Genomic DNA, 56,811 nt, shown 5'->3' on the forward strand with positions numbered 1-56,811 from the left:
ATGTGGGGCCTCGACGCCACCGATCCGCGGGTGGCGATCGAGGCGATGCAGGCGATGAACGCCTCGGTGCGCAACGCGGTGTTCACGCCGGCGTTCTTCGGCACACCGGTGGTGGTCGCGGTCGCCGCGGTACTGATGTGGCGGACCGGTCGGCGCACTGCCGCACGCCTGTTGGCCGCGGCGGCGCTGATCTACCTGTTCGGAGGCCTGGTACCGACCATGACGGTCAACGTCCCGATGAACGAGACGCTGGCGTCGGTCGAGGTCCCGGGCTCGCGGGAGGCGGCCGAACGGATCTGGGCCGACTACTCGGGGCGGTGGCAGATGTTCAACATCGCGCGCACCGTGGCGAGCGGAGTGGCGCTGCTGTTGGCCGCTCTGGCGTTGAGCGCTCAACGACCCCGGCTCGCCGGGTAGCGTGGGCAGCGGCATTCGGTACCCCGTGCAGCCCCGCGGGGCCGGTCGCTCGCGTGCCGGAAACCGCGCCGAAGCCGGTGGGAGGCCGCACGATGAGCAATCTGGAGACCGACCCCGCGGAAGTGGTCTGCGCGACCGGGACCGATACCGCGTCGCGGGTCGAAATCCTCACCGCGCGAGAGGTTCCGCTCGGCGGCCCGCGCGCGATGACCGTCCGGCGCACGCTGCCGCAGCGGCAGCGGTCGCTGATCGGGGCGTGGTGTTTCGCCGATCATTACGGTCCGGACGACGTCGACGCGACCGGCGGCATGGACGTCGCACCCCATCCGCATACCGGTTTGCAGACGGCCAGTTGGCTTTTCACCGGGGAGATCGAGCACCGGGACAGTCACGGCGTGCACGCGATGGTGCGCCCCGGCGAGTTGAACCTGATGACCGGCGGGCTCGGCATCTGCCATTCCGAGGTGTCGACACCGGCGACGACGATCCTGCACGGGGTGCAGCTGTGGATCGCGCTGCCGGAATCCGCACGCAATGCTCCGCGCGACTTCCGGCACTACGCCCCACCGCTGATCGACTTTCCCGGCGGCTCCGGGCGGATCTTCCTGGGCTCCCTGCTCGGCGAGACGTCCCCGGTCCCGACCCATACCCCGCTGCTCGGGGCCGAACTGACCCTGGAACCGCGCGCCCGCGTCGAGCTGGCGGTCGACCCGACCTTCGAACACGGCTTCCTGGTCGATACCGGCACCCTCACCCTCGACGGCACCGACATCGAGCGCGGTCACCTCGGATATCTGGGCACCGGGCTCGAGCGGATCGAACTGATCGGCGGACCGCGGCCGACCCGGGTGATTGTCCTCGGCGGCACCCCGTTCGGGGAGGAGATCGTGATGTGGTGGAACTTCGTCGCCCGCACCCACGAGCAGATCGTCGAGGCCCGCGATCAGTGGCAGGGCCGGTCGGAGCGTTTCGGCCGGGTGGCGGGCTACCTCGGCGAGCCGCAACGGTTGCCCGCGCCGCCCTTGCCGAACGCTCGGATCAAGCCCCGCACCAATCCGCCGACCTCGGCGCCGCAATGAGCGGGACCGAGGACACGGCCACCGCGGTGCCGGTGGCCTGCGCGATCCGGTGGATGTGGCTCTTCCTCGACCAGCCGGCCGAAACCGCGGCGGCCGCCGAGACCTTCTGGGCGGCGGCCACCCGATCGACCCTGTCGCAGCGGCGCGGGGATGCCGGTGAATTCCGCACCCTCGAACCTGCTGCCGGCGACCCGGCGGTGCGTCTGCAGCGGATCGGGCACGACACCGGAGCGGGAACGGCGGGGCTGCATCTCGACCTCGACGTCGACGACCCCCGCGCGGCGGCGACACGCGCGGTGGTCCGCTTCGGCGCCGAGGTGATCGCCGAGCACTGGGACGAGGGATTCGCGGTGCTGCGCTCGCCGGGTGGCTTCGTCTTCTGCTTCACCGATGCCGCCGACGGGCCCGCCGGCCGGGCGGAACCGACGGCTCACCGGGCGCGGGAGGGCGAGCCCGATCTGCTCGATCAAGTCTGCCTCGACATCCCGTCCGATCGGTGGAACGCCGAGGTCGCGTTCTGGTCCGACCTGACCGGCTGGCCCGCGCGGGCCGCCGTCCGCGACGAATTTGCCTATCTGAAATCACCGAAGGACGGCCCGCTGCGGATTCTGCTGCAGCGGACCGACTCTCCGGCGGCGCGCGTCACCGCCCACCCGGACATCGCCTGCACCGATCGCGAGATGACGGTCGCTCGTCTCGTCGATCTCGGCGCGCACATCGTCGTGCGGATGCCCTGGTGGACGGTGCTGCGCGATCCGACCGGGCGGGCCTTCTGCGTCATCGCCCGCGACCCGGTGACCGGTCGGATCGGCTGATCGGTTAACGCGCCGAACGGTAGGCCGTCATATAGGCGAGCTTGCCCGGCTTGGAGCTGCTGTAGGGAGCGGACAGGCTCGCCCACTCACCGCCGTCGGCCGGTTCGCCGTCGTTCCAGGCATCGAACTTGCTCAGCTGAGCGGCGGTGTAGCCGGACACCGGATCGACGACGGCACTCGGGTCGAGCGCGACCTGCGCCTCGCTGATCTTCTGCACCAGGGCCAGCGAAGCGGCCCAATCGTTCTGGTCCCACGCGTTCACGTCCGCGGCGTAGTTCTCCCGCACCCAGGTGCCCCAGTAGAACTCCTGGAAGGGGACGGCGCCGTCGGCGGAGTAGCCGATATCGCGGGCGAAGTACAGCAGGCTGCGGTAGGGATCGTCCTGGAAGTTGGACAGCCCCACGCCCTTCGGCAGATCCTGCGGGGCGACGGCGTTGCCGCTCGGATCGCGCAGCCAGACCCACTTGTTGTCCTGCATGACCTGCCAGAAGATCGGCTCGGGCAGGCCGGAGAGGTTGCCGATCACGCGCAGTCGCACGTGGGTGTCCAGGCCGCCCTGCAGATCCTCGGCGAAGGAGGTCAGCGTGTGGTGGCCGTCGGTGAGGTAGAGCGTTCCGCCGGGGCCGATCACGACCGTCTTCATCGGCTCGATCGTGTCGGGGGTCTCCTCGCCGATCGGGACGGTGCAGGTGAACGACGACGAATCGAGCAGGGTCGCATCGGGTTCGACCGACGCGGCCTCCTGCTGCCCGTTCGCCTCGCACCAGTCGTCGAACTTCTTGTTGATCTCGTCCTTGCTGAACTCGGGCGAGTAGCGGCCGAGCTTGTAGTAGACCTCGTCGTAGCCGAGCGACGGCTGGGTGGCGCGCACATCGCCGATCCGCACGTCGAGCAGGGTGTCCGGGTCCGCGCAGAGCGGGCCGGAGCCGGGCGCGATCAGGCAGGACGGATCCTTGACCACGGTGGCGCCGGCGGCGTCGGAGGGCTGGGCGGCCGCGGTGGGAGCGGCAAAGGCACCCGCGGCGACGAGGAGGGCGGGCGCGAGCAGCGCGCCGAGCGGCGCGGCCAACATCCGGCGGTAACGAGGCACGAAGTTCTCCTGGCGATTCGTATGCAGGGGCTACGACACCGACGGGTGGTGGACCGAACGGGGTGCCGCTCCGGGTCAGGGTGCCGGCACGATCGGAACGGACCGTGCCGGTGCGGTGAACAGTGGCCGTCGTATCCGGGATCGGGCGTCAGCGAGCGTGAGCGCACGCCTGAATCAGGCCGCCGTCCGGATCGGTGATCGTCAACACCCACTGCGTCGGCAGTCGTTGGATGTCGCCGACGGTTGCCCCGAGGGCCGTCAGGTGGTCGCGCAGGTCGCGCAGCGCCACCTCGGAGTCGACGGCCAGGCCGAATCTCTCGACGCCCGGGGACGGCTCGGCGGTCCGAGCCCGGTCGTCGACGATTTTCACGTAGCGTCCGGAGCCGATCTCGACGATCACCATGCGCGGATGGCCGGTCCGGCCGGAGCTGTCGAATACCGCCGTGCCGCCGAACATTCCGACATAGAAGTCGACCATCGCGTCGACACTGCGGGTGGCGACGGTGACGTGGTTGATCCCGATGGTGGCGGCCATCCGCCCATCCTCCGCGGCCCCGACCCTGCTGGTCAACGGCAGCGGCCGCCGCCCACACCATGTGAGCGACGGCCGCCGGTGACGTCCGAGCGAACGCGGTGGTCGACTACTCCACCGACTGCTTGTGGTTGCCGTTCTGCGGTTGCGGGGCGGACTGGCCGGTGCCCAGCGTGCCGAGCACTCCCTCGAGCTGCGGGAACAGTGTCGTCAACTGGGTGATGTTGTTCAGCGCGGCCTTCGGCAGGGCCGCGGCCCCGTCGGTGGACAGCACCGTGAGCCGGTCGATGTCCCCCATCGGCGCGGCGGCCGCGGCCACCAGCTTGGGCAGCATCTCGAGCTGCATCTGCAGCTTGCCGGACTCGTCCATCTTGGCCAGCGCGTCCGCCCGCTGGGCGATCGCCTGGGCCTCGGCGGCACCCTTGGCCGCCATCGCCGCGGCCTCGGCCTCACCCTCGCGCTGGGTGGCCTCGGCGCGAGCGACACGGGCGGCCTTGTCGGCGTCACCGAGCCGGATATCGCGCTCGGCCTGCGCCTCGGCCGCACGGATAGCGGCCTGCTTCTGGGCCTCCGCATCGAGGATCGCCGCGGTCTTGCGGGCCTCCGCCTCCTGCTCGGCCTGGTAGCGGGCCGCGTCGGCGGGCTTGCGGATCTCGGTGTCGAGTTCGCGTTCCTTCAGCTCGGCACGACTGACCGCGACCGCCTGCTGGCGTTCGATGATCCGCTGCTCCTGCTCGGCGCGCGCCAACGGCCCGGCGGCATCGGACTGGGCGCGGGCGATCTCCTGCTCCTGCTGGTAGGTCGCGTTCTGGATCGCGTAGTCGCGCTCGGACTCCGAGACCTTCAGGCGAGCCTCGTTCGCCGCCTGCTGCGCCTCCTGATGCGCACGGGCCTCGGCGATCTCGGCTTCCTTCTTCTTCGACGCCAGCTCCGCGCGACCGATGTCCTGGTAGTAGGTCGACGTCGAATCGATCTCCTGGATCTGCAGGGTGTCGAGCACCAGACCCTGCACCTCGAGGTCGGACTTGGTCACGGACATCACCGACTGGGTCAGCGACTGCCGGTCCTGATAGATGTTCACCGCGCTCTGCTCGGCGACGATGCCGCGCAGCGAACCGGTGAGCACCTCGATCGCCGAGTTGGTGATCTTGTCCTGATCCCCCTGGAAGCGCTGGGCCGCGGCACGGATCTGATCCAGCTCGGCACCGATCTTGATCATGGCGACCGCGCGCACGTTGATCTCGATGCCGTCCTTGGTCAGCGCCGAACGCACCTGGATCGGAATCTGGCGCGACGACATGTTCAGGTAGGCGTGCTTGTTGACGAACGGCAGCGCCACACCGCCGCCGCCGGGGATGATGCGCATCGCCCCGCCGCCGGTGATGATCAGCGCCTCGTTCGGGGACGCCGTCTTGTACCAGCTCAGGACCGAGATGACGCCCAGGACGATCACCACGATCACCACCGCGGCAATGATCAGAATGGTCATGCGTTCAGCTCTCCTCTCCGTACGCCGTGGGCGCTCAACGCATCACCACGACGCGCAATATCTCCGACGACGCCTGCTGCGTCGCCGGACCTGTCACCCGACCGGTGGGATCGCTAGGGGCGACCGGCCAACCAGTCCGGGCTCGCGTCGACCAACAACGTTCCGTCCTCGTCGGTGTCCACGACGATCACCCGCGAACCGACCGCCAACGGATCCGGCGTCTCGTGCGCCGGGCGTACCCGCTTGCGATAGCGCTCACCGTCGATGATCACGTCGGCCATACCGTCGTTGGACATCGTGGCGGGGTGCACGATCTCCCCGAAGGCGCCGACAAATCCCGCGGAGGTGATGGCCGCCGCGGAATCCTCGGTACGCCGCAGGCGGCGAGATACGTAGGACACCGGTACCGACGCGACCGCACCCACTCCGGCGGCCGCCGCCAGCGCGATCGGCAGCGCGCTGCCGCCTGTCGTCAGCACCAGACCGGTGACGCCGCCCGCCGCGAGGAAGGCCCCCACCACCGGCATCGAGATCGCATCCGAGCCGAGGTCCGCGGCAAAGTCGGTTCCGGTCAGGAGTCCGAGCAGGAGGAAGACCACGCCGAGGCCGGCCGCTACGACGAACAGCAGCTCCATCGGTCGACGACCCTCCACCCGGTAGCGACCGTCCGGCCCGACGAGACCGCTGATGCCGGCCCGAGGATGACGTTGGGTCGAAGCGCGCCCCTACGCGCTTGCCCTTGTTCTACACCATGACCGCTCCGGTTCCGGCCGCCACGTGACCGCTCCGCGCGGCCTCGATCGGGGCGCCCGGCACGTGATCGACTGCCGTTCAGCACCATCCACTCCCGGCCCCGCAACAGCGGGAATCGAACCGCCCGGTCGATCGAGACCGCACTGTAATCAAAGCGGACCTCCGCGCCGAGCCGGACGGTCGTCCTATGGTGGGGGCGCTTCGCGAGGAAGGGGACCCTGTGCAGACGATGGAACCGATCTACGGATCCGGCACCCTACTGCTGATCGCCGCCGGGGCGGTGGCATTGCTGCTGGTGCTGATCATGGCGCTGAAGATGCACGCCTTCCTGGCGTTGCTGGTGGTCAGTTACCTGACCGCGATCGCCTCCGGTGTCCCGGTGGCCGACGTCCCCGCGGTCACCACATCGGCATTCGGCAGCACCCTCGGCGCCGTGGGCCTGCTGGTCGGCCTCGGCGCGATGATCGGCCGGGTGCTCGAAATGACCGGCGGCGCGCAGGTTCTCGCCGACACATTGGTCAGTCGTTTCGGCGAGAAGCGGGCCCCGTTCGCGCTCGGTATCGCGGCATTGCTGTTCGGTTTCCCGATCTTCTTCGACGCCGGCCTGGTGGTCTTCCTGCCGATCATCTTCTCGGTGGCCAAGCGTTTCGGCGGCTCGGTGCTGCTCTACGCGCTGCCCACGGCCGGCGCCTTCGCCGCGATGCACGCGATCGTCCCCCCACATCCCGGCCCGGTCACCGCGGCCACCGAGATCGGCGCGAACGTCGGCCTGACCCTGCTGGTGGGCGTGCCGGTGGCGATCATCGCCTGGTACGTCGGCGTCTACCTGTTCACGCTCGGCTACGGCGGGAAAGTGATGGTGCCGATCGATGATTCGGTGCTCACCGGCGGTGACGACCACGACGAGTCGACCGCCCGGCCGCCGAGCTTCGCGCACGTGCTGTTCATTCTGATCCTGCCGCTGATCCTGATCGGTGGAAATACGATCATCACCACGCTGCGGGCGACCGGCTCGATCGGCCAGGACAACCTGTTCGCGGACGCGGTGGTGTTCATCGGGCAAACCCCGGTCGCGCTGTTGATCACGCTGATGTTCGCCAGCTATACCCTGGGCACCCGCGGCCGATCGCTCGCGAAGCTCGAATCGATCCTCAACAGTGCGCTCGCCCCGATCTGCGCGATCATCCTGATCACCGGCGCGGGCGGCATGTTCGGTGGCGTGCTGCGGCACAGCGGGATCGGCGCCGCCCTGTCGGACTCGCTGGCCGATATGGGCCTGCCGCTGATCGTCTCGGCGTTCGTGATCGCCACGGTGCTGCGTGTGGCCCAGGGTTCGGCGACGGTGGCGCTGACCACCACCGCCGGTCTGATCTCGGCCGCCGTGATCGCCGAGGACCCGTCGTCGCTGCAGAAGGTCGCCCTGGTGATCGCGATCGCCGCCGGCGCCACGGTCCTGTCGCACGTCAACGATTCCGGATTCTGGCTGGTCAGCCGGTTCTTCGGGATGGACGTCAAGACCACGCTGCGCACCTGGACGGTCATGGAGACCACCCTGGGTCTGGCGACCTTCGTACTCGCCCTGGGATTGTGGGCCATCGGATGACCGCGGAAGAGGACACGATGACGGACGCCGCCGAGACCCCGGTCCTGCACCTGATCTTCATGGGCGTCTCCGGCTCGGGGAAATCGACCGCGGCGCTTGCCGTACAGAAGCAACTGGGGTGGGAGTTCGCCGAGGGCGACGACTTCCATCCACCGGAGAATGTCGCGAAGATGTCCGCCGGCCGGCCGCTGACCGACGAGGACCGGTGGGGCTGGCTCGAGAGCCTCGCCGCGTGGACCAAGGAGCGCGACGACGCCGGAATCCCCACGCTGATGAGTTGTTCGGCGTTGCGGCGCAGCTATCGCGACGTCCTGCGCCGGGGCGGGGCGGGCACGTTCTTCGTGCACATGGTCGGCGACAAGGGGCTGCTGCTGCAGCGGATGAGCACGCGCGAACACTTCATGCCGCCCACGCTGCTCGAATCGCAGATCGACACCCTCGAACCGCTGCAGCCGGACGAGCCGGGGATGGAGATCGACGTATCGAACCCGCCCGACCGGATCGCGCGGATGGTGCTCGCCCGACTCGACCTCGGCTGACCGCGCCCACCGGCCGGGGGCCAATTTCCACCGGTCGGGCCGATAGAGCCGGCACGGAACCTCCGGCGGGGATAGGTTCGTCTGTATTGGGACTGTTCGATTGGAAGGAGCGGGCGTGAGCCTGTACGCAGTGGTCGATCCGGCCACCGGAGATGTGGTCGCCGAATATCCCACCGCCACCGATGAGGAGGTGACCGCCGCGATCGACTCGGCCTACAGCACGTACCAGAGCTGGGGTCGGACCTCGACCGTCGCACAGCGTGCCGCCCTGTTGTCGAAGGTCGCGCAGTTGCACGAGGAGCGCAAGGACGAACTCGCCAAGATCATCAACCGGGAGATGGGCAAGCCCATCGACCAGAGCGTGGGTGAGGTCGAGTTCTGCGCGGCGATCTACCAGTACTACGCGGACAACGCGGAGAAGTTCCTGGCCGACGAGTCGATCGAGTTGGTCGACGGCGAGGGCAGCGCCTTCATCCGCCGCGAGCCGGTCGGCGTGCTGCTGGGCATCATGCCGTGGAACTACCCGTACTACCAGATCGCCCGGTTCGCCGGCCCGAACCTGGGCATCGGCAACACCATCGTGCTCAAGCACGCTCCGCAGTGCCCCGAATCGGCGGCGGCCCTGCAGAAGATCTTCCTCGACGCCGGCTTCCCCGAGGGTGCGTACGTCAACATCTACGCGACCAACGAGCAGATCGCCGATGCGATCGCCAACCCGAAGATCCAGGGTGTCTCGTTGACCGGCTCCGAGCGGGCCGGCGCCGCCGTCGCCGAGATCGCCGGACGCAACCTCAAGAAGGTCGTCCTCGAGCTCGGTGGCTCCGATCCGTTCATCCTGCTGTCCACCGACGATCTCGACGCGACCGTCGAGGCGGCGGTCGCCGGCCGCATGGAGAACACCGGCCAGGCCTGTAACGCCGCCAAGCGGTTCATCGTCGTCGAGGACCTCTACGACGACTTCGTCGCCAAGCTGACCGAGAAGATCGAGGCCTCCGCCGAGGGGCTGGCCCCGCTGTCCTCGAAGGCGGCCGCGACGCGGCTGGCCGAGCAGGTCGATTCGGCGGTGTCCTCCGGGGCGAACCTCGACGCGGCACCCGCCGCCGACGGCCCGGGCGCGTTCTTCGCTCCCGGCGTGCTGACCGGCGTCACCTCGGATTCGCCGTCGTACTACGACGAGTTGTTCGGCCCGGTCGCCACGGTGTACAAGGTCGCCGACGAGGCGGAGGCGGTCAAGCAGGCCAACGACACCCCCTTCGGGCTTGGCTCCTACGTCTTCACCACCGACCCGGATCAGGCGCTGCGGGTGGCCAAGCAGATCGAGGCGGGCATGGTGTTCGTCAACGCTGTCGGCGCCGAGGGTGTGGAACTGCCGTTCGGCGGGATCAAGCGCTCCGGTTTCGGCCGTGAACTCGGCCGCTTCGGCATGGACGAGTTCGTCAACAAGAAGATGATCCGCATCAGCTGATTCATCGAGCACTCCGCAGCGGGCGTCGCGACCATCGAGGGTCGCGGCGCCCGCTGTGTGCGTCGGGGCCCGGGTAGAACTACCCGGGCCGATTGGGTGAGCGCTACGCATCCGATCGCCGCGTCGAGTTCCTAGCGTTGCGGTCGGACCGCCATCGGTGGGCCGAACCCGCTACGGTTTCAACGGGGCGGGCCGATCGATCGTCGAGGTGCGCACATGGATCTGTGGGTGGTGGTACCCGCACACAACGAGGAACGCCTGCTGCAGGGCACCCTGGCCGCGCTGGCCGCCCAGGACGATCGCGCGTTCACGCTGGTGGTCGTCGACAACGCGTCCACCGATCGCACCGCACGTCTCGCCGACAACTTCGCCGGTGCCGCAACGATTCCCACTGTTGTGCTCACCGAACCCGAGAAGGGTGTGGGGTCGGCCGTCGACACCGGCTTCCGGTACGCGATCGAGCGCGGGGCGACCCATCTGGCCCGCACCGATGCCGACTGCCTGCCGCGATCGGATTGGATCGCCGCGGTGCGCCGGGGATTCGCCGCCGGCGGGGAGCTGGTCTGCGGTCGGATCGTCGCGCGCCGCGACGAGAACGGTCCGCTGCGCCGCGCCGCATTCCGGGTGATGGTGGTGGTCGCCGCCCGGTTCGGTCGCTACCGAGCGGCGAACCGCGGCCCCGACTTTCGGGTGCCGTACACCATGCACGCCGGCAACAACATGGCGATCACCACCGACCTGTACCAGCGCTGCGGGGGGATGCCGCGCCGGCCGTCACCGACCGACCGCACCTTCCTGAACCGGGTGCGGCGCACCACCGACCGGATCGTGCACCGCCGCGACATGATCTCGGCGAATTCGATGCGCCGCATCACCGCCTACGGGATCTTCGGCACCGCCCGGTGGTACCTCGACCGCGGGCCGGGTCGCCGGACCCCCGACCCTCGATAGCGGGACGGACGATGATCACCCTCGACGGAACCGACCCGCTGATCTCCCTGCTCGGCACCACCCCCGACGATCCGGCCTTCCTCGGCGGCAACGGAACCATCCGCGCGCTGCTCAGCCGCCGCGAACTCGCCGATATGGCCGGCCACATCGCCGGCAGCCTGCACCACCGCGGTCTGCGCCCGGGCGACACCCTCGCACTGGCGGTGCGCCCGGGCCCACTGGCGCTGGCGGTGGTCGCCGCGGCGCTGCGACTTCGGCTGCGGATCGCCCTGGTCGACCCGTCCGTCGGCCCCGACGTGTTGACCGCCCACCTCGCGGCGGCCGCCCCGAAGCTGCTCGTCTGCGACGCCGTGGTGCGCGCGGCGGCCGGCTGGGCGGCGCCGTTCGCCCGGCGTGCGGGCATCGACCTGCCCCCGCTGCGCACGATCGCCCCGGTGGTCGGCGTCGGCCGACACGGTTGCGGGCTGTTGTCCGGGACGCGGCGGCCGGTACCCGACTGGGACGGACCGGATCTCGACGCCGACGCATTGGTCATCTTCACCTCCGGGACCACCGGTCGACCGCGGGCGGTGGTGCATCGGGTCGCATCGTTGCTCGCCGGGCTGTCGGCGGTCACCGATCTGGTGGCGCCGCAACCACATCTGCCGGTGGTGGGGTCGACCTTCTTCGTGATGGCGCCGGCGCTGCTGGCCGGGGCGCCGGTGGCGCTGCCCGCCCGACGGTCGAGCCGGCTGGTTCACCAGCTCGCGGCCCTGCGCCCCCAGGCGACCTACCTGACACCGCCGCAGGCGCGAGATCTGCTCGCCCACCGCCCCCGACTGTCCGGCCGCTTCTACTCCGGATCGGCCCCGGTCAGCAAGGATCTGCTCGGCCGACTGCGCGACGCGGGCGCCGAACAGGCGTGGGGGGTCTACGCGATGACCGAGGCCTTCCCGGTCGCCGCGGTCGAGGCGAAGGACAAGCGCGACTACACCGGCACCGGAGACCTGCTCGGCCCGCTGCTGCCGGGGGTGACGGCCGCGGTCGACGAGAGCGGGGAGGTTCTGCTGAGCGGGCCGGTCACCCATCACCGCTACCTCGGTGAATCCCCGACGACGTTGGTGCACACCGGGGATCGCGGACGGTTGGTGAACGGCAACCTGGTCCTGGAGGGGCGGATGAAGGACATGATCCTGCGCGACGCCCACAACATCTATCCGGGGCTCTACGAACCGGCGCTGCAGATCCCCGGTGTGGAACTGGCGGTCCTGGTGGGCATCCCCGCCGGGGACGGCGACGAACGGGTGGCGTTGCTGGTACAGCCGCGAGCCGGGGTGCGGGAGGTCGATATTCGCCGTGCGCTGGACAAGCCGCTCGGCCGTATGGGCGCGGCCCGGCCGGACCACGTCGTCTTCGGCACGGTGCCGCTGTCGGGACGGTCCCGCAAGCCCGATCGGGCGGCGGCCGCGCGGCTGGCGGCGCGCCGGTTGGTCGGGGCGTGACCGACCTGTGGGTGGTGATCCCCGCCTACAACGAGGCGGCCCGCATCACCGGCACCCTCGCCGCGCTGCGCGCCCAGACCGATCGGGACTTCTCGATCGTGGTGGTCGACAACGGGTCCACCGATGCCACCGCGGACATCGTCCGCCGGACATGGGGTGACCCGCCGGTCGAGGTGATCGACGAGCCGACTCCCGGCCCGGGCAGCGCCGTCGATACCGGCATGCGGCACGCGATTTCTTGTGGCGCAGAGATTCTCGCCCGCACCGACGCGGATAGTCTGCCGCTGCCGGATTGGATCGCGACGCTGCGGGCCCGCTTCGATGCGGGCGCCGAGGTGGTCTGCGGGGCGAGTCTGCCGCGCCTCGACGAGCATCCGGGGATGCTCGAGCGGGTGCTGCTGCCGGGGATTCACCGCGGCCTCGCCCGGATCGGTGGTCGGCTGCCCGGCAACCGGGGACCGGAGTACCTGGGTCCCTTCGTGCTGTGCCACGGGCACAATATGGCGCTGACCGCCCGCACCTACCTGGCCTGCGGCGGCAGTCCGCGACGGCCGCTCGTCGCCGAGGCGGACGACGTGGTCCTGCTGAATCGGGCCCGGCGAACCACCGCTGCGGTGGTCCGCGCCGAGGAGGTCCGGGTGCGAGCGAGCAACCGGCGTCTGCGGCAGTGGGGAGCGATCCGCACCCTGCTGTGGCATTGGGATCGGCGCTTCCGACCGGAAACGGCGGAGGCGGTGCACATCCGATGAGCGTCGACCGATTCTCGCGGGCGCGACGCCGCGACCGGCAGGTCTATCTGGTGGGCCGACCGGTGATCTTCCCGCTGTTGGCGGCGGTGCGGCGGTTCCCGGCGATCCGGGTCGGCTCGCGGATGGTGATCAACGACCCGGACCTGGTGCGGACCGTGCTGACCGAGGTGCCGCTCGACCGCACCTCGGCGGGCACGATGGGCGGCTCGGTGCGCAAACATCACGGCACCGGCGGGATCTTCGACGAGTCCGGCGCCGATCATCGCGCGTCGAAACGCGCCCTGGCCGCCCGGCTCGATTCGACCGGGGTCGCCGCGCTGCGCCCGTTCTGGCAGCCGGCGATCGCGGATATGACCGACCGCCTGGCCGCCGGGCGGACCGTCGACATGTGCCGGTTCGCCGACGAACTCGCCGGGCGCACCACCGCGGCGCTGCTCGGGGTGGACGTGCCGTCGCCGCGGTGGTGTGTCGATCTCGCGGTCGCCGCCCGCCGCACCGCCGCGCTCTCGGCCGCCGAGGAGATCCCCTCGCCGCGCCGCCTCCTGCGCCGGAACGGCTTCGTCGATCATCTGGACGACCTGCTCGGCGAGCATGCCGATCCGCTGTCGAAGGTGCTGGCGCTCGCGACGATCAACACCACGGTCGCCGCGATCCCGCGGGCGGTCGCCTGGTGCGCCGACGCCGACCTGTGGGCCGACGCCGCCGACGAGGCCATCCGATCGCGGCTGGTCACGGAGCTGCTGCGGGTGACCGCGCCGACCCCGCTGCTGCCGCGGGTGGCGGCGGAGGACGCGATGGTCGGTGGCCGCCCGGTGCGGCGCGGCGACCAGCTGCTGCTGATGGTGCTGCACGCGGCGCGGTCGCGGGAGCGGGGGCCGGACCCGCGCAATCCGGCGCCCGTCCGCGAGGCGAACCTGGTATTCGGCGCGGGCGCACGCGCGTGCCCGGGCGCACGTCTGGCCCGCGAACAGCTCGGCGATGTCCTTGCCGCCGTCGCCCCGTACCGACCGGCGGTGATGCGGGCGCGCGCCGAGCGCGGCGGCGCGCTGCCGTCCTGGGCGCAACTGACCGTGCGAGCCCGAGGTGACGCATGAATCGGATGACGGTCGCGGTGACCGGGGCGAACGGCTTCTGCGGTCGGCACGTCGCGCGGGCAGTCGCCGCAACGGGTGCGCGGGTGATCGCGGTGGGCCGGCAACCGGGGCCGGTGGGGGAACACCGCTTCTGGGATGCGGCGTCGCCGACGGGACCGGACCTGCGCGGGGTGGACGCGGTGATCCACCTGGCGGCCGCGGTCGGCGACCCGCGACCGGGAACCGATGCGGACGCCTTCACCCGGGTCAACGTCGACGGCGCCCGCCGGTTGCTGGCGGCGGCCGCCGACCGGCCGCTGGTGTGGGTGAGTTCGGCGAGCGTCTACGACCCGCGGCTCGACCGGTCGTCGGTCGACGAGGACCATCCCCGGGCCGGACATCTCAACGCCTACGGCCGCACCAAGGCGATCGGGGAGGCCGCCGCCCTGGACGCCGGAGCGGTGGTGTTGCGCCCGCACGCGGTCTACGGATCCGGCGATCGGCACCTGCTCCCGCGGCTGCTGCGCGCGGTCCGGTTCGGTGCGATCACCCTGCCGGGGAACGATATCCGGATCACCCTGACCGCCGTGGAGAATCTGGCGTCCGCCTGCACGGCGGGGCTGCATTGGGCGCCCGGCGCCTACAACATCGGCGATCCGACGCCCCACTCCCGCGACGAAGTGGTCGGTTGGGTCCTGTCGGCGGTGCGCGGGCCGACCCGGATCCGGCACGTTCCGGTGCCGGTGGCCACGGCGGCGGCCCGGGTGATCGCGGGTACCGCGCGGCTGATCGGCTCCGAACCGGTGATCACGCCGTATTCCGTCGACCAGCTCGCACACGACTTCGTGCTCGACCTGCGCCGTGCCCGGGCGACGGGATGGCGGCCGGTCGACGGAATGGCGGACTATCTCGAGCTGCTCATGCTCGAATCGTTCACGGGGCGAAGCACTGCCAGGTCCCGCTGACCCGGATGCTCAGACCGTTGGCGTCGTCGGTCAGGACGGCGTCGATGTAGCCGGACTGTTCGCCGGCGTCGACGGTGTACACGCCCTCGGTGAAGCCGTTGCTCGCGACCTGAACGTCGCCGACCTGTGCGGTGACCTGCCCGCCGTCCTCGTCGGTGATCGTGGTCGGGTTGTAGTCGCCGGGGCCGCGGTAGAAGTTGGTGGTGAAGGTGACGTCGGCGGGAACACCGTCGACCGTGCCCAGGGCCTGCCACGTCCACGCGGTATCGGTGAGCAGGTCGCAGCTCACCGAGGTCAGTTCGAGTCGGCCGGATACGGTGCCGTCCAGGAAGAGCGCCGGTGCGATGGCATCGACCTCGTCGGAGACGCCGGAGTAGTCGTCCACATCGGAGTAGTCCGTGTACGCGGATTCCGCGGTTTTGGAGGCGGTGGCGACATCGGCGGGGGAGGAGGTGTCCGCGAGCGCGGTACCGGCCTGGCCGAGGATCATTCCGGCGAAGAGCACGCCGACGCCGATGCGGTAGGCGGTGCGGAAGAGGCTGGTGGTCGTCATGTCTGCTGGTCTCCTCTAAGGGATTTCGGTGTGCGTCTCGAAGCGGTGTGCTTCGGGCTGACACCAGAACACCAGCCGCGGGCAGGCCCGTCAGCCCTGCCACGTGGCAGGGGTGACGGAAGCCGATCGCTGCGATTGGATGATTCCGGACCCCTCCGGAACGACAGGACTGACAGAATCTGCGCATGAACGAGCGATTCGGGCACTACCGGCTCGATGGACTGATCGGTCGAGGTGGGATGGGCGAGGTCTATCGCGCCTACGACACCGTCAAGAACCGCACCGTCGCGCTGAAGTGCCTGCCGCCGCATCTGGCCGAGGACGAGACGTTCCGCCGACGATTCCGGCGGGAGGCCGAGCTCGCCGCCCGACTGACCGAACCGCACATCATCCCGATCCACGACTTCGGCGAGATCGATGGGCGGCTGTTCATCGACATGCGTCTGATCGACGGGACCGACCTCGGCGAGCGGATCGCCCGCAGTGGTCCGCTGCCCCCGGCGGAGGCGGTCGAGATCATCTCCCAGGTCGCGGGAGCTCTGGCCGCCGCGCATGCCGCGGGCCTGATCCATCGCGACGTCAAGCCGTCGAATGTGTTGCTGTCCACCACCGATCGGGGTGGTGACTTCGCCCATCTGCTCGACTTCGGCATCGCCCACAACGCGGCCGGGACCCGGCTGACCGGGACCGATTCGGTGATCGGCACGATCGACTACATGGCGCCCGAACAGTTCGGAGCCGGGCCGGTCGACCATCGGGTCGACGTCTACGCCCTCGGCTGCGTGCTCTACGAGGCGCTCACCGGTGGCAAACCGTTTGCGGTCGGCGGGCTGCCGGCGAAGATGCAGGCGCATCTGAACGCCCCGCCGCCGCGACCCTCGGATCGGCGTCCCGGTCTGCCGGCCGGTCTCGACGATGTCGTGCTGCGGGCGATGGCCAAGAATCCGGACGACCGCTTCGGCAGCACAACCGAATTGGCCATCGCCGCGCATCGGGCCCTCGCCGCGCCTACCGACACGTCCGAGACCACCACCCGAACGGTGACCACGACGATCCTGCCCGGGTCGACGCCCGGAGCGGCTGCGTGGCACGCGGCGGCCGCGCCGCATCCGCAGCCCACCACGGTGGCCGGGATGCCGCCGACGCCTCCGGGTGCACCCTTTCCGGGAGCGTCCCCGATCCCGGCCGCGCCCGCTTCCGGCCCGGCCGCCCCGCAGCGGCGGGGACGCCGATTCGCCCTCGTCGCGGTGGCGCTGCTGGCCGCCGTCGCAGCCGCCGGTCTGGCGTTCTCCCAGCTCGGGAACGATTCCGCTCCTCCCGCCGCGGCACCGACCACCACGAGCGCGGTCGTCGCCGCGCCCCCGGCCGATGCCGCCACGACGACACCCGCGGCATCGACCACCGCGACAGATATCTACGTCGACGGCACCATCAGCGGACAACTCACCTCGCCGAGCGTGCAGTGCGACGCCTTGGCGGGGACGAGCTGGTCGTGGCGGGCGACCGGCGACGTCGACGGCTCGGCCGCGGACATCACGTTCACCACCAACAGCTTTCGCGGTACCGGCGACTACACCCCGTCGACGATCACCGACGAGTCGGGTGGTCAGGCCACCGCCACGGTCGGCGACATCGTGCTCGCCAGCAGCGGCTCGACCGAGGGGGTCTTCTCGGTCGCCGAGGGCGAGCGCTCGGGGACGATGGATATCGCGTTCACCGGCTTCGGCACCGACAGCACCCTGCGGGTCAGCGGCTCCTGGACGTGCGAGTGACCGGTTGGGTGCTGGTCCGCGAGGCCAACGGCGCCCGGGCCGGCGCCCCGGTGGGTCGGGCCGCCCCCGACGGCCGGACGGTCACCGCGGGGAGGGACGCCGACCTGCTGCTCGGCCGAGCCGTCGACAATTCCGGCATCTCCCGCTGCGCGGTCGCGGTGACCGCATCGCCGGACGGGTGGCGGATCGAGGTGCCCAATCGCAATGGAGCGGTGCTCCATCCGTGGGGGTTGGTGCCCTTCCGGGCGCAGCCGTCGCAGCTGGTGCGGTGGCCGCTGGTCGGCATCCGGGTGCTCGGCACCGAGGCCGACCGTCAGCATTGGGTGCTGCTGGAGTCGGACGACTACCTCGACGCCGACGGGACCGCCGTACAGGGCGGCGCCACCCCGACCGCCGTCGGCGCGGCCCCGCCACCGTTGGCGCCCGCCGAACTGGGCGCCCTCGAACTCGTCTTCGAGGACTACCTCGCCTGGCCGCCGCCGTTGACCGCGGCCGAACCTCGCCAGCTCAAGCAGGTAGCCCGGCGACTCGGCAAGAGCCTCTCCGGGGTCCAGGATCGGCTGCGCAGCGCCCAGGACAAGGCGCTGCGCTTGGGTCTGGCCCGACCGACGACGCTGACCCAGCCCGACTACTTCCACGTCCTGGTCGCCGCCGGGTACATCGCGGCGCCCGCGACGCGCTGCTTCCGAACCCTCCCGGCCGGCCGGCCGGGCACCTAGCCGGCGACCGCCCGGTGGTCGGGTTTCGCGAGTAGGACCGCATCGGGATCGCCGAGCGCTTCGGCGTCCGGAACGATCGCGATCGGCTCGATCGCGGTGGTCTCCGCCGGATACTCCGGGCGCGGCAGCTCCGCGGCGATCCGACGGGGGTCGTCGGCGGGGAGCGAGTCGATCCGGATCCGACGGGGATGGGCCGCACCTCCGGTGACGAGGTACCTCTGCCCCGGCCGCACATGGGCGGCCGCCTCGATCAACGCCTCCATCTCCTCCGGTGTGGGCCCGGGCGCGGCCACCGACGTCGGTGTCGCCTCCGCCGGCTCGGCGGGTGCCGCGGGGGCGGGTTCGTCGAGGGCGTCACGCACGATCCGCCGCGGATCGTATTGCCGCAGATCGATCGAGTCCCAGGCCGTCTTGTCGAGCGGGATGCCGAGGTCCGCCTCGGCGCGCAACCGCTCGCGCTGCACGACGTCCCGGAAGGTGCGGATCGTGCGGGCAAGCGTATGGGCGTACTCCTGCAACCGCTGCGGGCCGAGGATCAGGCCCGCGACGATCGCCACCACCACCAACTTCTCCAGGGTCAAGCCGAACATGGCGCCGACTCCTTTCCGATACCTACCGCCGCCTGCGCCATTCGCGCACGCTTGGCGGCGCGTCGGTCGTGCAGATGGGTGATCAACAACGCGATGCCGAAGAGGGCGGTCATCGGGATCGCGACCAGGAACATCGACAGCACATCCGCCGACGGGGTCACCAACGCGCTGAACAGCACGATCACCACCACGATGACCCGCCAACTCCTGCGGATCCGGCGCGCCGACAGGATGCCCATGAAGTTGAGCATCACCACCAGCACCGGCAGGACGAACGAGATCCCCAGTGCGATGACCACTTTCAGCACGAAGTCGACGTAGTACGACGCGGTCAGGATCGTGGTGTCCTCGTCGGAGGAGATGCCCGCCAGCAGTTCGACCATCCGGGGGAAGATCCGCAGTCCGAAGTAGCAGCCGACCAGGAAGAGCGGCACGGCGACGGCGGTGAAGCCGAAGGTATACCGCTTCTCCTTGCGGGTCAGGCCGGGTGTGACGTACGCGAACAGTTCGAACAGCCAGACCGGGCTGGCGAGCACGATGCCGGCGAACATCGCGACCCGAACCTTCAGGTCGAATGCCCCGGTGATCGTGTCGTAGTTCAGGCTCGCGACCCGATCCAGGGCGACCTGCTCGATCGGCGACCGCAGCAGATCGAGGATCGGGTTCGCGAGCAGATAGCCTGCGATGCACCCGATGACCAGCGCCACCGCCGCGCGAGTGGCGCGTACGCGTGCTTCCCGCACATGTCCGGCGAGGGGCATCGTGCCCCGCGCGACGGTGGAGGTCATGACGCCGAGCGACCGATGCCGGTCTCGACGCTACCGACGACGACCGGCTGGACCACCGGCTGCACGGGGGCGGCCACAGCGGTGGGCGCGGCGGCGGCCGCGGTCGCACGATCGTGCTCGGCCTTCGCGTCGTTGGCCTCGTCCTTGAGGATGCGCACCGACTGACCGACGCTCTTGGCGAGGGCGGGCAGCTTGGTGGATCCGAAGACGAGCAGGACGACGGCCAGGATGATCAGGGCATGCCAGCCGGTCAGGTTGTGCAACATGGGATTCTCCGTCTGTGAAGTGATGGCTGTGGTCGAGGTCAGTTGGGCGGCTGCATGCCGCTCGGCGGGTTGCCGGACGGGGGTTCGCCACCGCCGGGCGGCATACCGCCGCCACCGCCGGGGGGCATCCCGCCGCCGCCACCCATACCGCTGACGACGGGTTCGGTCGTGGTGTCGACACCGACCGCGATCGATCCGATGTATCCGGAGGTGACGTCGCCGGTCATGCTGGGCATCTGCAGAGCCGCGTCATCGTCGCCGAAGATGTTGTCGTTGCTGATACCGCCGATCTGGGCGAGGTTCTCCGCCGAGCCGGCGTACTCGTCGAGGGCGAAGATGCCCCCGAGGATCTCCTCCGGGATGGCGACCTGTGAGGTGGCGATCGCATTGGCGACATCGGTCGCCGACTCGACGTCCGGGTAGACCTCGAAGTGCAGGTGCGGCCAACGCCCCACATAGCAGCCGGGGATGATCGTCTGGAAGGTCAACTCACCGTTGGCATCCGCGACCTGAATACCCCGCAGGAAGGTTTCGTCCTCGACGCCCTCGGTGTACATCGAGTACTCACCCTGCGCATTGCACTGCCACACGTAGAGGGCGGCGTTCTCGAAGGGGGCATCGTTGTTGGCCATGTCGGTCAGCGCGAAGGTGAACGTCAGCGGCACACCGGCCACCGGGGTCGTGCTGCCCAGGCTGGTGGTGATGTCGCTGCGCACGATCCCCGAATCCTCGAGGACGTTGATGTCGGTGGTGCCGTCGGCCGGGTACGGGCCGTTGGTCTCCTCCGGAATCTCACCGGCCGGAACGGCGGTCGAGGCGGACGAGGCACTCGAGGAGCTCGCCGAGGTGGTCGTGGCGGTCGAGGTCGACGAATCGGTGGAGCATGCCGCCAGGGCGGCAGCGCCGACGCCGGCGCCGACCAGGGTCAACACGCGACGGCGCGTCACCATCGTGGCGATATCGAATCCTGCTCCCTGGTCGACGATCTCATCGTCCGGACGGGGGAGCAGGCGGCCTTCGTACGCCGGTCCGTCCGGAGTCGATTCGGGTTCGGGAACATTCGTCATGCGGGCTGTCTCCTGAAATCGATGGCCTGCGGGCTGCCGGCCTGATATCGATCCTCGGGGACTGTCCTGAGTGTCCGGTGGATCCTTCCTGTACGTTTCCCGGGAGCCGTTCCGGGCATCTCCGGGGTACCTCCGCGGTCGCGTTGTTGGCGGCCCGACGGCGGCTATCGCACGTAGTCGCCGGGCAGTTTGGCACTGCCGGGCATCAGGTATTCGTCGGCGGACAGCGCGTGCATCCACAGCAGGCTCGCCCCGGGGGTGTCGGCCTCCACCCGATCCCACCGGCTCAGCGTCACCGGGACGATCGCCGACAATGTGAGACCGGCCGGGCCGAGATCCGGGTCACAGGGCCAGGTTCCGGGCCAGGGACGCCCCGGTTGGATCGACAGAAGATCACCTTCTGCGGTGACCCGGCCGCCGAGGTCGCGCAACGCCGTCGCGATCTCGTCGGTTCGACGACCTGCGCCGCGAATCGTGCTGGGGCCGTCCGCGACCGTACACGCCACCGCGATGATCGCGGCCGCCGCGATGCTCACCGCACTCACGTCCCAGTGTCCGCCGACCAGATGTCCGCCGGTCGACCGGGAGGTGGCGGTCAGACCGGCCCGCGAGGACACCACGTACGCCCCCAGGTCGGCCCAGGTATGGCGCAGCGCTTCGTCGTACGCCGCCGACGGCGCCTCCCAGTCGCGGATCAGCACCGTACCGGAGGTCAACAACCCCGCGGTCGCCATCGCCACGGCCAGGTCGACATTGGGCGTGCCGTCGACGCGGGGCAGCACGTCGATGCGGCAGCGCACCGGATGCGCGGCCGGCGGCGGCTCCCAACTCTGCGGTGGCACAGAGGCTTCCCGTGCGTTCATTGAATGATTCCTCCGTATCGTCGTGCCCCCTGGATCGCCATCGGATAGCTGTAGTCCTCCTTGAGCGGTTCGAGGTGCACCCACCCGTGAACGTGAACGACCGTCGACAGCGCGCGCACCCGCTCGAGGGCGGGCGCCGCATGTCGCTGCGAATCGACCTGCATGGTCGCGACGATGTCGTACCGCCCGAGGGTGGCCGCCAGGAACCGGATCTCCGGGATCTTCGTCAGGATCGCGGTACTCTCGCCGACGGTACCGCGCACTCGAAATCCCAAGCCGATATCCACCTTTCGGCCGCCTGCCGATCCGGGGATCACATCGATGGTCACCACCCCGCTGTCGATCAGCCGCAGGGTGCGGGTGCGTGCCGTCCCCACCGAGACCCCGGTCCCGGCGGCGATCGCGGAGTACGGCAACCGCCCGTCCGCCTGCAGCAGCGCCAGGATCCGTCGGTCGAGGTCGTCGAGCCAATCCGCCGACACCGCACCGGAACTCATCACATCCCGCACCAGATCGGTGTAGAGCAGGGTTTCGGTCGACTCGACACCGTCGAGCGCCCGGATCGAATCGAGCACTGCGGACAGGGAGGCGTCGTCGCGGGCGCGCACCTCGACGACCATCGGGAACTCCCCGCAGACCAGCGACACGAAAGGGATCTCCGGGCGCCCGCACAGCCGTGCGGCGACCTCGCGGCCGGAGCCGACCGTTGCGACCGAGACGTGGGCATAGGAGGAGATTCCCAACGTCGTCGGGTGCACCAGGCCGACCACCCGGGTGCGGCCGTCGCCCAGAATCGACGCGAGTCTCTTGGTCACCGTCGTGCGCGACAGGCCGAGCCGACCCGCCAATTCACCCGGTCCGATCCGCCCATCGGTCCGCAATTCCGCGAGAATCCGACGGTCGACATCGTCGTGTCGCCCGCTCTCGTCGCTCGGATCATCGACCGTTAACAACTGAATTTTTCTCCATCGTTGGCTGTCCGATGTACATCATGCCGGTCCCCGCGTGCATCCGCGCTGCATGATTGACCATGTTGGTGGACATTTATGCAGCCGGTCGCGCTAGGAATGCATTTCTGCTGTTGCCGACCCTGTCGGGCGATTCTACGGTTATCGCCAACGTCCGTGCAGCCCACAGGAGTTTCATCATGTTCGATAAGGGTCGAGTTACCCGATCCACGTTCGGTGCGGTCACCGCCGTCGCGCTCACCGCTCTGGTCAGTGCCTGCGGTGGTTCCGGGAGCACCACGGCAGCCGAGGGCGATGCCCCGGCGGGCCTGTTGCGCTCCGGCCAGCTGTCGGTGTGTATCGACCCCGAGTACCCACCGCTCGAGTACCTCGAGGGCGGCGACACCAGCAATCCGCTCGGCTTCGACGCCGACAGTGCCCGCGCGCTCGGCGATCTGTGGGGCGTCGACACCACCTTCGTCGTCACCGCCTTCGACGGACTGATGCCGGCGCTCAACGCCCAGCGCTGCGATATCACCTGGTCCGGCCTGTACATCAGCGATGAGCGGCTCGCCGTCGCCGACGCCGCACCGTATATGAACACCGGCCCGTCGCTGATCGTCCGGACCGGCGATACCTCGATCAGCAGCTCCGACGATCTGTCCGGCAAGACGGTCGCCGTCCAGGGCGGCGGCTCGAACGAGGCGACGCTGCAGACCCTTTCGGACGAGTTTGTCGCCGCCGGCCGGCCGGGGATCACCATCCAGGCGTACCCGAAGACCGCCGAGACGGTGGCCGCGGTCACCAACGGCAAGGCCGACGCCCTGATCGAGACCGATGTCGCGGTGGTCGACATGGTCGACAAGTCGGACGGTCAGCTCGTCGAGGTCTCCGGAGTGTTCCCGACCGAAACCGTCTTCGGTGTCTTCACCCGCAAGGATGCGGAGCTGACTCCGGCTGTTGCCGAGGGGGTTTCGACCCTGGTGGAGAACGGCACCATGAACGGTATCGCCGAGCAGTACGGTCTGGATCCGTCCAGGCTCGTCTCCGGCTGATCCGTCATGGCCTTCGATGTCGGAATCTTCTTCGACGCGCTGACGTCGAGCACCTTCCTGCGCGGCGCGGCGTTGTCGGTGCTTCTCGCCCTGCTGGCGATGTTCTTCGCCTCGGTCATCGGCTTCGGTGTCGCGCTGATGCGCGTCTCGAAGAACAAGGTACTGAACGGAATCGGTGGCGCCTACGTCTGGTTCTTCCGAGCGATCCCGACGCTGCTGGTACTGCTGTTGATCTGGAACGCCGGACCGCAGCTGTTCCCCGCGCTGCGCGACGGGTGGTTCACCCCGTTCCTGGCCGCGTTGATCGGCTTCTCGATCGTCGAGGCCGCCTACATGGCGGAGATCCTGCGATCGGCGCTCCAGTCGGTGGACGACGGACAGCATCAAGCGGCGCGGGCCCTGGGCCTGCCGCCGCAGAAGGTGCTGTTCAAGGTGGTTCTGCCGCAGGCGATCAAGGTGGCGCTGCCGCCGTCGGGCAATGAGCTGATCGCGATGCTCAAGTACACCTCGTTGGCGTCGGTAATCTCACTGCGCGAGTTGCTGACCACCGCCCAGTCGGAGGTATCGGTGACCTTCCGCTACGCGGAGTACTACTCCGCGGCGCTGATCTACTACCTGGTCATCGTCTCCGCCCTGATGATCGGTCAGCACTACATCGAACGGCGGTATCGCTGGATCTCCGGTGGTACGCCGACCACGACCGCCGACCCGGCACCGGCCAAGGAGGTTCGCGCATCATGAGCACTCCCGTCCTCCAGGCGATCGGCCTGCGCCGCACCTACGGCGATACCGAGGTCCTCAAGGGTGTCGACTTCAGCGTCGACAAGGGGCAGGTCAAGGCGCTGCTCGGGCCCTCCGGCTCCGGGAAGTCGACCATCCTGCGGTTGATGGCACTGCTCGAGCCGCCCAACGGCGGCGAGGTGCTGCTCAATGGCAAGCAGATCGGCGTCGAAACCCTCGCCAACGGTACGACCAAGCCGCTGCCGGAGCGCAGGCTGGCGGTCCAACGCCGCGATATCGGCATGGTCTTCCAACGGTTCAACCTGTTCGCCCACTTGGACGTTCGACACAACGTCACCCTGGCGTTGACCGAGGTCGGCGGCCTGAACAAGGCACAGGCGAACGAACGGGCCGAGGCGATGCTCGAACGGGTCGGCATGGCGAATCGAATGGGGCACTATCCATCCGAGTTGTCCGGTGGCCAGCAGCAGCGCGTGGCGATCGCCCGGGCGTTGGTGCTCGAGCCGACGGTGATGCTCTTCGACGAGCCGACCTCCGCGCTCGATCCGGAGTTGGTCGGCGAGGTGCTCGACGTCATGGAGAAGCTCGCCGAGAGCGGCATGACGATGGTCGTGGTCACCCACGAGGCGCGGTTCGCCCGGCGAGTCGCCGACGAGGTGATGCTGTTCGACGGAGGGGTGATCGTCGAACAGGCCCCGCCGGACGACTTCTTCGACAATCCGAGCCACGAACGGACCAAACGCTTCCTGTCCCACCTGCACTGACCGGTACCGCCCGCACCACCCGGTACCGCCGACGCTAAGGATCGACGTTCATGCAGTACCCGCTCGCTGTCTACACCGATGTGGACGATATCGACCCCGAGCCCGGCGCCCGCCTTCTGCGGGAGGCGGGATTCACCGTCGCTCGGGCGGACTCGCGGGACCCGGATGTGATCGCCGACGTGGCGACCGGCGCGATCGCCCTGCTCGCGGGCTACGCGCCGGTCGACGCGGCGCTGCTCGACCGGCTTTCCGACCTGCGCATCGTGTCGCTGCTGTCCAACGGCAGCGACAACGTCGACATCGATGCCGCCACCGAGCGCGGCATCTGGGTATGCGCGGTCGGGGACGCCGCCAGCGAGGAGGTGGCCGTACACGCGTGGACGTTGAGCCTGGCGATGATTCGGCGGCTCGACTTCTTCCTGCGGGTGGGTCCGGTGGCCGGCTGGCTCGACCGACCGGACGACGCCCCGCGCCGGCTGTCGGACCTGACGGTCGGGGTCCTCGGGCTCGGCACGATCGGCAGCCGCTTCGCGCGCCTGGCGACCTCCGGCGCCGGCCGGGTGATCGCGCTCGACCGGCGCGGCGACCGGGAGCCGATCCCCGGCGTCACCACCGTCGAGACTCTCGACGAACTGCTCTCCGTCAGCGACGTTCTCGGCGTCTTCCTGCCGCTGAGCGACTCGACCCGCGGGCTGCTCGACGCGGCGGCGCTCGCCCGGATGCCGCACGGCGCACACCTGGTGAACGTCTCGCGCGGGCCGATCGTCGACACCGCCGCCCTGGTCGAGGCGCTCGACACCGGCCGGCTCGCCGGCGCCGCGGTCGACGTCTTCGATGCGGAACCACCCGGCCCGGACGATCCGCTGGTCCGCCATCCGAAGGTGATCGCCACCCCGCACGTCGGCTATCTGTCGGATGCCACCGTCACCGCCTACGTCGAGCGGCAGGCCCGATCGGTGCTGACCTGGTACGCCGACGGCGTTCCCGAACGGGCGATCAACACCCCGAAGGTGAAGGCATGACCACATCACTGGAACTGCACCAATCACTGTGGGCGATGGAGGATCTGCCGGATCGCTGGGATGCGGTCTCCCTCGAACGGCGGGTCGCCCTGGTCGCCGACGCCGGCTATACCGGTGTGGTCGTCGACCTCGGTGCGCGGCAGGCCCCGGAGGCCGCCGCGCTGGCCCCCCTGCTCGCCGATGCCGGCCTGACCGGCGGCGTGCTGATCTTCGCCCGCACGGACGACGACATCGACCGGGCGTTGCGGTACGCCGACCGGATCGGTGCCGACTGGATCATCTGCTGCGCCCGCATCTTCGGGCTCGATCCGCGACCGCTCGCGCATACGATCACCGACTGGTACGAGCGCTGCGTGCGGGCGGGCATCGACATGCAGCTCGAGACGCATCGCGACACCGTCACCAACGATCTGCGCTTCACCGTCGCCCTGTTGGAACTGCTCGATTCCCGGATCGAGGTGGCCGCCGACCTGTCGCATTACGTCTGCGCCCACGAGATTCCCGAACGGCCGTCGCCGGAATACGACGAGCCGATCTCCCGGGTTCTGGCCCGTGCGGGATCGTTGCAGGGCCGGATCGCCACCCGCGCACAGATTCAGGTGCCGCTCGACCATCCGATGTCGGCGCCGTGGACCGAGCGCTTCGAAGGCTGGTGGCGAGAGGGGTTCGCATCGATTCGCCGGCAGCACCCGCAGCGGCCCGTGCGCTTCGTCACCGAACTGGGCACCACCCCCTACGCGATCGTCGATCGGAACGGGGTACAGGTCAGCGACCGCTGGGCGGAATCACTCGCCCTGATGAACATGGCCCGCAAGGCTTTTGCGAGTTCGACAGCATTCGAGGGAGCACACCGATGACCACGACCGAGTACACCACGACCAGCGCCGGCAATCGGGTCGCCCGCGGCCCCCTGACCAGCGACACCTCGCAGCGCGCCATCGTGCCCGCGTCCGCGTATACCGACGAGGCCGCCTACCAGCTCGAACAGGACCGCATCTTCGCCGCCGGTTGGGTCTGGGCCGGCTATGCGCACTGGGTCGCCGAGACCGGCCGGGTCCACCCGGTGACGATCGGTGGCCGCCCGCTGCTGATCGTTCGCGGCGAGGACGGCGAGGTACGTGTCTTCCACAACTCCTGCCGGCATCGCGGCATGGCGCTGACCGAGGAGCCGATCAAGGTCAGCCGCCGCATCCAATGTGCCTACCACTGCTGGACATACAAGCTCGACGGTGAGCTGGCGTCCACCCCCTACTTCGGGCGGCAGCGCGGCGCCTCCGGCCCGGACGACAAGTCCGTGCTCGGGCTGCTGCCGGTGGCGTCCCGGGTGTGGGCGGGCATGGTCTTCGTCGACCTCGCCCTCGATCCCGAGGACCAGCAAGCCGCCCGGGACGCCTTCGACACCTTCATCGGCCCGGTGCAGGATCGCTGGTCGCATATCGACTTCGACCGCATCCGCCTCGCCGAGGAGCGCCGCTTCGACATCCCGGTCAACTGGAAGCTCGTCGTCGAGAACTTCCTGGACTTCTACCACCTGCCGTTCGTGCATCCGCAGGTCGGACCGGTCAGCGCCTCGCTCGACGTCGACGACGAGGTCCTCGGCAGCGAGATCATCGGCGGCTGCTATCCCCGTGGCGCCGCCGGAAAGGCCGCGAAAACCGATGGCTCCCTGCCCTTCCTGGGCGACGTGCCGGTGGAGAAGACCGAGAATCAGGACATCCTGTGCCTGTTCCCGAATGCGCTGCTCTTCCTGGAGGCCGACTGGTTCCAGGTGATCGGCTTCGACACCCTCGGCCCGGAACGTACCGTGGAACATATGGCGATCTTCGTCGATCGGGATGCCGTCGACGAGAACCACTCCGCCGACCTCAAGCGGTTGACCGAGGTGCTCTTCGGCGTCAACGAACAGGATCTGCCGATCCTGCACCGGATGCAGGCCGGTCGCTACTCGCCGGGCGCCGATCGCACCAGCCTGGTGACCCACTGGGATCAGGTGACCGCCATGTTCCAGCAGATCGTCGCGCGCCGTGTCGGTTACGACGCGCCGGGCGACCCGAACCGACAGGAAGCCTGACCATGCGGATCGACCATCGGGACCCGAACGTCACCGAGGAGCAACTGCGGATCGAACTGGCCGCGGTCTACCGGCTGATCGCCCACTTCCGGATGACCGACCTGGTGTTCACCCACATCTCGGTGCGGCTACCGGACGTCGAGGGGCAGCCCGAGCAGTTCCTGATCAACCCCTACGGGCTGCTGTTCGAGGAGATCACCGCTTCGAACCTGGTGCGGATCAACAGCGAAGGGGAACTGATCGGCGAATCGGAGCACCCGGTCAACCCGGCCGGCTTCGTGATCCACAGCGCGGTGCACGCCGCGCGGGAGGACGCGAAGTGCGTGCTGCACACCCACACCCTGCCCGGCTGCGCGGTCGCGGCCACCGCGGAGGGGCTGCTGCCGCTCAACCAGATCTCGATGGAGTTCTACAACCGGGTCGGCTACCACGAGTACGAAGGGGTCGCGCTCAACCTCGACGAGCAGAAGCGGCTGGTCGAGGACCTCGGCGGCAACGACGCGCTGATCCTGCGCAACCACGGGCTGCTGACCGTCGGTGAGACCCCGGCCAAGGCGTTCCTGCGGATGTACTACCTGAACAAGGCCTGCGAGATCCAGGTGGCGGCCGCCCGGATGGGGGAACTGGTGATCCCGGAGCCGGAGGTGGCCGAGCACGTCGCCCAGCAGTTGGCGGGGTCCGCCGACGGCGACGACTTCACCGACGACATCGGCTCCGACCTGGCCTGGAGCGCGCTGGTCCGGATGCTCGACCGCACCCAGCCGGACTATCGGGACTGAGCCGGCGGGGCAGGACCGGGCCGGTCGGAATTCGGGGGAAGTCGGAGGATTTCAGGGTGCGATTCAGGGTGTACCCCGATGTCATCTGTCGGTCGAACAGGCGACGATGGATATCGCGTCGCACCGAGCCCGACACTCGGAAACGACGCCCGGTGGGTTGCCGCCCACCCTTCCCGAGACCGGGGCCGGTGGCCTGATCCCGTCGGCCGGCTCCGACCACATGTCCCGGGAGTGGCGTTCCCGTTCGCCGCTCCCGGGACTTTCTCGTCAGCCGATCTCCCTGGCCCGCAATGCCAACCACAGCTCGTGCCGATCCTGCGCGGAATCGAGGCGCCGCCCGGTGAGCCGCGCGACCGCGTCGAGGCGGTTGCGCAGGGTATGCCGATGCACGCCGAGCGCGGCGGCGGCGCTCTCCCAATGCCCGTTGCCGCGCAGGAAGGCGTCGAGCGACTCCAGCAGCGGTTCCGACCGGTCGGCCGCATCGAGCGGGCCGAGGACGGTATCGGCGTAGCCGCGCCGCACCTCGTCGGGTAGGGCCTCGAGCACCCGATCGATATCCGCGATCTCCCGGGCGCCGACGTGCCGACCGCGGATGCGGCTGGCCGACACCGCCGACCACGCCTGCCGCAGCGAGACCGCCAGAGCCCCGGGCCGCGTGGGCGTGCCGATGCCCACCGCGCGGTCGGCGGCGAGGTGACCCAGCGATCCGGCCAGATCGGTACCCGCGGGCACCACCACCTCGACGTGGCCGTCCACCGCGCGGGCGAGCGCGTCCGGGAGCGTGAAGAAGACGTCGATCAGCATCTCGTCGGCGTCGTCCGGGGCGGCGATCACCGCGGCCTGTCGATCACCGCCGGGCACCCCCACCTTCGTCAGCTGATGGGTAGCGGCGGCGTCGGAGACGATCTCACGGCCCAGCACCTCGAGCAGCCGGGACCGCTCGTATCGGTCGGCGGCGTCGAGCGCGTACATCCGTTCGAGTTCGAGGGTCAGCACCGACACCGCGCCGGCGGTCACCTGGCTGCCGAACGCCGACGAGGTCACCTCGACCAGCAGATGCCCGCGAACGCGGCGGGCGCCGAGGGGGTGCACCTCGCGGCGCCGGTCGGCGTCGATATCCGCCGCGGTAGTGGTGATGCCGCCGGCGCGCACCGCGACCAACGACTCGCGCAGCCGCGTCGGCAGGGCGGAGGCGCCGGGCCCGGCGTCGGCGAGGACGCGGCCGAGCCGGTCGAGCACCACCGCCGCCCCTCCCGTCGCCCGGTGATAGGCGGCGAGGATGCCGGGCAGTCCGCCGGGGCTGACCGCGGCCAGGGTCAGATCCCGCTGCGCGCGCAGCGCCCACTCCAGACCGCGCCGTTCCTGCTGGGCGCGGCCGTGGAAGACCGCCTTGGTGACCGCGACGAAGGGCACCGGGTCCGGGACGATCAGCAGCGGGATACCCAGCTCCTCGGCCGCGGTGATCAGCGCCTCCGGCACGTGCCGGTGCGGCAGCTCGGCGCCGAGGCCCAACCCGATCGCCCGCACCCCGTGGGCGTCGAGATCCCGCAGGTAGGCGCGGCAGCCGGGGAGATCGTCGGGCAGCAGCAGGCCGATGGTGAGCAACAGTTCGCCGCCCTGCATCCACGGGCCCGGCCGACGCAGCTCCGAGACCGCCGCCACCTCGATGCGCCGATCGACCGCGCCGCGGCCCGCCACCACCTCGAGCCGCAGCTGTGGGTCGGCGACCAACTCGGCGACGGTGATCCCGCCCGGTTCGGGCTGCTCGCGGCTGGACATATTGTCCATTTTGAATGCTCCGACTTCGACGTGTCGGACATGGTGGCGACGTCGCTCCACGGGCAGGGTTGACGGCATGACCAGCACCCCGGACCCCGCCGGTACTCCACCGATCGGCCCGACCGATGCGACCGCGATTCCCCGCTTCGCCGGGCCGCCGACCTTCGCGCGGCTGCCGCGCCTCGACCAGGTCACCCGCGCCGACATCGCCGTCGTCGGGGTGCCCTTCGACACCGGTGTCTCCTACCGGCCGGGCGCCCGCTTCGGCCCGGCGCACGTGCGCGGCTCGTCGAAGCTGCTGCGGCCGTACCACCCGCCGCTGAACATCTCGCCGTTCTCCACCCTCCAGGTGGTCGACGCCGGCGATATCGCGGTCAACCCCTTCGACATCGAGCAGGCGATCACCGGGATCGAGCGCGGCGCGGACGAACTGCGCGCGAACGGCTCCACGCTGGTCACCATCGGCGGCGATCACACGATCGCGCTGCCGCTGCTGCGGTCGCTGTACCGCACGCACGGCCCGATCGCGGTGCTGCACTTCGACGCGCACCTCGACACCTGGGATACCTACTTCGGCGCGCCCTATACGCACGGCACCCCGTTCCGCCGCGCCTCCGAGGAGGGGCTGCTCAACAAGGAGCACTGCCTGCACATGGGTATCCGCGGGCCGCTGTACTCCGAGCAGGACCTCAGCGATGACAAGGTGCTCGGCTTCCAGGTGATCGGCTCCGACGAGGTGCAGATCGACGGGCTGCCCGCGGCGATCGAGCATATGCGCGCGCGGCTGGGGCAGGCGCCGGTCTACGTATCGGTGGACATCGACGTGCTCGACCCGGCGCACGCCCCCGGCACCGGAACGCCCGAGGCGGGTGGGCTGACCAGCCGCGAACTGCTGCACATGCTGCGCAGCCTGGTCGGGCTCAACGTCGTCGGCGCCGACATCGTCGAGGTGGCCCCGGCGTACGACCACGCGGAGATCACCGGCATCGCCGCCGCGCACGTCGCCTACGAACTGATCTCGGTGCTGGCGGCCAATTCGCGGTAGGGCGCTGTGCAAATCTGCACGAAATTCGGGTGCCACGACAACTATTGTCTTGGCGGCTCAGAATCATGCTGGTTTGCACAACGGAGTGGCCCACACGGCATGCGGCGGCTACGCGGGTAGCAGGCTGTGGCAGTTGGCCCGGTCAACTTGTGCGCGCCAGCAGAAAGTGCGCGATGGCGGCGACGCCCGGGTCGGGGTCGGTGGTCAGCCGGCGCAGGAGGCCCGCAGCTTGCGGGCCGGGGATGTCGGCGAGGGCGGAGGCCAGGCGCCGGCGGGCGTCGGCGGCCTCGGGCCCTTCGGCGGCTTCGAGTGCTGCGGCGATGGCGCGAGCGACCGCGTCGGCGCGGCCGGGAGAAGCGGGACGGTTGCCGGTGGGGTCTGGCTGTTCGGTGTCCGGCGCTGCGAGGGTGGCCAGGGTATCGGCCGCCTCGACGTCGTCGCGGCCCTCGCGGATCAGGGCGACCAGCGCCGGAATGGCGTCGGCGTCACCGAGGGAGCCGCGCGCCAGCACCGCACGGGCGGCCACGGCGGGGTCGGGGTTGGCGGTCTGGGTGGCCAGGGCGTTCAGTGCGGCGGGGGTGTTGAACTTGCGCAGGGCGTGCACCGCGCGTCGGCGCCGGTCGGCGTCGGGTGCGGTCAGCGCCGCGGCGAGGAGCGGGACCGCGTCGTCACCGCTGCGCGCCAACGCCCAGATCAGGGTGTCCGCGACGTTGACCTGCGGCTCGACCAGCATCGCCTCCGCGAGGGTCGCGAGGTCGCCGCGCTGCGCCCCGGCGGTCAGCGCCACCCGCTGACGCGTCGACGGCTCCGCCGCCGCCAGACCGCGCATCAGCGCGATGGTCCGCAGCACATCGGCCCAGGTCGACGGCTCGCCGGCGCGCACCCGGTCCAGCCGGCCCAGCAGCTCCCGATCGCGGGCGATGCGCTCGCGGGTGTCGGCCATCAGCCGGTCGACCATCGCCGCCGGCTCGAACCCGGGGGTATCGAGCGCGGCGGCGATGTCGGCCAGGCTCAACCCGAGCGAGCGCAACCCCTCGACGTGGAAGAGCCGGTCGAGGTCGGCCGCCGAGTAGCTGCGATAGCCACCCGAGGTGCGCTCGCTCGGGGTGACGAGCCCCAGGGAGTCATAGTGCCGCAACATGCGCGCACTGACCCCCGAGAGCTCGGCGACCTCCCCGATCAGCATCGACGCACCCGACTTCACTCCGACGGCGGCACGGGAGCGCCCTGCAGCGCGGCCGCCCGCTGCGCCTGCCGGATCGCGGTCTCGAAGTCCGCGTCGGGGTCGTCCATCAGCCGCTCGGTGGCGATCGCGTGAGCGCGCATCCCCTCGTCCGCCGCGGTTCGCGCCCGCGCGACCACCGGCGCGGCCGCGTCGCCGAGCATCACGAAGACCCGGCTGAGGCTGCGCTGCACCTCGTGATCACCGCGCCCGAACTGCGACGCCAGGACCTGCGCCAACTCGGCCTGCCGCCCCTCGGGGACCAGCCCGGCGGCGGTGCGCCAGGCGGCGCGGGCGACCTCGTCGTCGGGGTCGCGCAGCAGGTCGTCCCCGATCGCCGGCCAGGCGCGCGGGTCGCCGATCTTCGACAGCGAATGCAGCGCTTGACTGCGGGCCTGCGGAACTTGCGAGCCGAGCTCGGCCAGCAGCAGGTCGAGCGTCACCGCCGGGTCGAGCCGCACGATCGCCCAGGTCAGCATGTCGCGAACGAAGAAATCGGGCTCGACGGCGCACCGGGCGATCAGGGCCGGCGCGTACTCGTCCACCGGATGCGTCCCGGCGGCCAGCGCCGCGCGCAGCCGTACCGACGCATCGGGCGCCGACAGTGCCAACATGATCTCCGTGTGCTGTGCTCGGGTCATCGTGACCACCTCCGCATACCACTGCACACCTTGTCACTGTGTCAAGGTCAAGCCCCGCGGCCCGGCCCCACCGCGAAGGTCCCCGTCCGGCAGGGTGGCACATCGATCCGGGCGGTCTTCGTCGCCGACCACCACTACCCTCGGCGACGTGGCTTATACGGCGAGCGCATCCTTCCCCGCCTGGTCGACCGAACCTGCGGCATCGCGCAACTCGACCCGCTGCGGGCGCGGGTCTGCGAACCGCTCGCGGGCGCGGTCCTCGAGATCGGCTTCGGCTCCGGCCACAACGTCGGCCACTACCCGCCCGCGGTGACCGCGGTGTCCGCGGTGGAGCCGGCCGATACCGCGTGGCGGTTGGCCGCCGATCGCGTCGCCGCCTCCCGGGTCCCGATCGAGCGGTCCGGTCTGGACGGCGAGCACCTGCCGTTCCCGGACGACTCCTTCGACTCGGCGCTGTCGACCTTCACCATGTGCACCATCCCCGACCTGCCGCGGGCGCTGGCCGAACTCGCCCGGGTGCTGCGTCCGGGGGCGACGGTGAGCTTCCTCGAACACGGCCGCGCGCCCGACGCCGATGTGCGCCGGTGGCAGCGCCGGCTCGAACCGATCCAGCGTCGCGTGGCCGGCGGCTGCCACCTGACCCGCGACATCCCCGGCGCGATCGAGGCGGCCGGGTTGATCGTCGGCCCGATCGACGCGTTCTACCTCGACGGCGCCGGACGAGCCGTCGCCGCGATGACCCTCGGCACCGCGCGCGTACCGAACTGACCGCGCGCCTACCGAAACGTCATCGTCCCGCCATTTCCACCGACGTCCATTCGAACATATGATCGAAGAATGGACATGCCCGCCATCGGCCCCGAGGCTCGACCGCCGCAGCGGCAGGTCTACCGCGATATCCAACCGGTGACCGTTCTGGTCGACCTGCGCGCCCTCTTCCGACCGGCCGCGTTCTCGAATCGCGTACCCGAGCCGCGCGGGCTGCAGGTGGGTCGGATCGTCACCGGCACGCTCACCGCGTGGTCGATCGCGGAGGGCGGCGACTGGTTCGGTCGGGTCACCTACATGGTGATCACCGGTCATCGCCACGAGGAAGTCACCCACTGGGTGCCCGCTTGGGCGATTCGTCCGGACTGATATCCGGCAAATCGGTCATATCGGAAACCGGTCGGGACCCGAGTGAACAGAGGCGGGATTCACAGTGGCGGCCACGAAAAGGTGGAGTAACGTCCCCTTCTGGTTAAGGAAAGGCTAAGGCAAGGCCCGGGGCGGGAACGTGTCGGACCGGCAGGGAGTCGGACGGTGCTGGGCACATTTCTCATCGGGCTGCGCGAAGGCCTCGAAGCGGCGTTGGTCGTCGGCATTCTGGTCGCGTATCTGCACCGCAGTGGCCGCACCGACGTGCTGCCCCGGCTGTGGATCGGCGTCGCGATCGCGATCCTCGGCTCCCTGGCCCTCGGCTTCATCCTCACCTTCGGCGCGCGCACGCTGACCTTCCAGGCGCAGGAGCTGATCGGCGGCACGCTGTCGCTGATCGCCGTCGCGATGGTCACCTGGATGATCTTCTGGATGCTGCGCGCCTCCCGCGGTCTCAAGGCGAGCCTCGAACACGACGTCGATCGCGCGGTCGCCCGCGGTTCCGGCTGGGCCCTGGTGGCGGTCGGCTTCCTGTCGGTGGGCCGCGAGGGCATCGAGACCACTCTGTTCCTCTGGTCGATGGTGCAGTCCTTCGGCAACTCGCCGCAGGCCCTCCTCGGCGCTCTGCTCGGCCTGCTCACCGCCGCCGTGCTCGGCTGGTTGATCTACCGCGGCATGGTCAGCCTGAACCTGAAGGTGTTCTTCACCTGGACCGGCGCGTTCCTGGTGATCGTCGCCGCCGGCATCCTCGCCTACGGCATCCACGACCTGCAGGAGGCAGGCTTCCTGCCCGGGCCGTTCACCTCCGCCGCCCCGGTCGATCCGGCCACCGGCGACGTGCTCTCCGGATTTGCCGGCTTCCCGTTCGGCTGGGCCTTCCAGATCAGCCACATCATCGCGCCCGCCGGAGCTCTGGCCGCCGTGCTCAAGGGCACGATCGGCTTCACCCCCGAGATGACCTGGCTCGAAATCATCGGCTGGGCGCTCTACCTGGCGATCGTCGGCACCCTGTTCGTGCGACGCGCCTTCCTCGGACATGCCCCCAAAACCTCGTCGGCGAAGGCGACCGACGAACCCGCCGGTGATGACGCCGGCACGACACAGCGGCCCGCTCCGGCGGCCCACAACGAAGAAGGAAAAGAATGACCACCACCCGTTCCCGGTCCTGGCTGCTTCTGCCGGCGACCGCGGCGTCCGTTGGCCTGCTGCTGTCCGGCTGTGTCGAGAACAACCCCTCGTCCGCGGACGGTGGCAGCGGCGCGATCGCCGTGACCTCGACCGACGACTCCTGTGACGTCGCCACCACCGAGACGACGAGTGGTTCGATCTCCTTCGACGTGACCAACGAAGGCTCGCAGGTCACCGAGTTCTACCTGATGGCCGACGATGGCCTGCAGATCATCGGCGAGGTCGAGAACATCGCTCCGGGCACCTCCCGCAGCCTGACCGCGACGGTGCAGCCGGGGTCGTACAAGACCCTCTGTAAGCCGGGCATGATCGGCGCCGGCGTCGGCGAGGGCACCTTCACCGTCACCGGTGACCGGGTCGAGATCACCGGCGACGACGCCGAGCAGAAGCAGTTGGCGGTCGACCAGTACGCGGCCTTCGTCAAGGACCAGGTCGCGCAGTTGCTGCCGGCCACCCAGACCTTCGTCGCGGCGTACATCGCCGGAGACGACGACGCGGCCCGCGAGCAGTTCGCCACCGTCCGCACGTTCTACGAGCGGATCGAGCCGGTGGCCGAGGCGCTCGGCGATCTCGACCCGCGCATCGACTACCGCGAGGTCGACGCGGTGGCCGAGGGCCTCGAGTGGACCGGCTTCCACCGGATCGAGAAGGACCTGTGGGTGCCGCCGCGCGACGGCACCAACTCCGACGGCGTGACCAACGCCTGGCTGGACTGGGAGCCCTCGACCCCCGAGCAGCGAGTCGAGTACGGCAACAAGCTGGTCGCCGACGTGCAGGAACTGTACGACTACGTGCACTCCGCCGACTTCATCACCTTCCTCGACGACCGCGGCATCGACTGGATCTCCAACGGGTCGATCGGCCTGCTCGACGAGGTCGCCACCGGGAAGATCACCGGTGAGGAGGACTGGTGGTCGGGTACCGACCTGTGGGACTTCGCCGCCAACGTCGAGGGCTCGCAGATGGCGTTCTCGCTGGTGCGCGACTTCGCGGAGAGCCAGGGCGACGAGGGGGCCGCGCTGGTGGCCGATATCGACGCCGGCTATGCCGACCTCAACGGACGCCTCGCGCAGTTCGGTTCGCTCGACGCCGGATTCGTCAACTACACCGAGCTGACCGATGAGGACAAGCGTGGCCTGTCCGAGTCGCTCAACGCCCTGGCCGAGCCGCTGTCCAACCTGACCACCACGATCCTGGGATAACACCGATGTCCGACCAACCCGAGCAACCTTCCACCGACCCCGCACCCACGGATGCGCCCGAGCCGGAGACGACCGACCGGCGCGGGCCATCCCGGCGCGGACTGCTCGGGTTGGCCGGCGCCGGCGTCGCCGGCGCCGCGATCGGGGGCCTGATCGGACGGACCACCGCCGGTGGCAGCGCGACCGCCGTGTCCGAGAGCTACCCATTCTTCGGTGAGCACCAGGCCGGCATCACCACCGCCGTTCAGGATCACCTGCACATCGCGGCCTTCGATCTCGACGAGCGCATCACCCGCGACCGGCTGATCACGCTGCTGCAGGACTGGTCGTATGCCGCCTCGCGCATCACCCAGGGGCTCGACGTCTCGGCCACCGGCGCCTTCGGCGGCCCGGCCAGCGCCCCACCGGACGACACCGGCGAAGCGGCCGGTCTACCGGCGTCCGAGCTGACGATCACCTTCGGCTTCGGTCCGGGGATCTTCGAGAAGGACGGCGTCGACCGCTTCGGTCTGGCCGATCGGCGCCCCGAGCAATTGGCCGCGCTGCCACCGTTTCTGGGCGATGCGCTGCGCGCGGAGTTCAGCCACGGGGATCTGTGCATCCAGGCGTGTTCGTCCGACCCGCAGGTCGCCGTCCACGCGGTGCGCAATCTGTCGCGAATCGCCTTCGGCAAAGCCAATATCCGCTGGGCGCAGCTCGGTTTCGGTCGCACCTCCCGCACGACGTCCGACCAGGAGACCCCACGTAATCTGTTCGGGTTCAAGGACGGTACGGCGAACATCCTCGCCGACGACACAGACACCCTCAACGAGAACGTCTGGGTCGCCGACGGGGACGGACCGGACTGGATGACCGGCGGCACCTACCTGGTCACCCGCAAGATCGCCATGCTGATCGAAACCTGGGACCGGGTGCGACTGTCCGAGCAGGAGAACATCATCGGGCGCACCAAGCGCGAGGGCTCCCCGATGTCCGGCGGCGAAGAATTCACCACCCCCGACTTCGACATGATGGCGGGCACCCAGCCGGCCATCCCGCTCACCTCGCATCTGCGGCTGGCACATCCGGATACCAACAACGGCATCCAGTTGCTGCGCCGCGGCTACAACTACGTCGACGGCAACAACGCTCTGGGCCGCCTGGACGCCGGGCTGTTCTTCATCGCCTATCAGCGCAGCCTCGACCGGTTCATCACCGTGCAGCGCTCGCTCGCGACGGATGCGCTCAACGAGTATGTGCGGCCGGTGGGTTCGGCGACCTTCGCGGTTCCGCCGGGGGCGAGCGAGGGCTCCTGGGTGGGCGCCGGCCTGTTCGCCTGACCCGCGACGTCCGGTGCGCCGCCGCGGCGGCCGAGCTATGCCGTCAGCCGAGCCGCGGTCGCGACCACCCTGGCCAGCTCGGGTTTGAAGATGTCGCTGTGCGCGCCGGACGGTGGGTCGCCCTCGGTGACGATGTCGGATGCGTCGATATTGAGAATGCCGTGCTGCCGGAACGGGTAGGTGGCGTCGACGGCCCCGACCGGCAGCGTGTCGGCGAGGTAGGCGCCGACCGCACCCATGGCGCGGTAGCGGGCCAGCCGGTCGTCACCCGCCGCCGCGGCGTCCCTCGCCGCCAGCGAGGCGAGCGGATATAGGGTGCCGAGCGCGGAGTCGTGGCTCGAAAAGCACACCGCGAGAGGACCGTCGAGGCGGGCCAGGCGGCCGGCAAGCGCACCGCCGCCGTTGGCGAAGGGCAGTTTCTCGGTGAAGGCGAATCGGGAGAACGCGGCCTGCAGCAGGGTGATCGACCGGATCGGTGAGGGTGTTTCGTCGGTGATGCCGTCGAGCGCATTGGCCACCAGACGCCCGCCGAAGCTGTGCCCGACGAGGTGCACCCGCAGATCCGGGTGGTCCGCCGCAAGCTTGGTGACCGCCGGCCCGAGGCCCTTGCGGCCGACCACGCCCGCCCGGTTCTTCATCTTCCAGTAGCTCAGTTGGCGCAACAACTCCTTGGCCCCGTTGAGGGTTCGGGTGGCGACGTCGCCGAGGCCCGCCTGGCCGGCGCCAGCGACGGAATCGAATGAGATGCCGGTGGCGGCGAGGCCCCTGGCGAAGGTCCCGAATATCTCCTCGGCGTCGCGGCCGGGCTCCAGCATGCCGAACGAGCCGGAATCCGGGAGGTCGCCACCGGCACCGTCCGCGGTCGCCGCATCGAATGCGCGCAGTTCGACGAGCAACTCGTCGAGGGTCTCCCGGCCGGCCGGTTCGGTGAGCAGGTCGGCGATCGCGTCGAGTTGCTCGGATCCGGCATCGAACATGCTCTTCAGATCGAGCAGGACCCCGGGATCGAGCGTCGGCGGTCCGGCGGGGGGCCGCCCGGCGCGCGCGGTCGAGGCCGCGCCGCCGCCATCGGTGCGAGCCGACGAGGGTTGGACGTCGGGAATCGGCTCGTCCCGCCAGAGTTGCGACGGCCAGAAGACACCGACGAACCCCACCGTGCGCTCGGCGGCGAGCTGTTCGGCGAGAAGCGTGAACCAGCGGCGGTAGAGCTCGATCGCGACGGTCCGGCCGTTGTTCCAGCCGTGCGAGAACATGACGAGGTCGGTGATGCCGGCGGCCCGGATCCCCTCGGCCAATGCACCGGCCTGCCGCTCGTCGACGATGTCGCCGTCCTTGTCGAAGACCAGCTGCCAGAACGGACGGCCGGCGATGGCTTCGGTCATTTCCCTTTCCCTCCCGTATCTTTCGCCCTCACATCGACTGCTGTGTCACACCGACTGCAGCGCGCGCATGAGGTCCACCAGCCCGCCACCCTGGAACGCTCGGTCGCGACCGAGCGAGGTTGCCGAGTCGACGAGGACGCGTTTGACCGCGTCCGGGTCGCCGATGAATTCGCGCTGTACGGACAGAAAGGCCGCGGCGGCGCCGGAGACGTGCGGCGCCGCCATGCTGGTGCCGCTGTCCTCGGCGTAGACCGCCATACCTCCGATGCCGGACTCGAGCGTCTGCTCGACCGGTGCGAGGATCGCGCCGGTGGCGGCGGAGGCGATCCGCTCGCCCGGTGCGACCAGGTCGGGCTTGCAGCGCCCGTCGGCGGTGGGCCCGCGCGAGGAGAAGTAGGAGATGCCGTACGCGTGCGGGGACTCCTTGTGGGTCGAGCCGACGGTGATGGCGCGTTCGGCGTTGCCCGGATCATTGATCGTCGTCGCCGTGCTGAATCTCCGCACGGCGGACCGCGAGGTGTCCAACGTGACGTAGGCCGAGTTGCCGGAGGCGACGACCACCACGACACCGGAGCGCACGAGCTTGTCGACCTCGAGGCAGAGCGGGCTGCGCCCGCAGGCGAACCACTCCGGGTCGAACTCGTAGCCGAGGCTGAGGTTGACACCGTGGATCCGCAGCAGCTTGCCGCCGGCGGCATTGGTCTCCCGCACGTATGCCAGCGCCTCGATCACGCGCGTCGTGCGGGTGACCGGATCGCCACGGCCGCCGAGTACCTTGAGGCTCACCAGATTCGCCCGCGGCGCGATGCCGGCCAGGGTCTCCGGACGCTCGACCGGCCGCGGCTTGATGATCGGCATATCCGATTCCCTGGCGTTGTACCGCCGCTCGGTGACGAGGATCTTGTCCGGCGATCCGTCCCATAGTTCGAGACCGCCGGCGATGATCCCGGCCACGTGGGTACCGTGGCCACTCTCGTCCGTCAGCGGAGTCCCCGGCCCGGTGAAGTCGCGGTGCAGATCTCGCACCAGCGGGGCGGTGAGCGTCCGATATCCCTGGAAGTGCGGATGATGTTCGTCGATGCCCGAATCGATAACGGCCCAGACGATCCCGTCACCGAAGCTGTTGAACGACCGCTGGGCGGCGGTCGCTTTGATCGTGCGGGCGGACGAATCGATCTGTGGGACGACGTCGAAGTCCGGCCAGATCCGGTAGATCGCTCGATCGGGCCAGTCGATGCCGACGGCGTCCGCGGAGATCAAGCCCTCGATCTGGGCGGGGGTCAGCTCACCGACGGCATACTCGTCCGCCAGCGGGCGCGGTTCGGTCGCACTGCCGAGGTAGCGCCACAGGTGAGCGATCCGCTTCATCGCCTTGCGCGGTCCGCGCGAGTAGCGCAGGTTGATCTCGATCATGATCGGGATCGGCTGCGGCGGTTGGTCACCGTCGTCCGGGTTCGCCGTGAGCCGGGCGCGCAGCGGCGGCGTCAGCACGCCCGCGATCAGCACATCCCGCCCGGCGGCGGTCTCCGGGGACAGCGGGGTCAGCGTGCGTTCGGGGAGGTGTTCGGCCCGTTCGCACGCTCGACTCAGCGTGGCCGCGCCGGCGTCGGTCAGGTGCAGGGAGTCGACGAGGCCGTCCGCCACCAGGGTCTCCAGCGCCTCGACGCACCGGTGATGCCACGCCGGCTTGTCCCGCTCGTAGAGCCGCGCGTCGGCGTCGAACCGGGACGCGAACCGCGCCGCGACCGCCGCCAGCAGTTCCCGCTCGGTGACCTTGACGTACAACGACGCAAACTCGCCCAGCGTGCAGTGCACCCGATCCACCCACACCGCATGGTCCTCGGACATGTTTTCCGCCACCATTCTCGAATCGAGTCGAGCTGCCCCACTCCACCGCACCCGCGCCGGGATGCACACCGGCGGAACGCAATTCCCGATCACTTTTCACCTGGCGGGAATGACTCGGAGCGTAATCCGGTACCGCACGAGGCACGCGAGTAGTCCACTACGCGAATCCGCGGCCCCATCTCTTGCCGCGCGTCCGTAGCGGTGGCGGATCACGTGCCCGGCGGGCCACTCGGAGTCGACTCCGGCCGTCCGGTCGGCGCGGGGTTAGGGTGGAGGGGCGGACGTTCGGCCCACCCGCATCGAGATACGGAGCCCTCCATGTCCTCGATCGAACAGAAAAACACCTACCTGTCGGGTTTCGATTCGCTGTACAGCGAGGTCACCGATCAGCCTCTCGAGGTGATCGGCGCCATCCCGTCATGGTTGAGCGGTGTCCTGCTGCGCAACGGCCCGGGCGCCTACGACCGCCCGGATCGGGCCGCGGCGGGCGAGCCGCCGGTCCTGAAGCACTGGTTCGACGGACTGTCGATGCTGCATCGCTTCGAGGTCTCCGACTCGGGCGTGCGCTACAGCAACCGGCTGCTCGATTCGGACAACAAGCGGTCCGTGCTCGCCACCGGCAAGCTGGAATACCGCGAGTTCGCCGGCGACCCGTGCCAGTCGCTGTTCCGCAAGTTCTTCGCCTTCAGTGGGCCGAAGACGGCGCCGGTGCCCAACGCATCGGTCAACATCGCCGTGGTCGACGGCCGGACCGCGGCGTTGACCGAGACGCCGATGCCGGTGGAATTCGATCCGACCACCCTCGAGACGGTCGGGGTGATCCAGCCGGACGACGATCTGACCGGCAATGTGACCACCGCCCATCCGCACGTGCGCACCGGCTCGGGGGAACTGGTCAACTCGCTGCTGACGTTCTCCCGCACCAGCGCGTACAAGATCTACCGGCTGCCGCCGCAGTCGACGACCCGCATCCTCGCGGGCACGATCTCCACCGATATGCCCAGCTATATGCACAGTTTCGCGTTGACCGAGAACTACGCGGTGCTGGTCGAGTTCCCCTTGGTGGTCAACCCGCTGCTCTTCCTCCTGCGCCGGCGCACCTTCATCGAGAACTACAGCTGGCAGCCGGAGCGCGGCACGCTGATCCGGGTGTTGGATCTGCGAACCGGGGAGCAGCGCGCCCTGCGCCTCGACCAGCCGCTGTTCTCGTTCCACCACGTCAACGCCTTCGAGGAGGGGCCGGTCCTGCATCTGGACCTCAGCGGCTACGAGGACGCGTCGGTGGTCGAGACGCTGTACCTGTCCCGATTGCAGGAGAGCGGGGCCCTGCCGCCGCCGACATTGCGGCGTATCGACGTCGACCTCGACGCCGGTACGGTGACCCATCAGCGGATCGGTGACGCCACGATCGAGCTACCGCGTATCGACTCGGCCCGCTCGCAGTTGTCCTACCGCTATACCTACGGGGCCTCGACCGTCGGCGATCCGTCGGACTTCCTCAACGCGATCGTCAAGATCGACGTCACCACCGGCGAGGCGATCCACTGGCATCAGCCGGGGTGCCATCCCGGCGAGCCGGTGTTCGTCGCGCGTCCCGGCCGCTCGACCGGACCGGACGGCGAGGACGACGGTGTCCTGCTGACCGTGGTCCTCGACGGTTCGACCGGGGTGTCGTTCCTGTGTGTGCTCGACGCGCGCAGTCTCACCGAGATCGCCCGCGCCGCAGCACCGCACGCGATCCCGTTCGGCTTCCACGGCGGTTTTGTCGCCGACCGCTGATCCGGCGGTCAGTCGGGCAGGGCGGCGGCGTCCGGTACGACCACCGCGAACAGGTCGGCGATCGCGGCGAGTCCGGCGGCGTGCACCGTCGCGGCGGGCAGGATCGACCCGTCGACCGTCGGCAACGAGCGGGTCGCGGTGGCACCGGCGACCACGGTGGGGGCGAAGCCGAGGTTGAAGGCGCCGCGGGCGGTGGAGTTGATGCACATATGCGTCATGAAGCCGGTCAGCACCAGGTTGGAGGCGTCGGACTTCGCGAGCAGATCGGCGAGTTCGGTCTGCACGAAGGAATTCGGGAAGGCCTTGACCACCACCGGCTCGTCACCGCGCGGGGCGACACGGTCGATGATCGCGCCGCTCGCGGCGTCGATGTCGTAGGGCGAGCCCGGTCCGGCCGAATGCTGGATGTGGATGATCGGGGTGCCGGCGGTGCGCGCCCGGTCGAGCAACACCTCCACCTGATCGAGAGCCTCCTGCACCCCCTCGAGCTCCATGACCCCGGCGGTATAGGTGTTCTGGCAGTCGATCAGGATCAGCGTCGAATCGCTCAGACCCACCGGCGCATTCGGCAATCCCGATAGCGCGCGCAACGTTTCGCCCATGTTCGTACTCCCGTCGGACAACAGTGACCGGCAACATCCCCGACCCTAGGCGAGCCCGCCGCGGGGTCCGTCGAATCGGACAACAACCGGCCGAAACCCAGCCGATCGGGCAGTGCGTCGCCGACTCCACCGGGCGTACCACCACTGTCGTCAGCCTCCGACGAGCGTTCCCACTCCTGCGCAGTACACCGGGCCCGACCGATGGATCCCACGCGGTACGGCTCGGCTCGAGCGTCTGCCGCATCGGGGGTATTTCGTCTCCGAGCCCTTTCCGGACCCGATACCGGCGTGTGGACTCGAATCCGTCACACCCGAACTGGAGGAGGCTCCAATGTCCGCGAATCATCCGTCCCCGAACGTGCGACGACGCATCGCGATGGGGGTGATCGCCCTGGCCGCCGGCGCCGGCATCGGTATCGGCGTGCCGTCGATCGCCCACGCGCAGGGAGGCACCGTGGTGGTCGACGCACGAAACAACGGTGATGGCACCACCACGGTCGTCCGCACGGTGACCGACTCCGCCGGAAACGTGATCGAGCAGACGTGCCGGGTTCTGGTCAATCCCGCCTGAATCCCCGGCGCACCGCAGCTGCCACATTCCACCTGCGCCAACTCGCCTCAACCGGGAGAACCATGAGTACTCGACGCTCCATCGCAGCATTCACTCGAACCGCCGTACCGCCGGCCATCGCCGCCCTCGCCATGCTGGGCGGGATCGGAACAGCCGCGGCTGCACCCTCGGACCGCATCGACCCGCCGCCGCGGGATGTACCGATTCCCTGTGAAACTTGGCGGTGCGACCTCGACCCCCCGTTCCCTCCCTACCCACCCAAGCCGCCGTTCCCCGAGCCTCCGATCCCCGAGCCGTGCCCACCGAATATGGGGTGCATCGGCCCGATTCCGGGACCCGGGGTGCCGGTCGACCGCTGATCGACCGCTGATTGCGATCGGGCTCTGCCGGTTCGCCGGGTTCAGAGGGGTGAACGCTGGGCGAAGCCCGATCGCCAGGCCAGGGCCACCGCCGCCGCCCGGTCGCGTGATCCGGTTTTCATCAGGATGCGCGCGACGTGGGTTTTGACGGTCGCCTCGGCCAGCACGAGCGTGTTGCCGATGTCGCGGTTGGACAGACCATCGGCAACCAACCGAAGGACGTGCTGTTCCCGGGGGGTCAGCACCTCCGCTATCCGCGCCCGGTCGGCGTCGGAGGCCACCGTCGTGGTGGCCCCGGCGCCGGTCGTGATCACCCGCGATCGCAGCACGTCGATGATCTTGGCGGTCATGGTCGGGTCGATCCACACGCCGCCGCCGTGGACGCGGCGGATCGCATCGGCGATCTCGGTCGGAGCGGCGTGTTTGAGCAGGTAGCCGCTCGCCCCGGCCCGCAGGGCCTCGAACATCAACGCCTCGTCCTCGAAGGTGGTCAGCGCCAACACCTTCGACTCACCTTCGTCCGCGGTGATGCGCACGGTGGCGGCGACCCCGTCCAGGACGGGCATCCGCAGGTCCATCACCACGACGTCGGGCCGCAACTGTTCGGCCAATGCGACGGCCTCGGCGCCATCGCCGGCCCGGCCGACCACCTCGATATCGGCCACCGGGGTCAGCAACATGTCCAACCCCGCCAGCACCAGGGGCTGATCGTCGACGAGTAGGACCCGCATCCAGAAAGGGTACCTATCGGGTGCTCCGGGAATTCGGCCCGAGCCGGATGATCGCCTCCGTCTCGAACCGGCCCGCGGCGGGTTCCGCCCGCAGCACTCCGTCGACCGACGCCAGCCGTTCGGCCAGCCCGACCAGGCCGAATCCGCCGGAAGGGAGGGCCGACTCGCCGCCGCCGGTTCCGTGGGTGACCACCGCGACCCGCAGTTCCTGCGCGCCTCTGCGGGTCCCGGGCCAGTCGAGAGCCACCTCGACGCGGGCCTGTCGACCGCCATGCTTCATGGCATTGGCCAGGGCCTCCTGCACCGTCCGGTAGACCGCCAGGTCGACCGAATGATCGAGTGGCCGACGTTCACCGCTCTCCCGAAGATCCACCCGCAGTCCACCGGCGCGGGTGGCCGCCACCAGGGCGGGCAGGTTTCGGGTACCGGGGGCGGCCCCGGTGTCCTGCTCCGCGGTGGCGCCATCCGCCCGCAGGGTGGTGACCAGCCGATGCAGCTCGCGCATGGAGCGCGTCGCCGACTCCTCGATGTCCGTCAACGCCTCCGCCACCCGCATATCGGTCGTCGAATCGCGCCCCCCGGCGGTCAACAGCGCCCGGGCGCCGGCCGACTGCAGGGCGATCGCGGTGATGCCGTGCGCGACGATGTCGTGCAGGTCGCGGGCGATAGCCCGACGCTCCGCGACCCGCGCGCGTTGCCGGGCGGAGAGCAGCGATTCCTCGAGGCGGTCGACGCGCCCGGACGAGCGGTGCAGGGCGCGACCGGCGGCCCACACCGCGCAGGCGACACCCATCCACAGCACACCGATCGTCCCGAACGTGATCGGCGTGACCGGGCCGACCAGGCTCGCGGCGTTCCAGCCATTGACACCGAGCGGTACCACCGACAACACCAGAGCGAGATACGCCGTTCGCGCGGAGCCGTACCGGGAAACCGCGAAGAGCGCCAATAACACCGCGGTGAACGGTTCCCAATCGGGTACGGCCACCGTGACTGCGGTGGACAGCGCCCAGGCGCCGACGAACCCGGCCATCGGGCGACGCCACGCATAGCCGGCGCAGACCAGCGCCAGCAGCCCGGCGACGGCCGGTACCGCCTCGGGAATCCGGCCGCCGCCGCGCAGCTCGAGATATCCGCTCCAGTCCAGACCGGCACCCGGACGGCTGCCGATGGTCAGTTCGACCGCGAAACCGGCGATCGCGCACGCGACGATCGCGAACCTGCCGAGGGTCCGCAGCGATCCGTCCCGCCTCCGACCGGCTACCGGCAAGCGTGGCCTACCGGCACGCCCGCATCCGCGGGAACATCACACACCACACCGAACGGGCCTTCTCCAGATCCGCGACCCGCTCATCGGGGTCCGACGGCACGGACAACACCACATCCGGGGGAACCTCGAGCGCGACGGTGACACCCCGATCGGGGGCGGCGGCCGGGTCCGCTGGGATGACCGATTCGACGGTCACCCGTACCGACCCGTCGGCCTCCCGGATGCCGCCGACGACGATCACCGACCCATCGGCGTCGACCAATTGCAGGGCACGGTCGAGGATCTCGGGGGTGCTCGTGGTGAACATAGCGGCGGACGACTCGATCACGGTCGCGGTACCCACGTCGATCGGGTTGTGCCCCTCGGGCCCGCTCGCGATCACCGTCAGCATCGCCTCCGTCGGGATCCGCACGTCCGCCGATTCGCTCATGCGCCCATGATGCGGGAATCGATCGGGCCGCGCGTCATTCCACAGCGGTATCCGAGGTACCACAACGGCGTGACCCCACCCGCGTCCCGCGGCCGCGACCCGACGCAAACCGTCGCCCGGATCAGACTGACGCCCGCTCCGGTTCGGGTTCACCGGTCTGCACCGCCCACAGCGCGGCATAGCTGCCGCCCGCGGCGACCAACTCGTCGTGGGTGCCGGCCTCGGTGACCCGCCCGCCGTCGAGCACCCAGATGCGGTGGGCGTGCCGGACGGTCGAGAGGCGGTGGGCGACGACGATGGTGGTGCACCGCTCGCCGGCGCGGCGCAGCGACTTCTGGATCGCGGCCTCGGTCTCGTTGTCGACCGCGCTGGTCGCCTCGTCGAGGACGAGCACCGCCGGCTCCCGCAGCAGCGCCCGGGCCAGGGCGATGCGCTGACGCTGACCGCCCGAGAGGGTGACGCCGTTCTCGCCGACGGTCGCGTCGTACGCGCCGGGGAGCACCTCGATGAAGTCCGCAGCCGCGGCGGCGCGGGCGGCGGCGATGATCTGTTCGCGCGTCGCATTCGGGCGACCGTAGGCGATGTTCTCGGCGATGGTGCCGGCGAAGAGGTAGATGTCCTGAGCGACGTAACCCATCGAGCCGCGCAAGGAATCCCAGTCGAGGTCGCGCACGTCGACCCCGTCCAGCAGCACCCGGCCACCGCGCGGATCGTCGAAGCGCAGGATCAGCCGCAACAGGCTCGACTTTCCGGCGCCGGTCGACCCGACGATCGCGTGGGTCTCGCCGGCCGGGACGACCATGTCGATCCCGTGCAGGACGTCCGGCCCGTCGGCGTAACCGGCGCGCACCTGTTCGATCTCCACCCGTCCGGCGACCGGCTTGGCCAGGCTGCGGTCGCCCTGGGGCACCTCGATCGGTTCGTTCAGCAATCCGAGGATGCGCGCGGTGGACGCCCGTCCACGCTGGTAGAGGTCGAGCACCTCGGCCACGTCGGTCAGCGGCCACAGCAGCCGCTGCGTCATGAACACCAACACCGAGTACAGGCCCACCTCGATGGTGCCGTTCAGAGCGGCCCAGCCGCCGAACAGCAAGGTGCAGGTGAAGCCGGCGAGGATCGCCACCCGTACCAGCGGGACGAACGCGGCCGACGATCGGATCGCCGCCTCGTTGGCCCGGCGGTAGGCCCCGGAGACCTGCTCGATGCGCTCGCGCTCGCGCTCCTCGGCGGTGAACGCCTTGATCGTCGCGATACCCGCGAGGTTGGCCTGCAACGCACCGGACAGGTCGGCGACGGCCGAGCGGACCCGGACGTAGAGCGGTTCGAGACGGCGCTGGAAGAGCAGCGAGCCGGCGATGATCAGCGGGATCGGCAGGAAGGCGAGCAGGGTCAACTGCATCGACGCCGCCGCGAAGACCAGGCCGACGAGCAGCACGTTCAGGATGGTCTGCAGGATCGCCGGGACGCCGATGTCGAGGAACCGCTCGAGCTGGTTGACGTCGTCGTTGAGCGTCGCGAGGGTCGTCCCCCGCGGCCTGGCCTCGTGCCAGCCGAGGTCGAGGTGTTGGGCGTGGTCGTAGGCCTCGACCCGCAGATCGTGCTCGACCCCCTGCGAGAGGCCGCGCCACAGCACGGCCGCGACGTACTCGCTGAGCGATTCGATGATCCAGACGACCACGTTGATCGCGGCCAACCACGCCAACTGCGCGTATCGGGACTCGACACCGAGCAGCGATGCCGCCCAGGAGTCCTGGCCGCGCACGACGACGTCGATCGCGACGCCGATCAGGATCTCCGGTGCGACATCGGCGATCTTGTTGATCGTCGACGCGAGGACCGCCGCCCGGAAACGTCCCCGGTATCGACGCTGCCGGGACCACAGAGCACGCAACGGGTGCTCGATCACCGCCGCACCCGCATCACCCTTGACCACCGTCGACACCGCCGAACCTCACAATCTTCCGCACCCCCGCCCGCTCCGCGACTCCCGCAGGGACCACAAAACGGACACGAACCGATGAGGCTACCGACGTCGCCGCCGAATCGGTGATTCCCTCCGGTGCTGCGAAACCAGTCACAGCAGGGCCCGGGGCATTGTCGGAAATGTCCGAAACGGCGGAAATGCCGCGCGGCATTTACCGACAATTCGGACAATACGGATAGTCGATCCTGCGCGATAACGGATATATCCGGCGCGTAATGCCGCGGCAACAGCAGTGAGACCCTCCGGGAAACACGCACCTCCAACCATATTCACACCGGGACCCGGAGGGACATATGACTTCTGTACTGACAATTCTCAAAGAGGGAAAGAAGACGGACGACCCCGTCGACGAAATCCCACCGATTTCCAAACTGTTGCCGCTCGGCCTGCAACACGTGCTGGCGATGTACGCCGGCGCCGTGGCGGTGCCGCTGATCGTCGGCGGCGCGATGGTCAGCGTCGGCCAACTCGAGCAGGGCGACATCGTCCACCTGATCATGGCCGACCTCTTCGTCGCCGGCATCGCGACGCTGATCCAGGCGGTCGGCTTCTGGCGCTTCGGTGTGCGGCTGCCCCTGATGCAGGGCGTCACCTTCGCGGCGGTCGCCCCGATGATCACCATCGGTACCTCGCACGGCATCACCGCCATCTACGGCGCGGTGATCGCCAGCGGCATCTTCATGATCGTCATGGCGCCGGTCTTCGGCAGGCTCATCAGATTCTTCCCGCCGATCGTCACCGGCACGATCATCCTGATCATCGGCGTCTCGCTGATGCGGGTGGCGGCCGGCTGGTTCGGTGGCGGCACCAGCACCGGTGAGGACTTCGGCGCTCCGCTGGCGATCGGCATGGGCTTCTTCACCCTGCTGGTGATTCTGCTGATCGAGCGTTTCGCCCCCGAGGGCATGCGCCGGGTGTCGGTGCTGCTCGGTCTGGTGATCGGCACGCTGGTGTCGATTCCGTTCGGCATGCCGCATTGGGGCAACGTCGGCACCTACGGTTGGTTCGGCATCCCCGAGCCCTTCCAGTTCGGTCTGCCGACCTTCCAGGTCAGCTCGATCATCGCGCTGATGATCGTCGCGATCGTCATCATGACCGAGACCACCGGCGACACCGTCGCGGTCGGCGAGATCGTCGGCAAGAAGATCACCCCGCAGAAGCTGGCCGACGGCCTGCGCGCCGATGGTCTGGGCACCATGATCGGCGGCATCTTCAACACCTTCCCGTACACGGCGTTCGCCCAGAATGTCGGACTGGTCGCCATCACCGGCGTCAAGACCCGGCACGTCGCCACCATGGCCGGCGCGATCCTGATCCTGCTCGGCCTGCTGCCGAAGATGGCGGCGATCGTCGAGGGCATCCCGCAGGCGGTGCTCGGCGGCGCGGGTGTCGCGCTGTTCGGCATGGTCGCGGCGTCCGGCGTGCGCACCCTGTCCAAGGTGCAGTTCAACAACACCAACATCCTGGTGGTGGCGATCTCGGTGGGCGTTGCGATGCTGACCGAGGCGAAGCTGTACTACACCACGACCATCGGCGACGAGCGCGTCAACGTCGCCCTGGATCTGTACCACCAGTTCCCGGACTGGTTCCAGACGATCTTCCACTCGGGCATCTCCGCCGGCGCGTTGACCGCGATCATCCTGAACCTGGCGCTCAACTCGTCGTCGCTCAGCGAGGTCGGCGAGCCGTCCGCCCACGACGCGCCGCGTGGACCGCTGCCGGATCCGCGGGACGCCCTGGCGGCCGCCGATCCCGATACCCCGGTCGACGAGCTGCGCGCGCTGGCCGAGAAGGATCCGTCGCTGCACACGATCATCGTGACGAATCCGAACGCCGACAAGGATCTCTGCGACTGGATCAAATCGCAGGGCAATCCGAAGATCGACGGGCTGTACGAGAAGTGGGACAGCCAGACGAACGGCGAGTTCTCCAAACGGGGGACCAAGGAAATCACCTGATCTCCCGATAGAGTCTCGGGTCGAGGTGGGTATCGAGCGTGGCGGCACGCTCGATACCCACCTTCGTCGTCTCCGGAAGCTCGACCCGAGACCGTCAGATCGGCACGTCCGAGCCGACGATCACCACCCGCGAGGCGGGCAGACCGAAGCTCGGCACCTGCGAATTGCGGACCATCGCGATGAACAATCGCCGCTGCCACGTCGGCATCCGCGACTGCGGCGCCAACGACACGTTCATCCCCGATAGGAAGTAGGGCGCGGACTCGAGGTCGGCGTGGTCGATGCCGATGCGTTCGCCGATGGTGTGCAGCATCTCGGGCACCCGCGCCGGGTCGAGGAAACCCTGTCGCAGGGTGACGCGCAGGATCCCGACCGACACATAGCGGGAGTCGATCTCGAGCAGGTCCTCGGGCGCCACCCGCGGGATGTCCAGGTTCGCGATGGTCACCACGACCACCCGCTCGTGCAGGATGTGGTTGAACAGCATGTTGTCCCGCAGGGCCAGCGGGATCGTGATCGGCGAGGCGTGCAGGTAGACCGCCGTCCCCGGCACCCGGTACACCTCCGCGTCGCCCAGGCCGGCGAAGAAGTCCTCGATCGGCCCCTCGACCGCGCTGCGATCCCTGGTGACCTCGGCCCGCCCGCGCTGCCAGGTCACCATCAGGGTGGTCAGCACGATCGCGACCGCCACCGGCAGGTAGCCACCGTTGAAGAATTTGGTCAGATTCGCCACCCAGTAGGTCAACTCGACGCCGCCGAGGCCGACGCCCAGCAGCGCTATCCAGCGCCAGGACCAGCCCCATTGGGTGCGCGCGACGATCAACAGCAGGATCGTGGTCAGGATGAACGTCCCGGTGACCGCCAGCCCGTAGGCCGAGGACAGTCGGCTCGAATCCCGGAAGATCACCACCAGCACCAGCACGCCGATCAGCAGCGCCCAGTTCACCGCGGGCAGGTAGACGTGTCTGCTGTTGTGGGCCGAGGTGTACCGCGTGGCGAGCCGGGGGAACAGCCCGAACCGCATCGCCTGCTTCGTCATCGAGAACGCGCCACTGATCACCGCCTGTGAGGCGATCACCGTGGCCGCGGTCGCCAACACCACCAGCGGCAGGACCAACGCCCCCGGCGCCAACCGGAAGAACGGATTGTCGACGGACGCCGGGTTGCTGATGATCAGCGCCCCCTGGCCCAGGTAGTTGATCATCAACGCCGGGAAGACGACGCCGTACCAGGCGATGGCGATCGACCGACGACCGAAATGACCGAGGTCGGCGTAGAGCGCCTCGGCGCCGGTCACCGACAGCACCACCGCGCCCATCGCGATGAAGGCGATCAGCGGATGGGCGACCACAAATGCGACGAGGAAGGTCGGCGACAGCGCGACCAGCACCCCGGGATGCTCGACGATCGCCGGCACGCCGAGGGCGGCGAGCACCAGGAACCACACGAGCATCACCGGCCCGAAGACCCGGCCGATGCGCTCGGTACCGCGCGGCTGCGCCAGGAACAACACGACCACGATCACCACCGCGATCGGGACGACGAAGTGGTCGATATGCGGGGCGGCGATCTCCACCCCCTCGACCGCGGAGAGCACCGAGATCGCCGGGGTGATCACGCTGTCGCCGTAGAACAGGCCCGCACCCACGATGCCGGCGAGCACGACCCACGCCCGCACCCGCGGCCCGGACGAGGTCAGACCCCGGCGGGCGAGCGCGGCCAGCGCGATGATGCCACCCTCGCCCTCATTGTCGGCCCGCAGGACGAGGGTCACGTACTTGATCGACACGATCAACAGGACGGTCCAGAAGAGCATGGAGATGATGCCGAGGACGTTCTCGCGCACCGGTTCGACCGCGCCGTGATCGATCGAGAACACCGCGGCCATCGCGTAGAGCGGGCTGGTTCCGATATCGCCGAAGACAACACCGAGGGCTGCGACCACCAGCGCGGGTGGCACCACCCTCCCCGACAAGGACCTCTCGGACGGCGCGGATTCCTCGCCGAAGGCCGTGGGCACATCCCCGCTGGACACGTTCCCCATTGTGAACGCCGCGGACTCCCATTGGTGGTCGAAGCACCCTAGAGTTCGGGGTGTGAGTATCTCGAACTCGGCATCACAGACAACACTGTCGGATTTCTCCGCCGCCACTCCGGACGGTACCGACAAACCGCTCTCCGACTACACCGGCGACGTGGTTCTGGTGGTGAATACCGCGAGCAAATGCGGCTTCGCCCGCCAGTTCGACGGGCTCGAAGAGCTCTGGAATACCCACCGGGACCAGGGTTTCGCGGTCCTGGGCTTCCCGTCGAATCAGTTCCGCCAGGAACCGGTCGACGACGCGAACATCGGCGACGTCTGCCGACTGACCTTCGGGGTGACCTTTCCGATGTTCGCGAAGATCGACGTCAACGGTTCCGGGACGCATCCGTTGTACAGGTGGCTCAAGGACAGCAAGGGCGGGCTGCTCGGCGGGGCGATCAAGTGGAACTTCACCAAGTTCCTGGTCGGTCGCGACGGGCGGGTCATCGAGCGTTTCGGGCCGACGGCCACCCCGAAGGACATCGAGGGCGCCATCGTCTCCGCGCTCGCCGCGCCGCGTCCCGGCGACTCCGCATAGGACCGGCGGTGCCGGTCGGCGCCACGCAGGACCGGCGACCGGCGATCCCGGCTCCGAGGCCTCGCTCGGATATGAACCGATCACCCCGGGACCACCACGCCGCCGTCAGTGAGGTTATCCTTACTCGCAGAATTCGAACCGGCGGGAGAGACGACATGACAGGCGATCGAACGGCGATCGATGCACCGCATCGGGCCGTCGACGAGGATGCGGCGGACCGCATCGCCGAGCAGGACCGGGCACGCTACCGCCGTGGGGTCGCCGAACTGCTCGAGCGCCGCGCCACCCGCCCGGCCGTCCTGCGTGACATCCTCGCCCCGCCGCTGGACATGGCGTCGGTGTACTCGATCGGCGACATCCTGCAGCATCTGCGCCCGCTGACCGGTCAACCGCTGCCGTCCGACGTCTTCGGCCTGGAGCCACGACTGCTCGTGCGGGGACTGCACATCATTCCGTCGGCCCAGCCCGGCCTCTTCCGCTTCGTGCAGGACGCCGCCGGTCCGCACCAGTACGACGTCTTGGCGGCGGCCCTGGCCCTGCTGCCCGGCTTCGACGACATAGAGGTGCACGAGACCGAGATCGTCGTATCCGCGGACGCGACCGGGCTGCGGCTGATCGCCGCGATCGGCGAGGCTCCGGCCCCCATCTCCCCGGCCCTGGTCGCCCCCGAGCAGCGGCTCGCCGAGTACCTGGTCACGGACGCGTGGCCGTACGGCGCCGCCCGCCTCGATACCGACACACTGACGGATCTCGACATCAACCACGCCGCCCTGGACGCGGTGGGCTCCGTGCGCGGCCGCCCGATCGTGCTGGCGGTCACCGGCCCGGCCGCCGATCGCACCGTCGCGCGCCTGCATCGGGTCCTGACCGCCACCGGCCTGCGCGACCGGGCGCTGCTGCTGTGCGCGAGCGAGCACCTGTGCGGCATCGACGTCGTCGTCTCCGCCGCCCTGGGCGCGGACCGGATGACCGCGTCCGAGGCTCCGCGCGGTCCGCTGCTCACCGATGTGCGCGGCCACCTGGCCCGCGTCGGGATCACCGACCTCGCGCATGCCCGCGGCCGCGTCGATCTGCTGCACGCCCAGGGACACTCCGCGTTCAGCCGCGATACCCACGCGGGGGATCGCGTCACCGTCTGAGCGTTCGGCGCGGGTCCGGCGACACGCCGACACCGGTCACCCGACAGTCGATCTCGGGTGACCGGTTCGGCGTAAGGGTGTCGAACCCGCGGTGTCTACTCCTCGATCGAGATGTAGAACTTGCGCAGATAACCGGTCTGATGCCATTCGGCGACATCCTCGGTGCGGTAGAGGATCACCTCGCCCGGGCCGGCGGTCTGCTCGGTGCCGTCGGTGTTGATCAGCGTGACCGACCCCTCGAGCACGATGTCGAAGGACCATCCCGGGCTGCCGATCGGGCCGTAGCCCTCGTCGCGCGACCACGCGCCGAGGGTGACCTTGCCGTCCGGGGAGCTGTACAGCACGGCGTGCTTGGCCTTGGCCACGTGATCGGGGGTGGTCTCGCCCGGCAGCTTGTCCAGGTAGTCGTGCCAAGGGATTTCGGGGTCGGCGATATTGATGACCTTCGCACCGGGCGTGGTGATCAACTGCTCGACGGTCTCGTCGGATGTGGCCATGATCGCGCTCGTTTCTGTGAGAGTCGGCGGCGGGAACGCCGGCGGGGTGTGGTCGACGGATTCCGATCGGAGCCGTCAGGAGGGGGTGAGGGGCATCCGCCGTCCGGCGGCGGGGTAGGCGTCGGGCACCAGGCCGCGGCGTTGCAGTTCGGGCACCAGACCGCACAGGACGCTCTCGACGATCTGCTGGTCGAGGTAGTCGCTGTTGAAGATGAAACCGTCGCCGCCCACTTCGTCGATGAGAGCTTCCATCCGGTCGGCGACGGTCGTCGGGGTGCCGACGACCTCGTACATCGCCCGGGAGGCAACCATTTCGCGCAGGGTGCGCTCCTTCGCGACGTTCATGATGTAGGCGAGCAGACCGCGGGTACCGGCGGTCTCCACCCGGTCGGCGTACTGCCCCATCGGCACGTCGGGGTCGAAGATCGAGAAGTCGACGTCGTTGTTGAGGGACATGATGGCGATATCGGCCTCGGGGTCCGCCGACGCGAGGTCGTGGCGGGCCCGGTACATGCGCTGCGCCTGCTCCTCGGTCTCCCCGACGAACGGGATCGTCAGGAACATGACCTTGCAGTCGTCGGGTCCGCGGCCGTGTATGCGTAACAACCGTTGGATGTCGTCGCGGTACTCCTTCATCGTCTCGGGGGTCGCCGCATTGCAGACGATCAGATCGGCGTGCCGGGCGGCGAAGTCGCGGCCGCGGGGGGAGGCGCCGGCCTGCGCGATGATCGGCCGCGGTCGCCCGGAGCTCGCCCACACCCCCTCGGCCCGGGAGACGTACTCCTCGGCGATGTCGTAGCGCCGATCATGTTGGCCGAGGCCCTCTTTACCGTAGTTGCGCATCGCCCGGTCGGCGAAGCCGGTGACGACGTTCCAGCCCGCACGGTCGTCGCCGAGGTCGGCCATGCCGGCCACCAACCGCGCCAGGGTCTCCGGCTCGTATTCGCTGGTGTTCAGCGTGACGACCACGCCGATGCGCTCGGTCGCCGCCAACATCCGGGTGGCGATGACGGCGGGGTCGCCCATCGGAGCGCAGATCGCGTGCCGCAGATAGGCCGACATCGAGCCGCCGTGCCGGTTCGGCACAAAGGTGGTGTCGGCGAGCAACA

At 69.4% G+C, this 56,811-nt stretch carries 55 protein-coding genes (2 of these 55 running past the window's edge); 31 read left to right on the top strand and 24 right to left on the bottom strand.

Annotation, left to right across the window (positions count from 1 at the left end; translation table 11 throughout):
* The 3 genes from MB1_RS09610 to MB1_RS09620 form a co-directional block, all read left to right on the top strand.
* A protein-coding gene (locus MB1_RS09610; RefSeq protein WP_084351310.1) for an anthrone oxygenase family protein crosses the window boundary here: on the top strand, positions 1-417 show its 3' portion. It extends 135 nt beyond the left edge of the window; only the last 417 of its 552 coding nucleotides appear in the window; its start codon lies off the left edge, out of view; its stop codon occupies positions 415-417.
* A gap of 92 nt (positions 418-509) precedes the next feature.
* A complete protein-coding gene (locus MB1_RS09615; RefSeq protein WP_066906312.1) occupies positions 510-1,496 on the top strand; it encodes a pirin family protein in 987 nt (328 codons plus the stop codon).
* The gene (locus tag MB1_RS09620; protein WP_066906122.1) at positions 1,493-2,311 is read left to right on the top strand and encodes a VOC family protein; all 819 of its coding nucleotides are present in this window, start codon (positions 1,493-1,495) and stop codon (positions 2,309-2,311) included. The genes MB1_RS09615 and MB1_RS09620 overlap by 4 nt, the downstream gene beginning before the upstream one ends.
* 4 nt (positions 2,312-2,315) lie before the next feature.
* On the opposite strand, the gene MB1_RS09625 is transcribed toward MB1_RS09620, so the two are convergent.
* The 4 genes from MB1_RS09625 to MB1_RS09640 all read right to left on the bottom strand — a co-directional run bounded on the left by MB1_RS09625 (position 2,316) and on the right by MB1_RS09640 (position 6,057).
* Positions 2,316-3,401, bottom strand: coding sequence for a ParB/Srx family N-terminal domain-containing protein (locus MB1_RS09625; protein WP_245650116.1), 1,086 nt, complete (start codon positions 3,399-3,401; stop codon positions 2,316-2,318).
* A 148-nt stretch (positions 3,402-3,549) separates the two neighbouring features.
* Positions 3,550-3,936, bottom strand: coding sequence for a VOC family protein (locus MB1_RS09630; RefSeq protein WP_066906126.1), 387 nt, complete (start codon positions 3,934-3,936; stop codon positions 3,550-3,552).
* A gap of 106 nt (positions 3,937-4,042) precedes the next feature.
* The gene (locus MB1_RS09635) at positions 4,043-5,422 is read right to left on the bottom strand and encodes a flotillin family protein (protein WP_066906128.1); all 1,380 of its coding nucleotides are present in this window, start codon (positions 5,420-5,422) and stop codon (positions 4,043-4,045) included.
* A 113-nt stretch (positions 5,423-5,535) separates the two neighbouring features.
* A complete protein-coding gene (locus MB1_RS09640; protein ID WP_066906130.1) occupies positions 5,536-6,057 on the bottom strand; it encodes a hypothetical protein in 522 nt (173 codons plus the stop codon).
* Positions 6,058-6,395: 338 nt separating this feature from the next.
* On the opposite strand from MB1_RS09640, the gene MB1_RS09645 reads away from it, so the two are divergent.
* From MB1_RS09645 to MB1_RS09680, 8 genes are all read left to right on the top strand, one after another.
* Complete coding sequence (locus tag MB1_RS09645) at positions 6,396-7,778, top strand: GntP family permease (protein ID WP_066906132.1); 1,383 nt, start codon at positions 6,396-6,398, stop codon at positions 7,776-7,778.
* A complete protein-coding gene (locus MB1_RS09650) occupies positions 7,775-8,317 on the top strand; it encodes a gluconokinase (RefSeq protein ID WP_066906314.1) in 543 nt (180 codons plus the stop codon). The genes MB1_RS09645 and MB1_RS09650 overlap by 4 nt, the downstream gene beginning before the upstream one ends.
* 115 nt (positions 8,318-8,432) lie before the next feature.
* On the top strand, positions 8,433-9,782 hold the full coding sequence (locus MB1_RS09655) for an NAD-dependent succinate-semialdehyde dehydrogenase (protein ID WP_066906134.1): 1,350 nt from the start codon (positions 8,433-8,435) through the stop codon (positions 9,780-9,782).
* A 216-nt stretch (positions 9,783-9,998) separates the two neighbouring features.
* The gene (locus MB1_RS09660) at positions 9,999-10,733 is read left to right on the top strand and encodes a glycosyltransferase family A protein (protein ID WP_066906136.1); all 735 of its coding nucleotides are present in this window, start codon (positions 9,999-10,001) and stop codon (positions 10,731-10,733) included.
* Between the two features lie 11 nt (positions 10,734-10,744).
* Positions 10,745-12,214 (top strand): AMP-binding protein, encoded by a 1,470-nt coding sequence (locus MB1_RS09665; protein ID WP_084351312.1) that lies wholly within the window; start codon positions 10,745-10,747, stop codon positions 12,212-12,214.
* Positions 12,211-12,963, top strand: a complete 753-nt coding sequence (locus tag MB1_RS09670; protein ID WP_066906138.1) for a glycosyltransferase family 2 protein — start codon at positions 12,211-12,213, stop codon at positions 12,961-12,963. Before MB1_RS09665 ends, MB1_RS09670 begins: the two co-directional genes overlap by 4 nt.
* Entirely contained in the window at positions 12,960-14,057 is a 1,098-nt protein-coding gene (locus MB1_RS09675; protein WP_066906140.1) for a cytochrome P450, read from the top strand. Before MB1_RS09670 ends, MB1_RS09675 begins: the two co-directional genes overlap by 4 nt.
* Positions 14,054-15,001: an NAD-dependent epimerase/dehydratase family protein gene (locus MB1_RS09680; protein ID WP_066906141.1), complete on the top strand. Its 948-nt coding sequence runs from the start codon at positions 14,054-14,056 to the stop codon at positions 14,999-15,001. Before MB1_RS09675 ends, MB1_RS09680 begins: the two co-directional genes overlap by 4 nt.
* Here the strand turns inward: MB1_RS09680 and MB1_RS09685 are convergent.
* Positions 14,970-15,554 carry a hypothetical protein gene (locus MB1_RS09685; RefSeq protein WP_066906143.1) on the bottom strand — a complete coding sequence of 195 codons (585 nt, stop codon included), beginning with the start codon at positions 15,552-15,554 and terminating at the stop codon, positions 14,970-14,972. The genes MB1_RS09680 and MB1_RS09685 overlap by 32 nt on opposite strands.
* Positions 15,555-15,739: 185 nt before the next feature.
* Between MB1_RS09685 and MB1_RS09690 the strand changes: the two genes are divergently transcribed.
* Together MB1_RS09690 and MB1_RS09695 are read left to right on the top strand one after the other, a co-directional pair.
* A complete protein-coding gene (locus tag MB1_RS09690; protein ID WP_066906146.1) occupies positions 15,740-17,326 on the top strand; it encodes a serine/threonine-protein kinase in 1,587 nt (528 codons plus the stop codon).
* On the top strand, positions 17,323-18,045 hold the full coding sequence (locus MB1_RS09695; RefSeq protein ID WP_157083985.1) for a hypothetical protein: 723 nt from the start codon (positions 17,323-17,325) through the stop codon (positions 18,043-18,045). Before MB1_RS09690 ends, MB1_RS09695 begins: the two co-directional genes overlap by 4 nt.
* On the opposite strand, the gene MB1_RS09700 is transcribed toward MB1_RS09695, so the two are convergent.
* From MB1_RS09700 to MB1_RS09725, 6 genes are all read right to left on the bottom strand, one after another.
* On the bottom strand, positions 18,042-18,635 hold the full coding sequence (locus tag MB1_RS09700; protein WP_157083986.1) for a Sec-independent protein translocase subunit TatA/TatB: 594 nt from the start codon (positions 18,633-18,635) through the stop codon (positions 18,042-18,044). The two genes, MB1_RS09695 and MB1_RS09700, sit on opposite strands and share 4 nt — an antisense overlap.
* Positions 18,623-19,423, bottom strand: a complete 801-nt coding sequence (tatC, locus tag MB1_RS09705; protein WP_066906150.1) for a twin-arginine translocase subunit TatC — start codon at positions 19,421-19,423, stop codon at positions 18,623-18,625. The genes MB1_RS09700 and tatC overlap by 13 nt, the downstream gene beginning before the upstream one ends.
* Entirely contained in the window at positions 19,420-19,689 is a 270-nt protein-coding gene (locus tag MB1_RS09710) for a Sec-independent protein translocase subunit TatA/TatB (RefSeq protein WP_066906152.1), read from the bottom strand. The genes tatC and MB1_RS09710 overlap by 4 nt, the downstream gene beginning before the upstream one ends.
* A 38-nt stretch (positions 19,690-19,727) precedes the next feature.
* Complete coding sequence (locus tag MB1_RS09715) at positions 19,728-20,756, bottom strand: dioxygenase family protein (RefSeq protein ID WP_066906155.1); 1,029 nt, start codon at positions 20,754-20,756, stop codon at positions 19,728-19,730.
* 164 nt (positions 20,757-20,920) lie between these two features.
* Positions 20,921-21,619 carry a carboxyvinyltransferase gene (locus MB1_RS09720; RefSeq protein WP_157083987.1) on the bottom strand — a complete coding sequence of 233 codons (699 nt, stop codon included), beginning with the start codon at positions 21,617-21,619 and terminating at the stop codon, positions 20,921-20,923.
* A complete protein-coding gene (locus MB1_RS09725) occupies positions 21,616-22,572 on the bottom strand; it encodes an Lrp/AsnC family transcriptional regulator (RefSeq protein WP_066906158.1) in 957 nt (318 codons plus the stop codon). Before MB1_RS09725 ends, MB1_RS09720 begins: the two co-directional genes overlap by 4 nt.
* Positions 22,573-22,766: 194 nt before the next feature.
* Between MB1_RS09725 and MB1_RS09730 the strand changes: the two genes are divergently transcribed.
* From MB1_RS09730 to MB1_RS09760, 7 genes are read left to right on the top strand one after another with little or no spacing between them, the layout of a single operon-like run.
* Positions 22,767-23,621 (top strand): ABC transporter substrate-binding protein, encoded by an 855-nt coding sequence (locus MB1_RS09730; protein ID WP_066906160.1) that lies wholly within the window; start codon positions 22,767-22,769, stop codon positions 23,619-23,621.
* Between the two features lie 6 nt (positions 23,622-23,627).
* Positions 23,628-24,362, top strand: a complete 735-nt coding sequence (locus MB1_RS09735) for an amino acid ABC transporter permease (protein ID WP_066906162.1) — start codon at positions 23,628-23,630, stop codon at positions 24,360-24,362.
* Positions 24,359-25,126 (top strand): amino acid ABC transporter ATP-binding protein, encoded by a 768-nt coding sequence (locus MB1_RS09740; RefSeq protein WP_066906164.1) that lies wholly within the window; start codon positions 24,359-24,361, stop codon positions 25,124-25,126. The genes MB1_RS09735 and MB1_RS09740 overlap by 4 nt, the downstream gene beginning before the upstream one ends.
* A gap of 50 nt (positions 25,127-25,176) precedes the next feature.
* Positions 25,177-26,148 (top strand): C-terminal binding protein, encoded by a 972-nt coding sequence (locus MB1_RS09745; RefSeq protein WP_066906166.1) that lies wholly within the window; start codon positions 25,177-25,179, stop codon positions 26,146-26,148.
* A complete protein-coding gene (locus MB1_RS09750) occupies positions 26,145-27,005 on the top strand; it encodes a hypothetical protein (RefSeq protein WP_066906168.1) in 861 nt (286 codons plus the stop codon). The genes MB1_RS09745 and MB1_RS09750 overlap by 4 nt, the downstream gene beginning before the upstream one ends.
* A complete protein-coding gene (locus MB1_RS09755) occupies positions 27,002-28,219 on the top strand; it encodes an aromatic ring-hydroxylating oxygenase subunit alpha (RefSeq protein ID WP_066906170.1) in 1,218 nt (405 codons plus the stop codon). Before MB1_RS09750 ends, MB1_RS09755 begins: the two co-directional genes overlap by 4 nt.
* Positions 28,220-28,221: 2 nt before the next feature.
* The gene (locus tag MB1_RS09760; RefSeq protein ID WP_066906172.1) at positions 28,222-28,998 is read left to right on the top strand and encodes a class II aldolase/adducin family protein; all 777 of its coding nucleotides are present in this window, start codon (positions 28,222-28,224) and stop codon (positions 28,996-28,998) included.
* 267 nt (positions 28,999-29,265) lie between these two features.
* Here the strand turns inward: MB1_RS09760 and MB1_RS09765 are convergent, their stop codons facing one another.
* Positions 29,266-30,777, bottom strand: a complete 1,512-nt coding sequence (locus tag MB1_RS09765; RefSeq protein WP_066906317.1) for a PucR family transcriptional regulator — start codon at positions 30,775-30,777, stop codon at positions 29,266-29,268.
* Between the two features lie 76 nt (positions 30,778-30,853).
* Here MB1_RS09765 and speB point away from each other — a divergent pair, with 76 nt between their 5' ends.
* Positions 30,854-31,822 carry an agmatinase gene (gene speB, locus MB1_RS09770; protein WP_066906175.1) on the top strand — a complete coding sequence of 323 codons (969 nt, stop codon included), beginning with the start codon at positions 30,854-30,856 and terminating at the stop codon, positions 31,820-31,822.
* Positions 31,823-31,964: 142 nt separating this feature from the next.
* Here the strand turns inward: speB and MB1_RS09775 are convergent, their stop codons facing one another.
* Entirely contained in the window at positions 31,965-33,008 is a 1,044-nt protein-coding gene (locus MB1_RS09775) for a HEAT repeat domain-containing protein (RefSeq protein ID WP_066906321.1), read from the bottom strand.
* Positions 33,009-33,022: 14 nt separating this feature from the next.
* The gene (locus tag MB1_RS09780; RefSeq protein WP_066906319.1) at positions 33,023-33,685 is read right to left on the bottom strand and encodes a HEAT repeat domain-containing protein; all 663 of its coding nucleotides are present in this window, start codon (positions 33,683-33,685) and stop codon (positions 33,023-33,025) included.
* Positions 33,686-33,790: 105 nt separating this feature from the next.
* Between MB1_RS09780 and MB1_RS09785 the strand changes: the two genes are divergently transcribed.
* The 5 genes from MB1_RS09785 (at position 33,791) to efeB (ending at position 38,531) form a co-directional block, all read left to right on the top strand.
* On the top strand, positions 33,791-34,453 hold the full coding sequence (locus MB1_RS09785; protein WP_084351379.1) for a class I SAM-dependent methyltransferase: 663 nt from the start codon (positions 33,791-33,793) through the stop codon (positions 34,451-34,453).
* Positions 34,454-34,522: 69 nt separating this feature from the next.
* Positions 34,523-34,822 carry a hypothetical protein gene (locus MB1_RS09790; protein ID WP_066906177.1) on the top strand — a complete coding sequence of 100 codons (300 nt, stop codon included), beginning with the start codon at positions 34,523-34,525 and terminating at the stop codon, positions 34,820-34,822.
* 165 nt (positions 34,823-34,987) lie between these two features.
* On the top strand, positions 34,988-35,968 hold the full coding sequence (gene efeU / locus MB1_RS09795) for an iron uptake transporter permease EfeU (protein WP_066906179.1): 981 nt from the start codon (positions 34,988-34,990) through the stop codon (positions 35,966-35,968).
* Entirely contained in the window at positions 35,965-37,212 is a 1,248-nt protein-coding gene (gene efeO, locus MB1_RS09800) for an iron uptake system protein EfeO (RefSeq protein ID WP_066906181.1), read from the top strand. Before efeU ends, efeO begins: the two co-directional genes overlap by 4 nt.
* Positions 37,213-37,217: 5 nt before the next feature.
* Complete coding sequence (gene efeB, locus MB1_RS09805) at positions 37,218-38,531, top strand: iron uptake transporter deferrochelatase/peroxidase subunit (RefSeq protein WP_066906183.1); 1,314 nt, start codon at positions 37,218-37,220, stop codon at positions 38,529-38,531.
* A gap of 35 nt (positions 38,532-38,566) precedes the next feature.
* Here the strand turns inward: efeB and MB1_RS09810 are convergent, their stop codons facing one another.
* Together MB1_RS09810 and MB1_RS09815 are read right to left on the bottom strand one after the other, a co-directional pair.
* Complete coding sequence (locus MB1_RS09810; RefSeq protein ID WP_066906185.1) at positions 38,567-39,913, bottom strand: alpha/beta fold hydrolase; 1,347 nt, start codon at positions 39,911-39,913, stop codon at positions 38,567-38,569.
* Positions 39,914-39,958: 45 nt separating this feature from the next.
* Positions 39,959-41,761: a S8 family peptidase gene (locus MB1_RS09815; RefSeq protein WP_066906187.1), complete on the bottom strand. Its 1,803-nt coding sequence runs from the start codon at positions 41,759-41,761 to the stop codon at positions 39,959-39,961.
* Between the two features lie 318 nt (positions 41,762-42,079).
* On the opposite strand from MB1_RS09815, the gene MB1_RS09820 reads away from it, so the two are divergent.
* The gene (locus MB1_RS09820) at positions 42,080-43,540 is read left to right on the top strand and encodes a carotenoid oxygenase family protein (RefSeq protein WP_066906189.1); all 1,461 of its coding nucleotides are present in this window, start codon (positions 42,080-42,082) and stop codon (positions 43,538-43,540) included.
* An 8-nt stretch (positions 43,541-43,548) separates the two neighbouring features.
* On the opposite strand, the gene MB1_RS09825 is transcribed toward MB1_RS09820, so the two are convergent.
* Positions 43,549-44,142: a cysteine hydrolase family protein gene (locus MB1_RS09825; RefSeq protein ID WP_066906191.1), complete on the bottom strand. Its 594-nt coding sequence runs from the start codon at positions 44,140-44,142 to the stop codon at positions 43,549-43,551.
* A 331-nt stretch (positions 44,143-44,473) separates the two neighbouring features.
* On the opposite strand from MB1_RS09825, the gene MB1_RS09830 reads away from it, so the two are divergent.
* Positions 44,474-44,713 carry a hypothetical protein gene (locus tag MB1_RS09830; RefSeq protein WP_066906193.1) on the top strand — a complete coding sequence of 80 codons (240 nt, stop codon included), beginning with the start codon at positions 44,474-44,476 and terminating at the stop codon, positions 44,711-44,713.
* A 400-nt stretch (positions 44,714-45,113) separates the two neighbouring features.
* On the opposite strand, the gene MB1_RS09835 is transcribed toward MB1_RS09830, so the two are convergent.
* From MB1_RS09835 to MB1_RS09850, 4 genes are all read right to left on the bottom strand, one after another.
* A complete protein-coding gene (locus tag MB1_RS09835) occupies positions 45,114-45,803 on the bottom strand; it encodes a response regulator (protein WP_066906195.1) in 690 nt (229 codons plus the stop codon).
* Between the two features lie 13 nt (positions 45,804-45,816).
* Positions 45,817-47,073, bottom strand: coding sequence for a sensor histidine kinase (locus MB1_RS09840; protein ID WP_066906197.1), 1,257 nt, complete (start codon positions 47,071-47,073; stop codon positions 45,817-45,819).
* Between the two features lie 7 nt (positions 47,074-47,080).
* Complete coding sequence (locus tag MB1_RS09845) at positions 47,081-47,503, bottom strand: hypothetical protein (protein ID WP_066906199.1); 423 nt, start codon at positions 47,501-47,503, stop codon at positions 47,081-47,083.
* A 121-nt stretch (positions 47,504-47,624) separates the two neighbouring features.
* Positions 47,625-49,445 (bottom strand): ABC transporter ATP-binding protein, encoded by a 1,821-nt coding sequence (locus MB1_RS09850; protein WP_245650117.1) that lies wholly within the window; start codon positions 49,443-49,445, stop codon positions 47,625-47,627.
* Between the two features lie 335 nt (positions 49,446-49,780).
* On the opposite strand from MB1_RS09850, the gene MB1_RS09855 reads away from it, so the two are divergent.
* A complete protein-coding gene (locus MB1_RS09855; RefSeq protein WP_066906201.1) occupies positions 49,781-51,445 on the top strand; it encodes a nucleobase:cation symporter-2 family protein in 1,665 nt (554 codons plus the stop codon).
* Between the two features lie 94 nt (positions 51,446-51,539).
* Here MB1_RS09855 and MB1_RS09860 read toward each other — a convergent pair whose 3' ends face one another.
* Positions 51,540-53,480, bottom strand: coding sequence for a potassium transporter Kup (locus MB1_RS09860; protein WP_218000218.1), 1,941 nt, complete (start codon positions 53,478-53,480; stop codon positions 51,540-51,542).
* A 61-nt stretch (positions 53,481-53,541) separates the two neighbouring features.
* Here MB1_RS09860 and MB1_RS09865 point away from each other — a divergent pair, with 61 nt between their 5' ends.
* Both MB1_RS09865 and MB1_RS09870 read left to right on the top strand, forming a co-directional pair.
* Positions 53,542-54,066, top strand: coding sequence for a glutathione peroxidase (locus MB1_RS09865; protein WP_281189949.1), 525 nt, complete (start codon positions 53,542-53,544; stop codon positions 54,064-54,066).
* A gap of 155 nt (positions 54,067-54,221) precedes the next feature.
* Positions 54,222-55,205 (top strand): glutamate synthase-related protein, encoded by a 984-nt coding sequence (locus MB1_RS09870; RefSeq protein WP_066906203.1) that lies wholly within the window; start codon positions 54,222-54,224, stop codon positions 55,203-55,205.
* Between the two features lie 95 nt (positions 55,206-55,300).
* Here MB1_RS09870 and MB1_RS09875 read toward each other — a convergent pair whose 3' ends face one another.
* Together MB1_RS09875 and MB1_RS09880 are read right to left on the bottom strand one after the other, a co-directional pair.
* Entirely contained in the window at positions 55,301-55,702 is a 402-nt protein-coding gene (locus tag MB1_RS09875) for a cupin domain-containing protein (RefSeq protein ID WP_066906205.1), read from the bottom strand.
* 75 nt (positions 55,703-55,777) lie between these two features.
* Positions 55,778-56,811 carry the 3' portion of an LLM class flavin-dependent oxidoreductase gene (locus MB1_RS09880; RefSeq protein WP_066906207.1) on the bottom strand. The gene runs 151 nt beyond the window's last position, so only the last 1,034 of its 1,185 coding nucleotides appear in the window; its start codon lies beyond the right edge, outside the window; the stop codon is at positions 55,778-55,780.

The sequence above is a fragment of the Millisia brevis NBRC 105863 genome, from assembly GCF_001552615.1.
Classification (GTDB): Bacteria; Actinomycetota; Actinomycetes; order Mycobacteriales; family Mycobacteriaceae; genus Millisia; species Millisia brevis.

What these genes read in the sequence shown, in the direction of transcription:
- MB1_RS09615 (WP_066906312.1), top strand. Translation starts at nt 510, where the DNA reads ATGAGCAATCTGGAGACCGACCCCGCGGAAGTGGTCTGCGCGACCGGG.
- MB1_RS09620 (WP_066906122.1), top strand. Translation starts at nt 1,493, where the DNA reads ATGAGCGGGACCGAGGACACGGCCACCGCGGTGCCGGTGGCCTGCGCG.
- MB1_RS09630 (WP_066906126.1), bottom strand. Translation starts at nt 3,936, where the DNA reads ATGGCCGCCACCATCGGGATCAACCACGTCACCGTCGCCACCCGCAGT.
- MB1_RS09635 (WP_066906128.1), bottom strand. Translation starts at nt 5,422, where the DNA reads ATGACCATTCTGATCATTGCCGCGGTGGTGATCGTGGTGATCGTCCTG.
- MB1_RS09640 (WP_066906130.1), bottom strand. Translation starts at nt 6,057, where the DNA reads ATGGAGCTGCTGTTCGTCGTAGCGGCCGGCCTCGGCGTGGTCTTCCTC.
- MB1_RS09650 (WP_066906314.1), top strand. Translation starts at nt 7,775, where the DNA reads ATGACCGCGGAAGAGGACACGATGACGGACGCCGCCGAGACCCCGGTC.
- MB1_RS09660 (WP_066906136.1), top strand. Translation starts at nt 9,999, where the DNA reads ATGGATCTGTGGGTGGTGGTACCCGCACACAACGAGGAACGCCTGCTG.
- MB1_RS09665 (WP_084351312.1), top strand. Translation starts at nt 10,745, where the DNA reads ATGATCACCCTCGACGGAACCGACCCGCTGATCTCCCTGCTCGGCACC.
- MB1_RS09675 (WP_066906140.1), top strand. Translation starts at nt 12,960, where the DNA reads ATGAGCGTCGACCGATTCTCGCGGGCGCGACGCCGCGACCGGCAGGTC.
- MB1_RS09680 (WP_066906141.1), top strand. Translation starts at nt 14,054, where the DNA reads ATGAATCGGATGACGGTCGCGGTGACCGGGGCGAACGGCTTCTGCGGT.
- MB1_RS09685 (WP_066906143.1), bottom strand. Translation starts at nt 15,554, where the DNA reads ATGACGACCACCAGCCTCTTCCGCACCGCCTACCGCATCGGCGTCGGC.
- MB1_RS09690 (WP_066906146.1), top strand. Translation starts at nt 15,740, where the DNA reads ATGAACGAGCGATTCGGGCACTACCGGCTCGATGGACTGATCGGTCGA.
- MB1_RS09700 (WP_157083986.1), bottom strand. Translation starts at nt 18,635, where the DNA reads ATGTTCGGCTTGACCCTGGAGAAGTTGGTGGTGGTGGCGATCGTCGCG.
- tatC (WP_066906150.1), bottom strand. Translation starts at nt 19,423, where the DNA reads ATGACCTCCACCGTCGCGCGGGGCACGATGCCCCTCGCCGGACATGTG.
- MB1_RS09710 (WP_066906152.1), bottom strand. Translation starts at nt 19,689, where the DNA reads ATGTTGCACAACCTGACCGGCTGGCATGCCCTGATCATCCTGGCCGTC.
- MB1_RS09715 (WP_066906155.1), bottom strand. Translation starts at nt 20,756, where the DNA reads ATGACGAATGTTCCCGAACCCGAATCGACTCCGGACGGACCGGCGTAC.
- MB1_RS09720 (WP_157083987.1), bottom strand. Translation starts at nt 21,619, where the DNA reads ATGAACGCACGGGAAGCCTCTGTGCCACCGCAGAGTTGGGAGCCGCCG.
- MB1_RS09730 (WP_066906160.1), top strand. Translation starts at nt 22,767, where the DNA reads ATGTTCGATAAGGGTCGAGTTACCCGATCCACGTTCGGTGCGGTCACC.
- MB1_RS09735 (WP_066906162.1), top strand. Translation starts at nt 23,628, where the DNA reads ATGGCCTTCGATGTCGGAATCTTCTTCGACGCGCTGACGTCGAGCACC.
- MB1_RS09740 (WP_066906164.1), top strand. Translation starts at nt 24,359, where the DNA reads ATGAGCACTCCCGTCCTCCAGGCGATCGGCCTGCGCCGCACCTACGGC.
- MB1_RS09745 (WP_066906166.1), top strand. Translation starts at nt 25,177, where the DNA reads ATGCAGTACCCGCTCGCTGTCTACACCGATGTGGACGATATCGACCCC.
- MB1_RS09750 (WP_066906168.1), top strand. Translation starts at nt 26,145, where the DNA reads ATGACCACATCACTGGAACTGCACCAATCACTGTGGGCGATGGAGGAT.
- MB1_RS09755 (WP_066906170.1), top strand. Translation starts at nt 27,002, where the DNA reads ATGACCACGACCGAGTACACCACGACCAGCGCCGGCAATCGGGTCGCC.
- MB1_RS09760 (WP_066906172.1), top strand. Translation starts at nt 28,222, where the DNA reads ATGCGGATCGACCATCGGGACCCGAACGTCACCGAGGAGCAACTGCGG.
- MB1_RS09765 (WP_066906317.1), bottom strand. Translation starts at nt 30,777, where the DNA reads ATGTCCAGCCGCGAGCAGCCCGAACCGGGCGGGATCACCGTCGCCGAG.
- speB (WP_066906175.1), top strand. Translation starts at nt 30,854, where the DNA reads ATGACCAGCACCCCGGACCCCGCCGGTACTCCACCGATCGGCCCGACC.
- MB1_RS09775 (WP_066906321.1), bottom strand. Translation starts at nt 33,008, where the DNA reads ATGCTGATCGGGGAGGTCGCCGAGCTCTCGGGGGTCAGTGCGCGCATG.
- MB1_RS09780 (WP_066906319.1), bottom strand. Translation starts at nt 33,685, where the DNA reads ATGACCCGAGCACAGCACACGGAGATCATGTTGGCACTGTCGGCGCCC.
- MB1_RS09790 (WP_066906177.1), top strand. Translation starts at nt 34,523, where the DNA reads ATGGACATGCCCGCCATCGGCCCCGAGGCTCGACCGCCGCAGCGGCAG.
- efeO (WP_066906181.1), top strand. Translation starts at nt 35,965, where the DNA reads ATGACCACCACCCGTTCCCGGTCCTGGCTGCTTCTGCCGGCGACCGCG.
- efeB (WP_066906183.1), top strand. Translation starts at nt 37,218, where the DNA reads ATGTCCGACCAACCCGAGCAACCTTCCACCGACCCCGCACCCACGGAT.
- MB1_RS09810 (WP_066906185.1), bottom strand. Translation starts at nt 39,913, where the DNA reads ATGACCGAAGCCATCGCCGGCCGTCCGTTCTGGCAGCTGGTCTTCGAC.
- MB1_RS09815 (WP_066906187.1), bottom strand. Translation starts at nt 41,761, where the DNA reads ATGTCCGAGGACCATGCGGTGTGGGTGGATCGGGTGCACTGCACGCTG.
- MB1_RS09820 (WP_066906189.1), top strand. Translation starts at nt 42,080, where the DNA reads ATGTCCTCGATCGAACAGAAAAACACCTACCTGTCGGGTTTCGATTCG.
- MB1_RS09825 (WP_066906191.1), bottom strand. Translation starts at nt 44,142, where the DNA reads ATGGGCGAAACGTTGCGCGCGCTATCGGGATTGCCGAATGCGCCGGTG.
- MB1_RS09830 (WP_066906193.1), top strand. Translation starts at nt 44,474, where the DNA reads ATGTCCGCGAATCATCCGTCCCCGAACGTGCGACGACGCATCGCGATG.
- MB1_RS09835 (WP_066906195.1), bottom strand. Translation starts at nt 45,803, where the DNA reads ATGCGGGTCCTACTCGTCGACGATCAGCCCCTGGTGCTGGCGGGGTTG.
- MB1_RS09845 (WP_066906199.1), bottom strand. Translation starts at nt 47,503, where the DNA reads ATGAGCGAATCGGCGGACGTGCGGATCCCGACGGAGGCGATGCTGACG.
- MB1_RS09855 (WP_066906201.1), top strand. Translation starts at nt 49,781, where the DNA reads ATGACTTCTGTACTGACAATTCTCAAAGAGGGAAAGAAGACGGACGAC.
- MB1_RS09870 (WP_066906203.1), top strand. Translation starts at nt 54,222, where the DNA reads ATGACAGGCGATCGAACGGCGATCGATGCACCGCATCGGGCCGTCGAC.
- MB1_RS09875 (WP_066906205.1), bottom strand. Translation starts at nt 55,702, where the DNA reads ATGGCCACATCCGACGAGACCGTCGAGCAGTTGATCACCACGCCCGGT.